This window comes from Jongsikchunia kroppenstedtii DSM 45133 (assembly GCF_000380485.1).
Lineage (GTDB): Bacteria > Actinomycetota > Actinomycetes > Mycobacteriales > Mycobacteriaceae > Jongsikchunia > Jongsikchunia kroppenstedtii.
In genome coordinates this window covers 1-49,702 of the sequence record NZ_AQYG01000032.1, presented here as the reverse complement: position 1 = coordinate 49,702, position 49,702 = coordinate 1, and the positions used below count along the sequence as shown (strand labels likewise).

At 66.4% G+C, this 49,702-nt stretch carries 50 protein-coding genes, 1 tRNA gene and 1 pseudogene; 23 read left to right on the top strand and 29 right to left on the bottom strand.

Annotated elements, in window-relative coordinates; genetic code table 11:
* Window positions 1–295, bottom strand: a 295-nt coding sequence (locus tag G341_RS0102100) for a transposase (protein ID WP_043450305.1), incomplete at its 3' end; no start/stop codon positions are given.
* A gap of 574 nt (window positions 296–869) precedes the next feature.
* Here G341_RS0102100 and G341_RS23705 point away from each other — a divergent pair.
* A complete protein-coding gene (locus G341_RS23705) occupies window positions 870–1,322 on the top strand; it encodes a hypothetical protein (protein WP_155826723.1) in 453 nt (150 codons plus the stop codon).
* A gap of 571 nt (window positions 1,323–1,893) precedes the next feature.
* Window positions 1,894–2,064, top strand: coding sequence for a hypothetical protein (locus G341_RS23700; RefSeq protein WP_155826721.1), 171 nt, complete (start codon window positions 1,894–1,896; stop codon window positions 2,062–2,064).
* Window positions 2,065–2,612: 548 nt separating this feature from the next.
* On the opposite strand, the gene G341_RS0102090 is transcribed toward G341_RS23700, so the two are convergent.
* On the bottom strand, window positions 2,613–3,062 hold the full coding sequence (locus G341_RS0102090; RefSeq protein ID WP_155826719.1) for a hypothetical protein: 450 nt from the start codon (window positions 3,060–3,062) through the stop codon (window positions 2,613–2,615).
* A 291-nt stretch (window positions 3,063–3,353) separates the two neighbouring features.
* Between G341_RS0102090 and G341_RS20730 the strand changes: the two genes are divergently transcribed.
* The 4 genes and pseudogenes from G341_RS20730 to G341_RS23370 all read left to right on the top strand — a co-directional run bounded on the left by G341_RS20730 (window position 3,354) and on the right by G341_RS23370 (window position 4,636).
* Window positions 3,354–3,602: a hypothetical protein gene (locus G341_RS20730; RefSeq protein ID WP_018177447.1), complete on the top strand. Its 249-nt coding sequence runs from the start codon at window positions 3,354–3,356 to the stop codon at window positions 3,600–3,602.
* A 46-nt stretch (window positions 3,603–3,648) separates the two neighbouring features.
* Window positions 3,649–4,155, top strand: coding sequence for a hypothetical protein (locus tag G341_RS0102075; protein WP_245556887.1), 507 nt, complete (start codon window positions 3,649–3,651; stop codon window positions 4,153–4,155).
* 3 nt (window positions 4,156–4,158) lie between these two features.
* A pseudogene (locus G341_RS23695) lies at window positions 4,159–4,275 on the top strand (DUF3263 domain-containing protein); the annotation flags it as partial.
* Between the two features lie 55 nt (window positions 4,276–4,330).
* Window positions 4,331–4,636 (top strand): tyrosine-type recombinase/integrase, encoded by a 306-nt coding sequence (locus tag G341_RS23370; RefSeq protein WP_081622392.1) that lies wholly within the window; start codon window positions 4,331–4,333, stop codon window positions 4,634–4,636.
* A gap of 55 nt (window positions 4,637–4,691) precedes the next feature.
* Here the strand turns inward: G341_RS23370 and G341_RS0102060 are convergent.
* Both G341_RS0102060 and dnaG read right to left on the bottom strand, forming a co-directional pair.
* Window positions 4,692–4,764: transfer RNA gene (locus G341_RS0102060), tRNA-Asn, on the bottom strand.
* A 98-nt stretch (window positions 4,765–4,862) separates the two neighbouring features.
* Complete coding sequence (gene dnaG / locus G341_RS0102055) at window positions 4,863–6,767, bottom strand: DNA primase (protein ID WP_018177443.1); 1,905 nt, start codon at window positions 6,765–6,767, stop codon at window positions 4,863–4,865.
* Window positions 6,768–6,938: 171 nt separating this feature from the next.
* On the opposite strand from dnaG, the gene G341_RS0102050 reads away from it, so the two are divergent.
* Both G341_RS0102050 and G341_RS0102045 read left to right on the top strand, forming a co-directional pair.
* Window positions 6,939–8,672 (top strand): N-acyl-D-amino-acid deacylase family protein, encoded by a 1,734-nt coding sequence (locus G341_RS0102050; protein WP_018177442.1) that lies wholly within the window; start codon window positions 6,939–6,941, stop codon window positions 8,670–8,672.
* A gap of 29 nt (window positions 8,673–8,701) precedes the next feature.
* The gene (locus tag G341_RS0102045; protein WP_018177441.1) at window positions 8,702–9,775 is read left to right on the top strand and encodes a TauD/TfdA family dioxygenase; all 1,074 of its coding nucleotides are present in this window, start codon (window positions 8,702–8,704) and stop codon (window positions 9,773–9,775) included.
* 9 nt (window positions 9,776–9,784) lie between these two features.
* On the opposite strand, the gene G341_RS0102040 is transcribed toward G341_RS0102045, so the two are convergent.
* Window positions 9,785–10,384 carry a TetR/AcrR family transcriptional regulator gene (locus tag G341_RS0102040; protein WP_018177440.1) on the bottom strand — a complete coding sequence of 200 codons (600 nt, stop codon included), beginning with the start codon at window positions 10,382–10,384 and terminating at the stop codon, window positions 9,785–9,787.
* 167 nt (window positions 10,385–10,551) lie between these two features.
* Here G341_RS0102040 and G341_RS20725 point away from each other — a divergent pair, with 167 nt between their 5' ends.
* Complete coding sequence (locus G341_RS20725; RefSeq protein WP_162140695.1) at window positions 10,552–11,343, top strand: IclR family transcriptional regulator; 792 nt, start codon at window positions 10,552–10,554, stop codon at window positions 11,341–11,343.
* 166 nt (window positions 11,344–11,509) lie between these two features.
* Window positions 11,510–12,295, top strand: a complete 786-nt coding sequence (locus G341_RS0102030; RefSeq protein ID WP_018177439.1) for an SDR family NAD(P)-dependent oxidoreductase — start codon at window positions 11,510–11,512, stop codon at window positions 12,293–12,295.
* A 72-nt stretch (window positions 12,296–12,367) separates the two neighbouring features.
* On the opposite strand, the gene G341_RS0102025 is transcribed toward G341_RS0102030, so the two are convergent.
* From G341_RS0102025 to G341_RS0102005, 5 genes are all read right to left on the bottom strand, one after another.
* Window positions 12,368–14,668, bottom strand: a complete 2,301-nt coding sequence (locus tag G341_RS0102025) for an FdhF/YdeP family oxidoreductase (RefSeq protein WP_018177438.1) — start codon at window positions 14,666–14,668, stop codon at window positions 12,368–12,370.
* A gap of 19 nt (window positions 14,669–14,687) precedes the next feature.
* A complete protein-coding gene (gene fdhD, locus G341_RS0102020; RefSeq protein ID WP_018177437.1) occupies window positions 14,688–15,608 on the bottom strand; it encodes a formate dehydrogenase accessory sulfurtransferase FdhD in 921 nt (306 codons plus the stop codon).
* Window positions 15,609–15,707: 99 nt separating this feature from the next.
* Window positions 15,708–16,709 (bottom strand): 4-hydroxy-2-oxovalerate aldolase, encoded by a 1,002-nt coding sequence (dmpG, locus tag G341_RS0102015; RefSeq protein ID WP_018177436.1) that lies wholly within the window; start codon window positions 16,707–16,709, stop codon window positions 15,708–15,710.
* Window positions 16,706–17,686 (bottom strand): acetaldehyde dehydrogenase (acetylating), encoded by a 981-nt coding sequence (locus G341_RS0102010; RefSeq protein ID WP_018177435.1) that lies wholly within the window; start codon window positions 17,684–17,686, stop codon window positions 16,706–16,708. Before G341_RS0102010 ends, dmpG begins: the two co-directional genes overlap by 4 nt.
* On the bottom strand, window positions 17,686–18,498 hold the full coding sequence (locus G341_RS0102005) for a 2-keto-4-pentenoate hydratase (RefSeq protein ID WP_155826717.1): 813 nt from the start codon (window positions 18,496–18,498) through the stop codon (window positions 17,686–17,688). Before G341_RS0102005 ends, G341_RS0102010 begins: the two co-directional genes overlap by 1 nt.
* Before the next feature lie 82 nt (window positions 18,499–18,580).
* Here G341_RS0102005 and G341_RS0102000 point away from each other — a divergent pair, with 82 nt between their 5' ends.
* Window positions 18,581–19,339 carry an IclR family transcriptional regulator gene (locus G341_RS0102000; RefSeq protein WP_018177433.1) on the top strand — a complete coding sequence of 253 codons (759 nt, stop codon included), beginning with the start codon at window positions 18,581–18,583 and terminating at the stop codon, window positions 19,337–19,339.
* A gap of 69 nt (window positions 19,340–19,408) precedes the next feature.
* Here G341_RS0102000 and G341_RS0101995 read toward each other — a convergent pair whose 3' ends face one another.
* From G341_RS0101995 to G341_RS0101975, 5 genes are all read right to left on the bottom strand, one after another.
* The gene (locus G341_RS0101995) at window positions 19,409–20,812 is read right to left on the bottom strand and encodes an acyl-CoA synthetase (RefSeq protein ID WP_018177432.1); all 1,404 of its coding nucleotides are present in this window, start codon (window positions 20,810–20,812) and stop codon (window positions 19,409–19,411) included.
* A 127-nt stretch (window positions 20,813–20,939) separates the two neighbouring features.
* Window positions 20,940–22,214, bottom strand: coding sequence for a deoxyguanosinetriphosphate triphosphohydrolase (locus G341_RS0101990; protein ID WP_018177431.1), 1,275 nt, complete (start codon window positions 22,212–22,214; stop codon window positions 20,940–20,942).
* Entirely contained in the window at window positions 22,207–22,725 is a 519-nt protein-coding gene (locus tag G341_RS0101985) for a cold-shock protein (RefSeq protein ID WP_018177430.1), read from the bottom strand. Before G341_RS0101985 ends, G341_RS0101990 begins: the two co-directional genes overlap by 8 nt.
* 70 nt (window positions 22,726–22,795) lie before the next feature.
* Window positions 22,796–23,203, bottom strand: coding sequence for a Fur family transcriptional regulator (locus tag G341_RS0101980; RefSeq protein ID WP_018177429.1), 408 nt, complete (start codon window positions 23,201–23,203; stop codon window positions 22,796–22,798).
* On the bottom strand, window positions 23,200–23,523 hold the full coding sequence (locus G341_RS0101975) for an ArsR/SmtB family transcription factor (protein WP_018177428.1): 324 nt from the start codon (window positions 23,521–23,523) through the stop codon (window positions 23,200–23,202). The genes G341_RS0101980 and G341_RS0101975 overlap by 4 nt, the downstream gene beginning before the upstream one ends.
* A gap of 113 nt (window positions 23,524–23,636) precedes the next feature.
* Between G341_RS0101975 and G341_RS0101970 the strand changes: the two genes are divergently transcribed.
* The gene (locus tag G341_RS0101970; protein WP_018177427.1) at window positions 23,637–25,031 is read left to right on the top strand and encodes a glycine--tRNA ligase; all 1,395 of its coding nucleotides are present in this window, start codon (window positions 23,637–23,639) and stop codon (window positions 25,029–25,031) included.
* Between the two features lie 7 nt (window positions 25,032–25,038).
* On the top strand, window positions 25,039–25,905 hold the full coding sequence (locus G341_RS0101965; protein WP_018177426.1) for an alpha/beta fold hydrolase: 867 nt from the start codon (window positions 25,039–25,041) through the stop codon (window positions 25,903–25,905).
* On the opposite strand, the gene G341_RS0101960 is transcribed toward G341_RS0101965, so the two are convergent.
* The 4 genes from G341_RS0101960 to G341_RS0101945 form a co-directional block, all read right to left on the bottom strand.
* The gene (locus tag G341_RS0101960) at window positions 25,886–26,299 is read right to left on the bottom strand and encodes a hypothetical protein (RefSeq protein ID WP_018177425.1); all 414 of its coding nucleotides are present in this window, start codon (window positions 26,297–26,299) and stop codon (window positions 25,886–25,888) included. The two genes, G341_RS0101965 and G341_RS0101960, sit on opposite strands and share 20 nt — an antisense overlap.
* On the bottom strand, window positions 26,296–27,093 hold the full coding sequence (locus G341_RS0101955) for an isoprenyl transferase (RefSeq protein ID WP_018177424.1): 798 nt from the start codon (window positions 27,091–27,093) through the stop codon (window positions 26,296–26,298). The genes G341_RS0101960 and G341_RS0101955 overlap by 4 nt, the downstream gene beginning before the upstream one ends.
* Window positions 27,062–27,868, bottom strand: a complete 807-nt coding sequence (gene recO, locus G341_RS0101950; RefSeq protein ID WP_026303140.1) for a DNA repair protein RecO — start codon at window positions 27,866–27,868, stop codon at window positions 27,062–27,064. Before recO ends, G341_RS0101955 begins: the two co-directional genes overlap by 32 nt.
* A gap of 150 nt (window positions 27,869–28,018) precedes the next feature.
* Window positions 28,019–29,440 carry an NCS2 family permease gene (locus tag G341_RS0101945; protein WP_018177422.1) on the bottom strand — a complete coding sequence of 474 codons (1,422 nt, stop codon included), beginning with the start codon at window positions 29,438–29,440 and terminating at the stop codon, window positions 28,019–28,021.
* Window positions 29,441–29,554: 114 nt separating this feature from the next.
* On the opposite strand from G341_RS0101945, the gene G341_RS0101940 reads away from it, so the two are divergent.
* The gene (locus G341_RS0101940) at window positions 29,555–30,961 is read left to right on the top strand and encodes an amidase (protein WP_018177421.1); all 1,407 of its coding nucleotides are present in this window, start codon (window positions 29,555–29,557) and stop codon (window positions 30,959–30,961) included.
* Here the strand turns inward: G341_RS0101940 and G341_RS0101935 are convergent.
* The 9 genes from G341_RS0101935 to hrcA form a co-directional block, all read right to left on the bottom strand.
* A complete protein-coding gene (locus tag G341_RS0101935; protein ID WP_018177420.1) occupies window positions 30,945–32,381 on the bottom strand; it encodes a YhgE/Pip domain-containing protein in 1,437 nt (478 codons plus the stop codon). The genes G341_RS0101940 and G341_RS0101935 overlap by 17 nt on opposite strands.
* Window positions 32,381–33,307 carry a GTPase Era gene (gene era / locus G341_RS0101930; RefSeq protein WP_018177419.1) on the bottom strand — a complete coding sequence of 309 codons (927 nt, stop codon included), beginning with the start codon at window positions 33,305–33,307 and terminating at the stop codon, window positions 32,381–32,383. The genes G341_RS0101935 and era overlap by 1 nt, the downstream gene beginning before the upstream one ends.
* Window positions 33,304–33,666, bottom strand: coding sequence for a cytidine deaminase (locus tag G341_RS0101925; RefSeq protein ID WP_018177418.1), 363 nt, complete (start codon window positions 33,664–33,666; stop codon window positions 33,304–33,306). The genes era and G341_RS0101925 overlap by 4 nt, the downstream gene beginning before the upstream one ends.
* Window positions 33,663–34,970 (bottom strand): hemolysin family protein, encoded by a 1,308-nt coding sequence (locus G341_RS0101920; protein WP_018177417.1) that lies wholly within the window; start codon window positions 34,968–34,970, stop codon window positions 33,663–33,665. Before G341_RS0101920 ends, G341_RS0101925 begins: the two co-directional genes overlap by 4 nt.
* A gap of 13 nt (window positions 34,971–34,983) precedes the next feature.
* A complete protein-coding gene (gene ybeY / locus G341_RS0101915; protein ID WP_018177416.1) occupies window positions 34,984–35,520 on the bottom strand; it encodes an rRNA maturation RNase YbeY in 537 nt (178 codons plus the stop codon).
* Complete coding sequence (locus tag G341_RS0101910) at window positions 35,517–36,551, bottom strand: PhoH family protein (protein WP_155826713.1); 1,035 nt, start codon at window positions 36,549–36,551, stop codon at window positions 35,517–35,519. The genes ybeY and G341_RS0101910 overlap by 4 nt, the downstream gene beginning before the upstream one ends.
* Window positions 36,552–36,556: 5 nt before the next feature.
* Complete coding sequence (locus tag G341_RS0101905) at window positions 36,557–37,318, bottom strand: 16S rRNA (uracil(1498)-N(3))-methyltransferase (RefSeq protein ID WP_018177414.1); 762 nt, start codon at window positions 37,316–37,318, stop codon at window positions 36,557–36,559.
* Window positions 37,319–37,321: 3 nt separating this feature from the next.
* Window positions 37,322–38,467: a molecular chaperone DnaJ gene (gene dnaJ / locus G341_RS0101900; protein ID WP_026303136.1), complete on the bottom strand. Its 1,146-nt coding sequence runs from the start codon at window positions 38,465–38,467 to the stop codon at window positions 37,322–37,324.
* Between the two features lie 79 nt (window positions 38,468–38,546).
* Window positions 38,547–39,578 (bottom strand): heat-inducible transcriptional repressor HrcA, encoded by a 1,032-nt coding sequence (gene hrcA, locus G341_RS0101895; protein ID WP_018177412.1) that lies wholly within the window; start codon window positions 39,576–39,578, stop codon window positions 38,547–38,549.
* A gap of 95 nt (window positions 39,579–39,673) precedes the next feature.
* Between hrcA and G341_RS0101890 the strand changes: the two genes are divergently transcribed.
* Window positions 39,674–40,072: a type II toxin-antitoxin system VapB family antitoxin gene (locus G341_RS0101890; protein ID WP_018177411.1), complete on the top strand. Its 399-nt coding sequence runs from the start codon at window positions 39,674–39,676 to the stop codon at window positions 40,070–40,072.
* Here the strand turns inward: G341_RS0101890 and hemW are convergent.
* Entirely contained in the window at window positions 39,999–41,186 is a 1,188-nt protein-coding gene (hemW, locus tag G341_RS0101885; protein WP_018177410.1) for a radical SAM family heme chaperone HemW, read from the bottom strand. The genes G341_RS0101890 and hemW overlap by 74 nt on opposite strands.
* Before the next feature lie 365 nt (window positions 41,187–41,551).
* Between hemW and G341_RS0101880 the strand changes: the two genes are divergently transcribed.
* The 8 genes from G341_RS0101880 to G341_RS0101845 all read left to right on the top strand — a co-directional run.
* The gene (locus tag G341_RS0101880; RefSeq protein WP_018177409.1) at window positions 41,552–43,255 is read left to right on the top strand and encodes a nitrite/sulfite reductase; all 1,704 of its coding nucleotides are present in this window, start codon (window positions 41,552–41,554) and stop codon (window positions 43,253–43,255) included.
* Between the two features lie 11 nt (window positions 43,256–43,266).
* Window positions 43,267–43,995: a phosphoadenylyl-sulfate reductase gene (locus tag G341_RS0101875; RefSeq protein WP_018177408.1), complete on the top strand. Its 729-nt coding sequence runs from the start codon at window positions 43,267–43,269 to the stop codon at window positions 43,993–43,995.
* The gene (gene cysD, locus G341_RS0101870) at window positions 43,977–44,930 is read left to right on the top strand and encodes a sulfate adenylyltransferase subunit CysD (RefSeq protein ID WP_425402059.1); all 954 of its coding nucleotides are present in this window, start codon (window positions 43,977–43,979) and stop codon (window positions 44,928–44,930) included. Before G341_RS0101875 ends, cysD begins: the two co-directional genes overlap by 19 nt.
* Window positions 44,930–46,261, top strand: coding sequence for a sulfate adenylyltransferase subunit 1 (locus tag G341_RS0101865; RefSeq protein ID WP_018177406.1), 1,332 nt, complete (start codon window positions 44,930–44,932; stop codon window positions 46,259–46,261). The genes cysD and G341_RS0101865 overlap by 1 nt, the downstream gene beginning before the upstream one ends.
* A 25-nt stretch (window positions 46,262–46,286) precedes the next feature.
* Window positions 46,287–47,033, top strand: a complete 747-nt coding sequence (locus G341_RS20720; RefSeq protein ID WP_018177405.1) for a sirohydrochlorin chelatase — start codon at window positions 46,287–46,289, stop codon at window positions 47,031–47,033.
* A 104-nt stretch (window positions 47,034–47,137) separates the two neighbouring features.
* Complete coding sequence (locus G341_RS20715; RefSeq protein WP_051092573.1) at window positions 47,138–48,085, top strand: RNA polymerase sigma-70 factor; 948 nt, start codon at window positions 47,138–47,140, stop codon at window positions 48,083–48,085.
* An 81-nt stretch (window positions 48,086–48,166) separates the two neighbouring features.
* Window positions 48,167–49,372: an NAD(P)/FAD-dependent oxidoreductase gene (locus G341_RS0101850; RefSeq protein ID WP_162140694.1), complete on the top strand. Its 1,206-nt coding sequence runs from the start codon at window positions 48,167–48,169 to the stop codon at window positions 49,370–49,372.
* Window positions 49,373–49,418: 46 nt separating this feature from the next.
* The coding region (locus G341_RS0101845) for a transposase (protein WP_018177401.1) at window positions 49,419–49,702 on the top strand (284 nt) is incomplete at its 3' end.

The following is a 49,702-nucleotide window of genomic DNA, read 5'->3' as shown; positions in this document are numbered from 1 at the left end:
CGAAAAACGCCGAGGCTGTCTTGAGGATCTCATTGGCCCTTCGTAATTCGGCATTCTCCTTACGCAGCGCCTTCAACTCCGACGAGATACTTCCAGCAGCACCGCCGCCGCCGCCAGCCTCGGCCGGCGCATCGGATTCGACCCAATTGCGCAGCGTGGCCGGATTGATGTCGAGGAGCGCACCGACATGCTTGCGTGCGCCGAGTTTCGACTCACCGGTCTCTTTCAGACGATCGTGATACATCCGGACCGCCCGCTCACGGGTCTCCTGATCGAACTTGCGTGGTGCTGCCATGACCGCATTCTCCTGGTGCGTTCACGGTCTCCGCCAGACCCAGGACGGTTCAACAGTGCAGGACTCTACAAATGCGCCAGCGAGGGTGCATGCGCCACCTATGCGGGAGCAGTGTGCGGTGCAGCAGCGCTTGGGGGGCTTTCACTCGGCCCGATAGCTAGCGGTGCAATCGGAATTGGATGCACGGCTTACCTGGGATTTGTCGTCATAGCTGTCGCGGCAAACGGCGCGCCGTGTGAGCCCAGCGGGTACTACACGATCCATACCAAAGTCGCACCGCTGGTTAATGTTCCAGTCGTGTGGGCGAATGCAACATGCCCACCACCGCCACCAAGTAGCCCGCCAACCACAACAGCCACCACCACCACTGACACCCCAACCAACACGCCATTGCCGACAATGACCATGCCTAGTCAGCCTTCGCAAACAGGGGGAACCACCACCGCGCCCATTCCGCTGGGTTACAGCCCCTGCTTTAATCCAGCGGCGGCCACAGTCCCACACTCGCCGTCAGGCGCCGGATGTCCCGCTCAACACGGCACCCAGTTAGCCTAAAGACCAGGGAGGAACACAAATGAAACCGATCTGGTGGAAACAATCGGCGATCACGGTCCTGGTCGTTGCGGTGACACCGCTGACCCTGGCCGGATGCGGCACGTCCGCAAATCACCACACCTCAAGTAGTGCGAAGTCAAGCCCAAGTGTCGCGAGCGACAGCCCCGATGCGCTTATCTACCGCGCTCAACACATGTACCAACTGGTCTATGACCAGGACTACTCGGACGCATACAAAATGTACTCCGCCCGCTGCGCTGCAAAACTATCAGAATCACAATATGTCGCCGAAGCAAAAACAAGCTTCTCCGCAAATCCCTTGGCAGCGCCCAATACACAACACTGGGCCATCGCAGGCGGTGGAACTCACGCACTTGTTATCCGATACCTAACAGTAGAAGGCGGCGAAAACACACAGAAACGGTACTGGACATACGAAGAGGGCGTATGGAAGTACGACCAATGCAACTAAACAGCGGGCGCCAGGGACGATGCCAAACGAAACTGCCGACGAAGAAGTATCTCCCTTATATTCTAATACTCCTCCCTCCGCTTGTAGTTCTGCTAGTAGCCAGATCGACGCACCTTTTTCTGTCTACAAGCCTGGGCTATTATCCGGTCGTCGTTGTCGGAGTGCCACTCGTGCTGTGGATAAAATCCCGAGCTCGCAAAGGCGATAGTCAGGTAGGTGCACAGGACGACGACACCATGTAAAGACACGTTCGCAAACTCGTTATCGGCAAAGTCGCAAAAAATGTTGGCTCAGCCCAAGACCCACGCTGAGCCGCACAAACTGTCGAATGTATTGCCTATGTGGCGGCCATTAGGCGACGCGAAGGGTTTTAGATGACTGAGGAACCGAAGCCTTCTAGGCCCATACGAACATGGTTCAGAAACTACGTAATTGGCCCCGCCGACCCCAAGTACCTCGAACGGCTCAGGAAAAACAAGCTCTGGCGGTTCTTAAACTGGCTAGTGAGCTTCTTTCCCTAAATGACGACCGCGCATCGCCTGACAGCTCTCTATGCGCAGTAAGGAAGCCTGTGGTTGATAACCAATCGTCAGCGCCCCAATACGGCCGCCTCAAGGCCTGGTGGCTCGACAACTTCGTCCTCCGCCCAGAAGCCGAAGACTTCGAACGATCAAAAGACCGCGCGATCTATCGCAATCTCGGCACGGCACTTCGGGTCATTATCACCAGCCTGCCCTTCTGATCTACCCCTAGCCGCAGATTCAAATTCTTGACGGGCTTCGGTCACGTAGCCACCTCATCGACTACGCCCTTGTATGAGAACCTCGTGTCGTTGCCAGCGGATGGGTAAGATTCGGAGTCTTCAAGCCATTCGCTAGCCACTCGTCAAGCTCCCTTTTCAATGCCCAGAACCCGTCCCTCTTAGTCTGGGCGGTCAAGTCGCTGATATTGATTCGCCAGACGGCATCCGGAACCCAGTCAGCTATTTCGTACGCGTTCTGCCCGCAGATGACCGCGGCTGGCCGGACCTCTTTTTGCTGATCGGGGCCAGGAATGCCCTCTGGCCAGCGATTGACGTAGGCGCGCGCCAGCGTGGCAAAGTTCTTTTTCCCTGAGCATTGAACGCTCGGCCAGTCTATTCGCGCGCGATGTGGATACCACGGCCCACACGACCGTCCCGGCCGCGCCGATCGCAGGGATGATGATTTCGCTAAACCAGTCGAAGCAGCTCGGTCCCGCCATGTGTCGGCAGAGTACTTGCCTGAACGGCGCGGGGGGCGCTTCGATTACCTAGGCGATCAGCGACACGACGGCCGCGCGGACCGCCTGCATGTACGTCTGCGTCGACCCGGGCATGTTCTCCACCGCGTACGCGCAGTGACGCGACAGATGGAACGTGTAGGACGGATCGAGATTCGGGTTACCGACCAAGTGCTTCATAATCTGATCGAGTGTCGCCCCGGCGTTCCACCACTGCGCAGGGATTGGCTGATGCAGACCGGTCACCATGTCGGCGATCTGCCGGAATCCGTTGTCCCCCGGGCACGACGCGATCGGATCGTCCGGGATCGCGAACGAATACCACGGCCACGGCCCCGACAGTTGCCGTTGCCCGGCGCAACCCCAACTCGTGTTGGCGACACCGCGGTTGTTCACCTGACCGGCCGCGCGCAGCGGATCGGCGACCTGCACGATGCCCCGACAGTTGTGCGGATTGTCGTGGAACACAAAGTCACCCAACGACATAGCACCCGGACTGTAGGCGACATCGATTCACGGCTCGCCCTCCGCATCTTCGACCGCCAGCGCGGCCCGGCAGATCGCCTCGAACTCGGCGAGGCCGACTGGCTCATCGACACCTTGTTAGTGATCGACGTCGCACCGGTCCCATCGATGATGCTGTTGCGGTTATAGTCCTGGTTGTTCAGGCCCGATCCCTGGATGCGGATGGTTCTCGAGTTCGCCGTCTCGGTGTACGAGCCAGACGTGGCGAAGCAGCCGATGACATAGTCCGCCGCGCCTGCCGTCAGGGTGAACGCGGTTGGGGTATTACGCAGATCGACGATCGCGCATGAACTCGTCAACGACGAACGCCGTGTCTTCCCCATCGATGCTCACCTGCGCGCCCGGGAAGAGACGGCCGTCGAGCAGATCGCCGCACGCCGTCTGATCGCTCTCGAGCAGCTCGCCGAAGCGATGCGCTGGCCCCGGAACGGCGCCGAAGCCACCGATGAGCTTTGGGGTGACGTACCGATGCTGATGGTGTTGATTCAGTTTTGACGGGTGAGGAGAAGCGGTGGCTCAGCGAACAGATCGAGGACACAGCATGCTGAGCGAACAACAACACTCAGGAGCCCACATGGCAGTCCGCCAGCAATCCCTCGCGATGTACATCCGCATTCACCTGGCCGGCGCCAGCGGCGGCATCCGCCTCGCTGAGCTACTCGCCGCCGACCCATGGATGGACGGCGCTCTCGATCACCTTGCCGGCGAACTCGCCGAGGAAGTGGACTTCGCCAAGAAGTGGGCCGCGGCGAACAGCCGAATACCCGAACTCTGGACGGTCCCCCTGTTCGGACTGACGGCCATGACGCGGATCGGTTTGGACACATTGCGACCGCTACGTGGGCCACTGCGCCGCACCATATCCCTCGAGGCAATGCGCTCTCTCGTGCTCGCAAAGAAAGCTATGTGGGAGCTGGGTCTGTCGCTGCACCCGGCCGGCGATCGGCTGCACGATCAGCTCGACATCTACGACCGGCAGGCCCTTCGACAGGCCACAGAACTGCAAGCCCTGCACCAAGCCGCCGCAGTCGAAACATTCGGCGCCTAAGTCATGTTGACCAAGCAGCAGCACGCGACACTCGAGTTCGAGGGCAAGTGGTGGCGATTCGCCGGCAACAAAGAAGCCGCGATCCGCGAACAGTTCGGCCTCTCCCCGACCCGTTACTACTGCCAATTGCTGCAAGGCTGCTGGACGAGCTGAATGCCGCCGGAGAGATCACACGCTGCCTGTCGACGAGAGGGGTGCGCTGTGGCCCTCGCGCACCGGGACGCCGCGCACGACGAACAACGTCGAGCGGCAGTGGCGCCTAGCCCGGGGTGAGGAGTTCGCGTGGGTGACGCCGCACAGCTTCCGCAAGACGGTTAGCACGATCATCAAGGACCACGCGGATTTCGACATCGAGGACGCGGCTGCGCAGCTCGGCCACTCGAGCCCGGCGGTGACGCGGCAGCACTACATCGAGAAGGCGGCGCAGGTGCCGGACGTGCGGGCGGCGCACGAGCAACTGTCTCCCGTTTTCGGTGGGTGAACGCAAAAAAGCGCCTCCCGCGTAATCGCGGGAGGCGCTTTAACTGGTCTTTCTGCTCCCCCAACTGGACTCGAACCAGTAACCGTTCGATTAACAGTCGAATGCTCTGCCAATTGAGCTATGGGGGAATGTCTCGATCCGGGGCGCCTTGCGGCGTCTGGACCGAAGGAGACTTTAGCCTATCGCCCCGCCCAAGCACCAAACGCCGTGCTCAGAGGCCGATCGCTCAACCGGTGCTCGCCTCTCCACCGGGGTCGATCGACTGCTCCAGCAGGCTCCGCCGATACGACTCGAGGGCCACGAGATCGCCGAACACGGCGTTGTAGGCGTCCTGATCCTCCGCCGGCGACATCCGCCGCAGCTTGGACTTGAGATCGGCGATCTGGGCCCCCACCCACACCTCCTGCAGCCGCGCCAGCACGCTGCCGATGTACCGCGGAATCCCGTTCTCCGCCACAGGGATCGGCTCGACCGCAAGCTCAGTCACCAGCGATGCGACGACGAGATCCCGGGCGGCCTTGCCCACCGTGTCCACCCAGTCGGCCCCGTCCATCCCCGATGCCGTGCCGCCGACCTCGGCGATCGCTTCGCGCACCGCCTTGTAGGCCTCGTCGGTGAAGCACTCCGGGGGAAGCGAATCGAAGATCGAGCCGGCGATCCCCGGGAACTGCAGTGCCGATTTGAGCGCCTCGCGCTGCGGCCACAGTTGCGGATCGTTCGGCCTCGGGCGGCCCACTGCGGCCGGACCGTCGGTCTTGCGAGCCGGCGCCGAACGACGCTGCTGCGCAGGCGCTCTGCCGCGCTTCGCCGCCTCTTCGCGCACCCGCGCGATGACCTGCGGCACCTCTTCCCAGCCGACCCAGCCGGCCAGCTGGCGCGCGTACTCGTCCCGCAGCGAGCGATCCTTGATCTGCGCCACCACCGGGACCGTCTGCCGCAGCGCAGCGACCCGCCCCTCGGCGATATCCAGGTCGTGCTCGCCGAGCATGGCCTTGATGGCGAACTCGAACATCGGCACTCGGCGCGCGACCAGATCGCGCACGGCCGCATCGCCCTGACTCTGCCGCAGCTCGCACGGATCCATGCCGTCCGGGGCGACCGCGACGAAGGTCTTACCGGCGATGCTCTGTTCTCCGGCAAAGGCTTTCAGCGCAGCGGCCTTGCCGGCCTCGTCGCCGTCGAAGGTGTAGATCACCTCGCCGCGGAAGTAGCTGTCGTCCATCATCAGCCGCCGGAGCAGCGCCAGGTGATCCTCACCGAATGCGGTACCGCACGACGCGATCGCGGTGGTGACACCGGCCAGATGCATCGCCATCACGTCCGTGTAGCCCTCGACGATCACCGCCTGATGGCCCCTGGCGATGTTCTTCTTCGCATGATCGAGGCCGAACAGCACCTGAGACTTCTTGTACAACATGGTCTCTGGCGTATTCATGTACTTGCCCATGTTGTCGTCGTCGAACAACTTGCGGGCACCGAAGCCGATCACCTCGCCACCGAGGCTCTTGATCGGCCACAGCAGCCGACGGTGGAACCGGTCGATCGGCCCCTTCTTGCCCATCTTCGACAGACCTGCCGCCTCGAGCTCCTTGAAGTCGAAACCCTGTGCCAGCAGCGCCTTGGTCATGGTGTCCCAGCCGGCCGGCGCATAGCCGCAGCCGAACTGGGTCGCGGCGGCCTCGTCGAAGTCGCGCTCCTTGAGATACTCGCGCGCCTTCTGCGCATCCGGCGAATTCAGCTGGGCCGCATAGAATTTCTGTGCGGCGGCGTTGGCCGCCACTAGGCGCGCGCGGGTGCCGCGATCGCGCTGGACCGCCGTCCCGCCGCCCTCGTAGTTGATCTGGTAGCCGACCTTGTCGGCCAGCTGCTCGACCGCTTCGACGAAACTGACGTGCTCGACCTTCTGCAGGAAGGTGAAGACGTCACCGCCCTCGCCACAGCCGAAGCAGTGGAAGTGCCCGTGGTTCGGGCGCACATGGAACGACGGCGACTTCTCGTCGTGGAACGGACACAGGCCCTTCATCGAATCAGCGCCGGCGCGTTTGAGAGCGACGTACTCCCCCACCACGTCCTCGATGCGCGCGCGATCACGGATCGCACTGATGTCGCGATCGGGGATACGGCCTGGCACGTACCCCAGTCTAGTGGCCCGCCGAATACGGCAAGCGGCAGCAACGATCTCTCGCGCGACTCGTGCGGCCTCCCGGTTTTCGGGAGCCGTTCTACTGCGTGGGACAGCGGCGAGACCACGCACACGTCCCGACTTAGCGTCGATATGCAGTGACGACGGCGAAAGGCGCTCATGACCGACTTCGATCTAGTCATCCGCGGCGGGATGGTCATCGACGGCTCCGGCGGCGAGCCGCGGCAGGCCGATGTCGCGGTGCGCGACGGCGTTATCGCGGCGGTCGGCGACGTGCCGACCGCCGGCCGCGAGGAAATCGATGCCCACGGCCAGCTGGTCACCCCCGGTTTCGTCGACGTGCACACCCATTACGACGGCCAGGCCACGTGGGAGAACCGCCTGGTTCCGTCGACCAACCACGGGGTCACGACCGTCGTCATGGGCAACTGCGGCGTGGGCTTCGCGCCCTGCAAGCCCGAGCATCGCGACCTGCTGATCAAGCTCATGGAGGGCGTCGAGGATATCCCCAACGTCGTCCTCAGCGAGGGCGTCGACTGGCGGTGGACGACCTACCCCGAATACCTCGACTACCTGAGCGGACGCGAGTTCGACGCCGATCTATGCAGCTATGTCCCGCATGCCGCGCTACGCACCTTCGTCATGGGCGAGCGGGCCTTCAACCGCGAGGAGGCCACCCCGGAGGAGATCGCGCAGATGGCGGCGGTGCTGGAAGAGGCGATCGACGCCGGAGCGTTCGGTTTCGGCACGTCGCAGACGATGTTCCACCGATCGAGCGACGGCCAGCTCACCCCGACGCTGGCGGCCACCGAGGAGGAGTACGCCGGGCTGGCGGGCGCGCTCGGGCGAGCCGGATCCGGCGTCCTGCAGTTCGTCATCGAATACAACGACGACTGGGAACAGGTCCTCGACATGGCGCTGCGCCAGGCCACGGCGGCCGGCCGACCGTTCAGCATGTCGTTGGTACAGAGTCACGGCAAGCCGCAGCTGTGGCGCACGATCCTCGACAAGGTCGATGATGCGAATGCCTCCGGCACGGCCGCGACGATGCAGGTGCTGCCGCGCCCGCTGGGCGTCCTGCTCGGGCTGCAGCTGACCCTGCATCCCTTCTATTCGACCCCCACCTATCTGGCGATGGCCGACCGATCCCTGGCGGAGCGCGTCGATGAGCTACACAAGCCGGAGGTCAAGGAACGCATCCTCGCCGAGGCCAACGACCCGAACCCGACCATCGCGATCGGCATGCGGGTGCGCGACTTCGACCAGCTCTACGAGATGGGTGACGACTTCGACTACGAGCCGGCCGCCAGCGACTCGATCCGCGCGCAAGCCGAACGCCTGGGCGTGTCACCGGAGAGCCTCGCCTACGACAAGCTGCTCGAACGCGACGGCCGCAACGTCCTCTATCTCGCGTTCTCCAACTACGCCGACCATTCCCTGGAACCGTCGCGCGAAATGCTGCTCAGCGACCACACCGTGCCCGGGCTCGGTGATGGCGGCGCGCATCTCGGCGTGATCTGCGACGGCAGCATCTACACACACATGCTCACCCACTGGGGTCGTGACCGGACGCAGGGCGAGCGCCTCCCGCTGCCCTATCTGATTCACGTCATGACCCGGCGCTGCGCGCAGATGATGGGACTGCACGACCGAGGTCTGGTTGCGCCCGGATACCGCGCCGACCTCAATGTGATCGATCTGGACCATCTCGATCTGGGTCTGCCGCGCGTCGTTCGCGATCTGCCCGCCGGCGGCCGGCGCCTGATGCAGGACGCACGCGGCTACACCGCGACCATCGTCGCCGGCATCGTCGTCAGCCGCAGCGGCGCACATACCGGCGCCCTTCCCGGACGTCTCGTCCGCGGGCCGCAATCCGAGCCCATCACAGCCTGAACCCCGCACACCCGAACCCGGAGCCGCGAATGACCCACGCTCACACCACACTCACCCCGGTCGGCGGCCGCACCGCCTGGCTGGGCAGCACCTTCGACTACCGCGAAGACGGCCTGTGGCAGCTGTCTGCCGACGAGCTCACCGAGATCGACGCCGCGCTGAGCACGCTCAAGAGCCACGGTGATCTAGATCTGACGGAGATCACCCCGGATACCTTTCCGCTCCACACCGTCGGCGAATTCCTGGCGCGGCTTCGCGACGAGCTGTGGTCGGGCCGCGGGTTCGTGTTGATCCGCGGGCTGTCCAGGGATGCCTACGACGACGATCTGGCCCGCATCTATTGCGGCCTCGGCGCGCATCTCGGCGTGATCATCCCGCAGTCCGGCAACGGCGAGATCCTCGGTCATGTGATGAACGTGTCGGACCTCGTGGACGAGCTCGTGCGCGGCTACCGATCGGCCCAATCGATGAATATGCACAGTGACGGCCACGATGTGGTGTCACTGCTGTGCCTGCGGGAGGCCAAGTCGGGCGGGGCGAGCCGGATCGCCAGCGCCGCGGCGGTACATGATCGCATGGTCGAGACGAATCCCGAACTGGCACAGGTGCTCTACGACGGCATGCCCATAATGCGCAGCCAACATGATGCCGAGCGCGGCGACGGCAAGATCGTCACATCCGGCAACGTGGCCCTCTTCGCCAAGCCCGACGGCGTCTTCGCCTCGTGCGTCCACGTCGCCCAAACGCGTGACGCGGCTCGGGCCGGATACTTCCAGATCACGCCGCAGCAGGAAGCGGCGCTGGATCTGTTCTGTGAGATCTCGGCATCGCCGGAGTTCTATCTGGACATGAACATCGCCGCGGGCGATATCCAGTTCCTCAACAACCGGCTGATCGTCCATGGCCGCACGCCTTATGAAGACCACCCCGAGATCGACCGCCGCCGTCATCTGCTGCGGCTGTGGGTGAATATCCCGTCGTGGCCGCGGCGGCCGGTGAACCAGCAGGACATCTACTCGATGGAGGATCTGCCGCATTGGGCGATCCACCGCACGCCGTTCATGGAGCTGCCGACGCGCTACCTCGCCGACATCATCCACTGACGCGGCGACTCAGTCGGTGACGGCCGCCTCGATACGCTCCGTAAACACCTGCCGCACATAGTCATACACGCGCCGATCCAGCTCGTCCTGCGACAGGTCGGTCAGCCCGGCGAGCATCCGCAGATACGGCCCGAACAGTCCCCAGCCCATGCTGATCCCGGTGATCACGGCGGCCTGGATTCGCGGGTCGGGCAACACGGGCGCGGACGGCACCAACTCGGATTCGAGTCGACGGGTCAGCGCCTGCAGCGCTGGTGTGTCGTCCTCCAGCTCGGCGGGGTTCCGCCCCTCCAGAATCAGATGCGCAAGCATTCGAACGTAGGTGTCCGACTTCGGCCGCAGCAGCAGACCGATCGCGTCTTCGAGCCGGTCAGCGTCGGAGAATGCGTCCGCCCACCCCGCCGATGACCGCGTGAAGACCAGGCGCAGAAGCGCTTCCTTGGAGCCCACGTACTGGTGAATCAGGCCGTAGTTCACGCCGGCTTCCCGCGCGACCTCACGTAACGACACCCGCGCCGGGCCGCGCTCGGCGAACAGCGCGCGCGCCGCGGTGACGATGCTGTCCGTGTCGCGCTGCCGCGCGCTCTGATCGATCTTGCCTTCGGCCACTTCCGCTCACCTTCTCGTCTCGACCCCTACCCCTACTCGCCGGTTACATCACAATCGGTTGACCAGTTCATAGGGCCGGGTTAACGTAACCGCCATCACGCTACTAGCCAAGTGGCTAGTAGTCGAGACAGAAAGCGGTGACGATGTCCGGAAGCATCCTCGAGCGTGTGTCGGTTGTTCTTGAAGTCATCCGAGCAGCCGGGCGTCCGCTGACGCTGTCCGATGTCACCCGCCGGACCGAGCTCCCCCGGTCGACCGTTCACCGGATCCTCGAACAGCTCGCCCGGATGGGGTGGCTGACTCGTCACGGCGGCCACTACGCCCTCGGCTCGTCGCTCTTCGAACTCGGTATGGGCGCCGCCCAGAGCGACAAGCTGATGACGTCCGCCTGGCCGATCCTCCAGGAGCTCTACAGAGACACCGGCCATGCCGCATTTCTCGGCGTCCTCCGCGACGACGAGGTCGTGATCCTGCAACAGGCGGGTGGACGCCGCGCCGCCACGTTGCCGTTCCGCGTCGGCAGCCGGATCAACGCCAACCGCGCCAGCATGGGCAAGGTGCTGCTCAGCACGGCGCCCGCGCAGCCCCGGCCGGACGCCGGACCCGCGAGCGCCAGGTTCCGCGAAGAGCTGGCCCGGGCACAGGAAACCGGCGTCGCATACAGCCGCGATGAACTGGTTCCCGGCCTGAGCTGCATCGGCGCACCGATCCGTGCATATGGTCGCCCGACCGGCGCGGCGGTCTCGATCTGCGGCCCGACCGCCCAGGTGCAGCACCGTTCGCTGACCAGCGCGGTGCAGGCCGCGGCGGCGGCCGTGGGCCGCGCCATCGAAGCACCCGGCTGCACCAAGAGCCTCGATCGCGCACCGCTGGTGGCGATCGACCATTGGGCGGCCCCGCGAGGGCCGCGGTCGGTATGCCGGTCGCGCGCCCAGCACGCAGCGCCCGCGCTCGCCTAGCGAGCGGCGCGAGTGCCATCGGGGCATGCCGTCCCTGAAATAAGTGGCTCGGCAGGTGGAACATCGCGGTACCGAGCACCCCGCCGATGCCGCATATTGGATGAGAATGGCCAGCGTTGTCCCGTGGCATCGCGCGCCCCACTCTGAGCCCGAAAGGTCCACCATCATGAACCGCTACGACAACCGCCGCGCCCTCGTCACCGGTGGCGGATCCGGCATCGGGCAGGCGACGGTCCTGCGCATGCTCGCCGAAGGCGGTCGGGTCGTCGCCGCCGACGTCAGCGAGTCCGGACTCGCCGACACCGTGACCAAGGCCGGGGACGCGGCCGACCGCCTGCATACGGTCGTCGTGAACATCGCCGACGAGGCCTCCGCGAAGGCCGGCGTCGCCGACGCCGTCGAGTGGTTGGGCGGTCTCGACGCGCTGGTCAACGCCGCGGGCATCCTGCGGTCGTCGCATACCGAGCAGACGACCGTCGAAGAGTTCGAACAGGTCATCCGGATCAACCTGGTCGGCACGTTCCTGGTCATCAGGGAATCCATCCCGGCGCTGCTCGAGGGCAACGGTGCGGCGGTGGTGAACTTCAGCTCCACCTCGGCGATGTTCGCGCACCCCTACATGGCGGCCTACGCGGCGAGCAAGGGCGGTGTGCAGTCGATGACCCATGCGCTCGCGGCCGAATACGCCACGCGCGGCATCCGTTTCACCGCGGTGCAGCCGGGCTCCATTTCCTCGGGCATGACGGACGGGTCCGGCCAGAGCCAGCAGAGCCACGGCCCCGGTCTGCCCGAGGACGCCGACATGCGTCTGTTCATGAAGCTGACGCCAGCTCTGGGGCAGGGCTTCGCCGGGCCGGAGACCGTGGCATCGGTGGTCGCGATGCTGGCCAGCGACGACGGCAAGTTCATCACCGGCACCGAGGTCCGTGTCGACGGTGGCACTCACTTCTAGAGCCGCAACGGATTTCACCGCACGCGGGATCACGGCCTCGGCCGTGGTCCCGCTGTTGCCTATGCGTCGCGGTCAGTCGCCGCTTCGACTGATGCGCACCAGCACGTTCTTCATCAGCGGCTGATCGCTCTGCGTGCTGTAGTCGGCGATCCCGATCAGCGCGTTCATCTCGGGCATGTATCCCGCTGCGCTGCCCTTCGGAAGCGCATGCCGCACAGCCCGATACCGACGCACCCGGCGGATCGATCCGTCGCGCGAGGTGGATTCGATGTCGACGAAGTCGCCTTCGGACACACCACGCGACGCCATGTCAGCCTCGTTCATGAACACCAGCTCCCGCAGATTCTTGATGCCGCGGTATCGGTCGTCGGCCGAATATACGGTGGTGTTCCACTGGTCATGCGATCGCATCGTCTGCAGGACCAGCGTGTCCGATTGCGCCGGAATGACATTCGGCAGGGCAGCCAGCGAGAACTCGGCGCGGCCGGTCGGGGTCAGGAAGACCCGTTCACGCGCCGGTTGCGGGATCCGGAATCCGCCGGGCCTCTTGATGAGTTCGTTGAAGTCATCGAATCCGGGCAGCACCCGCGACATCGAGTCCCGGATGCGGTCGTAGTCCTCGACGTACCACTGCCATGGGGTCGAGCTGTTGGGTAGTGTCGCCGTCGCGATGCCGGCGATGATCGCCGGCTCCGACTTGAGATCCGCGGAGGCGGGTCGCCGCTTGCCGAACGAGATGTGCACCATGCTCATCGCGTCTTCCACGGTGACGCCCTGCTTCCCCGCCGCCTGCTGATCCTTCTCGGTACGGCCCAGGCACGGCAGGATCAACGCCTTGCGGCCATGCGTCAGATGGCTCCGGTTGAGCTTGGTGCTGACCTGAACCGTCAACTCGCACTGGGCCAGACCAAGCGCGGTGTACTTGGTGTCCGGCGCGGCCAGCACGAAATTGCCGCCCATGCCGACGAACACCTTCACGGTGCCCGCATGCATCGCCTTGATCGTCTTCACCGTGTCGAGGCCGTGATGCCGCGGCGAGGTGATGCCGTATTCGTCATCGAGAGCCTGCAGGAATGTCTCCTTCGGGCGATGGTCGATGCCGCACGTCCGGTTGCCCTGCACGTTGCTGTGGCCGCGCACGGGCGACGGACCCGCACCCGGTCGGCCGATATTGCCACGCAGCAGAAGGAGATTCGTGATCTCGCGCGCCGTGTCGACCCCGTGCTCGTGCTGTGTGACGCCGAGGCACCACGCGATGATGGTGCGGTCGGCCTGGAGATAGATGTCCGCGGCGGCACGGATGTCCAGCTCACTCAAGCCGGACTGCTGGGCCAGTTCGGTCCAGCTGGTCGCCATCACGAGATCGCGACACTCCGCGAACCATGCGGTGTGGTCGGCCAGGAAGTCATGGGCGAGAACCGCCGGATCACGTTCCGCCGCTTCGAGTACCGCCTTGGCCATACCGCGCATGAGTGCCAGATCGCCGCCCGGGCGCACCTGCAGGTTCAGCTCGCTGGTCGCGGTGCTGTGGAAGCGGGCCATGTCGCCGATCTCGTGCGGGACAATGGTTTTGGTGCCGGCCACTTCCAGCATCGGGTTGATGTGCACGACCTTGGCGCCGCGCCGGGTCGCGTCGGCGAGCGCCGTGAGCATCCGCGGCGCGTTGGAGGCGGCGTTCACGCCGAGGACGAACAGCGCGTCGGCCTGCTCCCAATCGTCGAGGTCGGCAGTGCCTTTGCCGGAACCGATCGAGGCGGTCAATGCCCGACCCGAGGCCTCATGACACATATTCGAGCAGTCGGGCAGGTTGTTCGTGCCGAACTCTCGGGCAAGAAGCTGGTACAGGAACGTCGCCTCATTGCTCAGGCGGCCGGAAGTGTAGAACGCCGCCTCATCGGGACTGTGCAGCGCCCGCAACTCCGCGCCGACCATCCCGAACGCGGCGTCCCAGCTGATCGGCACGTAGTGATCGGTCGCGGGGTCGTAGGCCATCGGCTCGGTGAGACGGCCCTGGTTCTCCAGGTCAAAGTCGGTCCAGCCGGCCAGCTCGGTCACCGAATGCGTGGCGAAGAACTCCCGCATCACCCGCTTCGGCGTCATCTCCCAGGTGACGTGCTTGACCCCGTTCTCGCAGAAGTCGAGTGTCAGCTTGGTGTCGTCCGGCCACGCGCAGCCCGGGCAGTCGAAGCCGTCCGGGTGATTCATCACGAACATCGACCGCGTCCCGCGGCCCAGCTCGCGCTGCTTCGCCAGCACCTTGCCGACCGACAGCGCGGCGCCCCACCCCGCCGCCGGATGCTGGTACTCGCCGCGACTCGACCAGTCAGCGTCGGTGCGCGGGCCGTACCCGCCCTGCCTAGGGACATCCGGCATCAGGCCGGGCGCCTCGGAGTCAGAATGATCCGGCTCTGATGTCGCGTGCTGCGGCTTCATCGGTGGCCTCCTTGATCGCCGGCGGATGGGGCTGGGTGTTGATCGGATCGGTACGAACGCGGTCGGGCCGGGCGTAGATATTCATCGAATCGCCGCGCAGGAACCCGATCAGCGTCAGGCCGGCATCGGCGGCCAGTTCGACGGCCAGCGACGACGGCGCCGACACGGCGGCCAGCATCGGTATCCCGGCCATCACCGCCTTCTGCACCAATTCGAAGCTCGCCCGGCCGGATACCTGCAATACGGTGCCGCGCAGGGGAAGTCGATCATTGAGCAGCGCCCATCCGACGACCTTGTCGACGGCGTTGTGCCGGCCGACGTCCTCGCGCACGACGATCAGCTCGCCCGATTCCAGATCCACGAGTCCGGCCGCGTGCAGTCCGCCGGTCTTGTCGAATACCGTCTGCGCGGCGCGCAGCCTGCCCGGGAACGACACGACATCGGCCGCGGTGACGGCGCTCGGATCACCGGCGACGTCGTACCGGGACACCGTCGTGACGGCTTCGATGCTGGCCTTGCCGCAGAGACCGCACGAGCTGGTCGTATAGAAGTTGCGGGCGGCCTCCGGCGTCGGCAACACCGCACCGGGGCCGAGCCGAATATCGAGGACGTTGTACTCGTTCGGCGCGTTGCCTCTGCCCGGTCCGCCGCAGTGGATCGCGGACTCGAACTGCTCGCGATCGCCGATGATTCCCTCGGAGATAAGGAATCCCGCGGCCAATTCGACGTCATGACCGGGCGTACGCATGGTGACGGCCAACGGCGTGCCCGCCACCCGGATCTCCAGCGGTTCTTCGACCGCGAGGACGTCGATTCGGGTGCGCGATTCCTGGCCGACGGTGACCTTGGTGAGCGACCGCCGCGCTGTGATCCGGCCCACTACGGGGACGTTACACCCGCTGCGATCGGCGCGGGTGGCGCGGCCGATCGGCCAGGCAGCCCGCGCCCGCCTAACAGGCCGACACGGGCTGCCACGGCGTCACTTCGCCAGCGTGAGCGCGATGTCGACGATCATGTCCTCCTGGCCGCCGACGAGCCGCCGCTGGCCGCATTCTTCGAGGATGTCGCGCACGTCGACGCCGTAGCGCGCCGACGCGGTCTCCGCGTGCCGCAGGAACGACGAGTACACACCCGCATAGCCCAGGGTGAGCGTCTCCCGGTCGACCCGCACCGGCCGATCCTGCAGCGGCCGCACCAGGTCATCGGCCGCGTCCTCGAGCGCGCCGAGATCGCAGCGATGCTCGAAGCCGGACAGATTCGCGACCGCGATGAACGCTTCGAGCGGGCAATTGCCGGCGCCGGCACCATGTCCGGCGAGAGATGCATCGACACGGTAGACACCGTTCTCCACCGCGACAACCGAATTGGCGACCGACAACGACAGGTTCTCGTGCGCGTGGATACCGATCTCGGTGGCCGGATCGAGCACATCACGGTAGGCGCGCACTCGATCGCGGACGTCGTTCATCGTCAGCCGACCACCGGAGTCGGTGACGTAGACGCATTGTGCGCCATACGATTCCATCAGCTTCGCCTGCCGGGCCAGCTCCTCGGGCGACGCCATATGCGAGAGCATCAGGAAGCCCGACACGTCCATGCCGAGGTCCCGCGCGGCCGCGATGTGCTGCGCGGAGATGTCGGCCTCGGTGCAATGGGTGGCGACCCGCACCGACCGCACACCCAGATCGTAGGCGTGCTTGAGTTCGTGGATGGTGCCCACACCCGGCAACAGCAGCGTTGTCAACCGGGCGTTTTCGAGGACGTCGGCGGCCGCCTCGATCCATTCCCAGTCGGTGTTCGAGCCCGGACCATAGTTGACCGACCCGCCGGCCAGGCCGTCGCCATGCGCGACCTCGATGGCATCGACACCGGCGGCATCGAGCGCGCGGACGATCTGTTGCAGATCGCCGATCGACATCTGATGACGCACGGCATGCATGCCGTCACGCAGCGTCACGTCCTGCACGAAAATCGCGGTCATGCGGTCACCTCGGTCTCGATGGCGTTGGTACGGGCGGCAATCCGCTCGGCGACCTGTAGGCCGGCCGAGGTCATGATGTCCAGGTTGCCGGCGTAGGCAGGCAGATAGTGCGCGGCGCCCTCGACCTCCAGGAACACCGACACCTGATGCGTCGGCGGCGCGGCATCGGCGGACAGCAGGGTCTTGACGGGCCGCTCGGCCGGCAGCTCAGTGATCTGCACTTCCTGCACAAGGCGGTAGCCCGGCACATACTTCGCCACGTCGGCGACCATGTCCCGCACGCTCTGCCGGATCTGCTCGTGCACCTCGGGATCCCCGGACGCGATCAGCGCGAAGACCGTGTCGCGCATCATCAGCGGCGGTTCGGCCGGATTGAGAATGATGATGGCCTTGCCGCCCTTGGCACCACCGACCGCCGAGATCGCGGCCGACGTGGTCTCGGTGAACTCGTCGATGTTGGCGCGCGTACCCGGTCCGGCCGACTTCGACGCGATCGAGGCGACGATCTCGGCATACTCGACCGGCACGACCCGCGAGACCGCCGCAACGATCGGAATCGTCGCCTGGCCACCGCAGGTCACCATGTTGACGTTCGGCGCATCGAGATGGTCGTCAAGGTTCACGGCCGGCACCACGTACGGGCCGATGGCCGCCGGGGTGAGGTCGATGAGGCGCTTGCCCAACGGCTGCAGCAGCGCCGCGTTGTGTTCGTGCGCCTTCGCCGAGGTCGCATCGAAGACGAACTCGATCTCGTCGAAGCCCGGCAGCGCCATCAGCCCCTCGACACCCTCATGCGTCGTCGGCACACCCAGCCGCGCCGCGCGGGCCAGCCCGTCTGACTCCGGGTCGATGCCGACCATCGCACCCATCTCCAGGTACTCGGCATTCCGGATCACCTTGAACATCAGGTCGGTCCCGATGTTGCCGGAGCCGATGATCGCAACCTTCGACTTCCCTGTTTTCGTCTCTCGGGTCATTACTTTCCTTCCCCACTGCTGAAGCTTGCCGAGACCTCACCGAGCCCCGAAATCCGCACTGTCACTTCGTCACCCGCGCCGACCGGTCGCATCGGCCCCATCGCTCCCGACAGGATCACCTGACCGGCGCGCAGCGGCTCGCCGTATTCACGGGCCGCCTGCGCCAGCCAGGCGACCGCTGCGAGCGGATCGCCGAGGCAGTCCGCGCCGGTTCCGGTAGACACCTCAGCGCCATTGATCGCCATGGACATCGCAGCCGCCACGGTGTCGAAGCCGTCGAGCCGAACCCGCTGATCACCGAGCACGTACAGCCCGGACGAGGCATTGTCTGCGACCGTATCGGCGAACTTGATGTCCCAGTTGCCGATTCGGCTGTCGCAAATCTCGATCGCGGCCACCGCATAGTCGATCGCGCCGCGAATCTGCACCGGATCCAAATCGCCGTCGGCGAGATCGGCCGACAGGACGAACGCGATCTCGGCCTCGGCACGTGGCTGCAGCAACCGGTCCATCGGCACCACATCCCCGCTGGCATAGACCATGTCGTCGAATAGCACCCCGAAGTCGGGCTGGTCGACGCCGAGCTGCTGCTGCACAGCAACCGACGTCAGACCGATCTTGCGGCCCACCACGCGGGCACCCGCCGTCAGCCGTGACTCGTTGAAACCCTGCTGCACTCGGTACGCCGCGGACAGGTCGGTGACTGCGATGAGATCGCGGATCGGCGCACACGTGCAACCGGTATCGCGCGCGACTCGAAGGCGCTCGGCGGCCTTCGTGATCGCCGCATCGGGTGAAGCTGTCATCGTCATGCGTTCCAGCATCCGCGGTCACCCCGCGCCGTATCCAGAGATTCGTATCGCTGAGCGATACGGCCGGATCTAGGCTGGGAACATGCCCCCGGACACCCCCGACACCGTCATCGGGAAGGTCGCCGTGCTGCTCCGCGCGTTCGAAGCCGACGATCATGTGCTGTCACTCGCAGAGCTGGTGCGGCGCACCGGATTGCACAAGGCCACGGTGTATCGACTCGCGAACGAGCTCGTGACGGTCTCTCTGCTCGACCGAGCCGGCGGCGGGTACCGGCTCTCCGGTGGCCTCTTCGAGCTCGGTATGCGGGCCTCGGTCGAACGCAGCCTGCTCGAGCTGGCCATGCCCTTCCTGCAGGATCTATACGAGCGAACACACGAAACGGTGCACCTCGGCGTGCTCGACGGACACGAAGTGGTCTACGTCGCGAAGATTGGCGGTCATCGCCAGGCGCGCGCCCCGTCCCGCGCCGGCGGACGGCTCCCGTTGCACTGCACGGGAATCGGCAAGGCGCTGCTCGCCCATGGCGGACCGGAACTGCGGCGCGCCGTGCTCGACCAACCGCTCCCGCGACGTACCCCCAAGACGATCACTCAGCCGGGCGCACTCGCGCGACAGCTGGACGCGATCGTCGAATCGGGGGTCGCATTCGAGTACGAGGAGTCGGCGATCGGCATCGCCTGCGTCGCCGCCCCGGTGCTGGACACCGCGTCCAACGAACTATTGGCCGCGATCAGCGTGACGGGGCCGACCACGCGTTTCCGCCCGGACGCGCATGTCACCGCGGTACGAGCGGCGGCGGCCGGAATCGCGGCCACCCTGGTCCGCCGTCGCGCGCTGTGACATCGACAGCCGCCATCGTCGACAACGAGATGGCTTGCGGAATCACCGATCTCAGCATCAGGTGACGGATCAACCCTCGCTGAGCAGCAGCTTCTTCTGCACCTTGCCCATAGCGTTGCGGGGCAGTTCGGCGACCACCCGGACCTCGCGGGGCCGCTTGTGGGCCGACAATGACTCGGCGACCGACTGCACGAGCAGGTCGGGGTCGGGCACATCGCCCACGACGTACGCGACGATCCGCTGACCGAGATCGTCGTCGGGCACCCCGACGACCGCCGCCTCCAGCACCCCCGTCTGCGACAGCAATGCGTGCTCGATCTCGCCGGCCCCGATGCGATAGCCACCGGACTTGATCATGTCCACCGATTCGCGTCCCACGATGCGATGGAACCCACCCGCGTCGATCGCCGCGATGTCACCGGTCCGGAACCAGCCGTCGCCGGTGGTCACCTTGGCAGTCGCCGCCGGGTTACCGAGGTACTCGTCGAACAACGTCGGGCCGGACAGCTCCAACTCGCCGAGCGACTCGCCGTCATGCGCGGCCAAGCCGCCGTCGCTCGCCCGGATCCGGGTCTGCACTTCGCGGATCGGCAGGCCGACCCAGCCGGGCCGCCGCTCGCCGTCGAACCGCGTCGACAGGGTGATGACGGTTTCGGTCATCCCGTATCGCTCCACCGGGGCTTTGCCGGTCAGGTCGGCGAGCTGCCCGAAGACCGGAACCGGCAGCGGCGCGCTGCCGGACACCAGCAGACGGGCCGACGAAAGCGCCTGGGCCGCATTGCGATCACCGCAGACCCGACTCCACACCGTAGGCACCCCGAAATACAGCGACCCGGCCGCGGCGGCATACGCCTGCGGCGTGGGGCGGACTGTGTGCACCAACGGGGACCCCACCCGCAGGGCGCCGATCACGCCGAGGACCAACCCGTGCACGTGAAAGAGCGGAAGGCCGTGCACCAGCTTGTCGTCGGAGGACCACTGCCACGCATCGACGAGTCCGTCGATGGACGCCGCGATCGCGGCCCGGGACAGGCGCACACCCTTCGGCGCACCGGTCGTGCCGGATGTGTAGACGATGAGCGCGGTCGCGGACATCGGCGGCTCGGCCGCAGCGAAGTCGCCGCGTGTCGCGAGGTCCACCTCGTAGCGCTCCAGGTCCGGATCGAGATCGCTGCCGGGCGCGCACAGCCACATGTCGGCCCCGCTGTTGCCGAGAATGTGCGCGAGTTCGGCGTCGCCGACATCCTGGGGCACCGGGACGACGGGCGTTCCGGCCAACAGCGCCCCGGTGACGGCGACGATGGTCTCGATGGTCGCCGAGCCGTGCACCGCCACCGCGCCTCGACCGGCCACTCGCTCGGCCACGACCGCCGCAGCCGACACCAGCTCCTCGCGTCGCAGCACATGGTCGCCGACGCGCACCGCCTCACGACCCGGGTCGTGGCTCAGTGACGACAGCAATGACTCCGACACGTCAGCTCCTCGAACGGTCCACCGCGTAGGCCAGCGGTCTGCATGGAGACCCGAACAATACGGTCGTCAGTCTCCGACGGTCAATACATGCGGCGATGCAAGCGAATCGCCGCACCCGGGCTGAGACTCAGCCCAGGTGCGCCTGTTCGCCGAGGGTGCTCTTGTCGAGACGCTCCAGCCGGCTCTCGGTCATCGACGCGATCTGGTCGACGATGATCCGCATCAGCGCGCCCTCGTCGGCGCCATCGCGCTGAGCGTCGGCCCACAGCGCCGCATAGATCGGATCGAGGCCCGCGGGCGCGGCGCGGACGAACCATTCGGCAACCCGATGAATTCGATCGCGCTGTCGCGCCTGCACCGCCATGTGTTTGGCGTCGGACATGATGAACATCAAGGCCGCCGTCTTCAGCAACGCGACCTCGGCCGCCGCAACCGGCGGCGGCGCGAACTCGCCCGCCTCCAGGGTGCCGGCGATCGCCGCGGACGCGAACCGACCGACCAGCTCGCTGGTCATTCGCTTGAGCGCCACCGAGTTTCGCAACGAACCGTCATACGATCCGACGTCGGTGACGACATCCATCGACGACAGCCGCTGCGCCGCGGCGATCAATTCCTCTTCGGCGATCCCGGTGAAGTTGGCCGCGCCCATGGCCGCCAGCGCCCGCTGATCGGCCGGGTCGGCGAGGCTGCGCAGGTCGAGCCGACCGCCGATCACCCCGTCCTCGACGTCGTGGACCGAATAGGCCACGTCGTCGGCCCAATCCATCACCTGCGACTCCAGCACCTGCTCCGTGCCGTTGGACCCGCGCCGGATCCATTCCAGGGTCGGCAGATCGTCGTCGTAGGCACCGAACTTGGCCCCCGGCCGCGGCCGGGTCCACGGATACTTGATCGTCGCATCGAGCGCCGCCCGCGTCAGGTTGAGTCCGACGCTACAGCCCTGCCCGTCAAGGATTTTCGGCTCCAGACGGGTCAGGATCCGCAGGTTCTGCGCGTTTCCCTCGAAGCCGCCGTGGTCGGTGATGAACTCGTCGAGCGCCCGCTCGCCGTTGTGTCCGTACGGCGGGTGCCCGATGTCGTGCGCGAGCCCGGCCAGTTCGACCAGATCCGGATCGCAGCCGATGCCGGTCGCGATCCCCCGGCCGATCTGCCCGACCTCCAACGAGTGGGTCAGCCGGGTGCGCGGCGTATCGCCCTCGCGCGGGCCGACGACCTGGGTCTTATCGGCGAGCCGACGCAGCGCGGCCGAATGCAGCACGCGGGCGCGATCCCGAGCGAAGGCGCTCCGGTAGTCACCGACGGTGCCCGGCAGGGCCGCGCTCTTCGCGGGCTCCGGGACCAGCCGCTGCAGGTCGTCGGGCCCGTAGTGCTTCCCCGTCAACCCGTAGGACTTCTCAGTCAACCCAGCCCTGTTGGACGGCGAAATCGGTGATCTTGCGCCGCAGGCTGACGATCTGCGCGGCGGTCAGCGATCCCGAGGTATTCAGGAGGATTTCGGTCAGCTCTTCGGTGAAGGCGCCCATGTCCAACTGGCCGCCGCGCGCCGACCGGCCGCGACGGTCGCCGCGGTCCTGATGCCGATCGCCGCGGTCGCGGTCACCGCGATCGAACCGGTCACCACGGTCATTGCCGCGGTCGCGACGGTCGCCGCCACGGTCGCGGCCGAATCCTCCGGCCCCGGCCGGTGCTTCGGAGAGCACCCGAAGGTTCGTCGCCTTGGAGCCGCGATCGGTCTCCTCGACCGAGAACTCGACCTGCGCACCGGGTTTCAGCAGTTCTTCGTCGATATTGACATCGTTCACATGCAGGAAAACATCAGATCCGCCGTCGTCCGGCGCCAGGAATCCGAACCCCCGATTGGTATCGAAATGGACGACTTTCCCCGTCACGCCACCCTGCTCCACGTCACTCACCACACACACACTCCCACTCCTCGCGTGCCGTCGACCCCATGCCGGCGAACTCCGCTCACTGTCAACTATCTCACGCCGCCCGGCATGCGCGGCACCGTCCGAATACCTCGACGGTGTGGCTGACCTGGTCAAAACCATTGGCTTGGGCGACCTCGGCGGCCCAGGTCTCGACCGTGTCCGCCTGCACCTCGACGGTCGTACCGCAGTCGCGGCACACCAGATGGTGGTGATGCCCCGACGAGCACCGCCGGTATCGCGACTCGCCGGAGTCGGTCACCAGCACGTCGACCTGGTCGGCATCGGCCAACGCCTGCAGATTGCGGTAGACGGTGGTCAGCCCGATCGACTGGCCATCGGCCTTGAGCCGGTCGTGCAGTTCCTGCGCCGATTGGAACTCGTCGCTGGCGGCGAGCATCTCGGCGATCGCGGTGCGCTGTTTGGTGGTCCGGGGCGCGCCGGTCTTCTCGGTCGCCGTCATGAGTGCCCCTCGGTTGCGTGAACGACGGCGTCGGTGACGATGTGCGCGAGATGGTCGTCGACCAGGCTGTACATCACCTCGCGGCCCGACCGGGTGCCGGTGACGACGCCCGCGGACTTGAGTACCCGCAGATGCTGGCTGATGAGCGGTTGCGCGACCTCGAGCTTGCCGACCAGCTCATGCACGCATTGCGGCCCTTCGCGCAGCTGCAGCACGATCGCGATGCGCACGGGCGCCGCGAGCGCGCGCAGCAGATCGCCTGCCGATTCCAAAGTCGCCCGATCCGGCAGTGTCCGGTCGGCGGTTGCCTCCACGTTCATGGAAACGATTTTCATATGCATTCATTGCTATGTCAAGTTCTTGCGCAGAGCCCACGAGATGGACGGGTTCGCCCGGTCCAGGAGCACGCGGCGCGCCCGATAGGCTGTCCGACGTGGCAGGCAAATCCAATCGTGTCGAGACCGTGGCCAACCTCTGTAAGCGTCGCGGCCTGGTGTTCCAGTCCGGCGAGATCTACGGCGGCACCCGGTCGGCGTGGGACTACGGACCGCTGGGTGTCGAGCTCAAGGACAACATCAAGAAGCAGTGGTGGCGCACGGTCGTCACCTCGCGCGACGATGTCGTCGGACTCGACTCGGCGGTGATCCTGCCGCGCCAGGTGTGGGTCGCCTCCGGCCATGTCGGCGTCTTCAACGACCCGCTGGTCGAATGCCTCAACTGCCACAAGCGGCACCGGCAGGACCACCTGCAGGAGGCGTACGCGGAGAAGAAGAAGCTCGACGATCCCGACGCCGTCCCGATGTCGGAGATCGTCTGCCCGGACTGCGGCACCAAGGGCCAGTGGACCGAGCCCCGCGACTTCAACATGATGCTCAAGACCTACCTCGGTCCGGTGGAATCCGAAGAGGGACTGCACTATCTGCGCCCGGAGACCGCGCAGGGCATCTTCGTGAACTTCAAGAACGTGATGACCACGGCGCGCAAGAAGCCGCCGTTCGGTATCGGCCAGATCGGCAAGAGCTTCCGCAACGAGATCACGCCCGGCAACTTCATCTTCCGGACCCGCGAGTTCGAGCAGATGGAGATGGAGTTCTTCGTCAAGCCGGGCGAGGACGAAGAGTGGCACCAGTACTGGATCGATGAGCGGCTGCGCTGGTACACCGACCTCGGCATCGACCCCGACAACCTGCGGCTGTTCGAGCACCCGCAGGACAAGCTCTCGCACTACTCCAAGCGCACCGTCGACATCGAGTACCGCTTCGGATTCACCGGCGGCGAGTGGGGCGAGCTCGAGGGCGTCGCCAACCGCACCGACTTCGACCTGTCGACGCATATCGAGCATTCCGGCGAGGACCTGCAGTTCTTCGAGCAGGCCACCGGCGAGCGCTACACGCCGTACGTCATCGAGCCGGCGGCCGGCCTGACCCGATCCCTGATGGCCTTCCTGGTCGACGCGTACACCGAGGAGGAGGTGCCGAACGCCAAGGGCGGCACCGACACTCGCACGGTTCTGCGGCTCGACCGACGCCTCGCCCCGGTGAAGGTCGCGGTCCTGCCCCTGTCGCGCAACGAGCAGCTGTCGCCCAAGGCCCGCGATCTGGCCGCCGAACTCCGGCAGCACTGGAATGTCGAGTTCGACGACGCGCAGGGCATCGGCAAGCGGTACCGCCGCCAGGACGAGATCGGCACGCCGTTCTGCGTCACCGTCGACTTCGACACCCTGGACGACCAGGCCGTCACCATCCGCGAACGCGACGCGATGACCCAGGAACGAGTCGCGCTGGACAAGGTCACCGAATACCTCGGTGGCAAGCTGATCGGCTGCTGAGCGCACGATGACCACGCCAGCCGACGCCGAGCTTCTGGAACTGCAGCTGCCCGGCGTCCGGCTGCAGGCCCTCGCCTGGGGCGCTCCGGACGCGCCGCTTGCGGTGTGCCTGCACGGTTTTCCGGATACGCCGTATACCTGGCGGCACCTGGGACCGCGGCTCGCGGCGGACGGGTGGCGCGTCGTCGCTCCGTTCACCCGCGGCTACTACCCCAGTGAGATTCCGGACGACCGGCGTTACGACGTCCGGGCGCTGATGCAGGACGCGATCGACATCCACACGGTGCTCGGCGGTGACGATCGGGCAGTGCTGATCGGCCACGACTGGGGTGCCGTTACGTCGAACACGTTGGCGCGCACCGATAAATCCCCATACTCGAAGATCGTCTCGATCGCCGTGCCGCCGCTGGAGGTGTTCGACGCCCGGCGCTCGCCGGTGCAGACCGCCGGCCTGGTCGGCAAGCAGCTGACGCTGAGCTGGTACATGCTGTTCCATCAGCTACCCAGGCTGCCGGAGCGGCTCCTCCCCCAACTGGTCGAGTTATACTGGCGCCGTTGGTCTCCCGGGTTCGATGCCACCGAGGATCTGCAGCATGTCGCCGACGCGATGTTCCGTCCTGAGAACCGGCGGGCGGCGATCGGCTACTACCGTGCACTGGCGCGGACCGGGCCGGCCATGCGGGCACGCAGTACCGCCGAGACCGAGATCCTCTACATCCACGGCCGCGACGACGGCTGCATGACGGCCGGCTGGATCGATCCGACGCAGGAGATTCCGCATCGGCAGATCGAAGTCGTGGACGGCGGCGGGCATTTCGTCCAGCTGGAGCAGCCGGACGAGGTCTACCGGCTGATCAGAGATTTCCTACGCTGAGCGCGTCTCCGGCGTCAGCACCGGCCGACAGCACCAGTTCAACGAGGGTCAGCAGCGCCGCATCCTTCAGGCCGCTTGCCGGGAAGGTGTAGTGCAGCAACACATCCGATAGTCCGTCGTGCTGCGCCCGCTTGAGGGTACCGAAGCTCAGGTCGAGCCCGAGCCGTTCGACTTCGTCGCGCAGCTCCGGCGTCGACGGCCGATCCCAGGCGGTCACCAGGGTCAACGCGATCACGTCAAGGCCCGTGGCCAGCGGTAGCACCTGAATCGTGCCTGGCCGCTCGCGATAGGTGAAGGTGATCGCCTGGTTGTCGGCGAGTTCGGCCGTGCCGATCATCCGCAGCAGCGCGACCAACCGTTTGGCGAGGCGTTCGGCGGCCTCCGGATCACTCACTTGACACCTCCGAAACGACGGTCACGTTTGGCGTATTCGAGACAGGCGTCCCAGAGATCACGCCGATCAAAGTCGGGAAAGAGCTTGTGCTGGTACACCATTTCGGCATACGCAGATTGCCAGATGAGGAAGTTCGAGGTCCGCTGCTCCCCAGACGGCCGGAGGAACAGGTCGACGTCGGGCATGTCCGGCTCGTCCAGATACTTGGCGAACGACGCCTCCGTGATCCGCTCGGGGTCGATCTCGCCCGCCGCCGCGCGCCGGGCGATCTCCCGTGCGGCATCGGCGATCTCGGCTCGACCGCCGTAGTTGACGCACATCGTCAACGTCATCACATCGTTGTTCTTGGTCAGCTCCTCGGCCACCTCGAGCTCACGAATGACGCTGCGCCACAAGCGTGGTCGTCGTCCGGCCCACCGGACCCGCACGCCCATCTCGTTCATCTCGTCGCGGCGGCGACGGATCACGTCGCGATTGAAGCCCATCAGGAACTTCACCTCGTCGGGCGAGCGGCTCCAGTTCTCGGTCGAAAAGGCATAGGCCGACAGCCATTTCACGCCCATCTCGATGCAGCCGCACACCGAGTCCATCAGGACCGCCTCGCCGCGTTTGTGACCCTCCGTGCGCGGCAGCCCGCGATCGGTGGCCCAGCGCCCGTTGCCGTCCATCACCAGGGCGATGTGGTTCGGCACGAACTGCGAATCGATCGCCGGCGGCTTGGCCCCCGATGGGTGCGGATCCGGCGGCCGAACCGTTACCGGTTCAGCCGGCTTCTGCCGCTTGCCTATCGCCACCCGTGTCACTCCCTTCGATACCGGCTGTCAGCTGCCGGTGCGGTGCCTCGCGTTCAATCAACGGCAGCGTGCGCAGCTGCCGTTCTAGATGCCACTGCAGATGCGCCGCGATCAGTCCGCTGGCCTGTCGTCGCAACGAATCGGATGCGTCGACGGTGTGCTCCCACTGCCCACGATAGAGCGCGTCCATCAGATCCAGCACGCCCGGAGACGGAACCGCCGATCCCGCCGGACGGCAATGCACGCAGACCGCACCGCCGATCGCGACATGAAATGCGCGGTGCGGCCCCGCGTTTCCGCAACGGGCACACTCATCCAGTGCTGGCATCCAGCCGGCGAAATCCATGGCGCGCAACAGAAATGCGTCCAGCACCAGCTGCCGGGATCGGGCGCCTTCGGCGACCGCGCGCAGCGCGCCGCCGGTCAGCCGATACAGCCGATCGGCCGGCGCGCGTTCTTCACCGGCCAGCCGTTCGGCGGTCTCGAGGATCGCGCAGGCGGTGGTGTACTTGCCGTAGTCGGCGACGATCGGTGCCGCGTAGGTATCGATGCTGTGCACCTGGGTGACGATGTCGAGATTGCGGCCGGGATGCAGCAGCACGTCGACATGGGCGAACGGCTCGAGCCGGGCACCGAATTTGGACCGGGTGCGTCGCACCCCCTTGGCGACGGCGCGCACCAGGCCGTGGTCGCGGGTCAGGAGCGTGACGATGCGGTCGGCTTCCCCCAGCTTGTGCTGACGGACTACCACCGCCTCATCCCGATACAGCCTCATCGACACGACTCCATTCGGAACATTCTTCCACCGGCCGCCGACGAGGCCGGTAGCCACGCCCACCGCCGGCGCTGCTCAAACCGTGGGCATAGCGGGGTGCGATGGACATATCGTCAACGGGCCTCCCGTATACCCACGGTTTGAGCAGAACTAGTTGAAGAGGTTCTCGATCGGCTGCTTGGCGAAGTACAGCACGAACACCAGCGCCACCACGTAGAGCAGCGGCGACACCGTTCGCCACTTGCCCTTCGCCACCATCAGCACCACGTAGGTGATGAAGCCGATCCCGATGCCGTTGGCGATCGAATAGGTGAACGGCATCGCGATGATCGTCAGGAAGGCCGGCAGTGCGATCTCGAACTTCGACCAGTCGATGTCGCGGACCTGGCCGATCATCATCGCGCCCACCACGACCAGCGCCGGTGCCGCCGCCTCGGACGGGACCACCTGGTAGAGCGGCGTGAAGAACATCGCGACCAGGAACAGCACGCCGGTGACGATGTTCGCCAGACCGGTGCGCGCGCCTTCGGCGATACCCGACGCCGACTCCACGAACACGGTGATCGACGACGCCGATGCGGCACCGCCGACCACGGCGCCGGTTCCTTCGACAGTCAGCGCCTTACCGATGCCCGGAAGGTTGCCGTCCTTGTCGGCCAGCCCGGCCTCGCGGCCGAGTCCGGTCATGGTGCCCATTGCATCGAAGAAGTTCGACAGCAGCAGGGCGAACACGACCACCGTCGCGGTCAGCACGCCGACCCGGCTGAACGCGCCGAAGATATCGACGTCGCCGACCAGCGACAGATTCGGCAGGCCGCCGACCGACTTGGGCATGTCCGGAACGTTCAGGCTCCACCCGCGGGCGTCCTTCGCCGACGATCCGAAGTCGCCGATCGCCTGAACGATCATCGACAGCGCCGTCGTGATGATGATGCCGATCAGCAGCCCGCCGCGCACCTGCCGCGCAACCAGCACGCCCATCAGCAGGACGCCGACCGCGAAGATCAGCACCGGCCAGGTGGTGATGGAGTTGTTGACGCCGAACCCGACCGGCACCGTGGTCTTCGCCGCGTCCGGGACCCGCTTGACCAGGCCCGCGTCGACCATGCCGATGAACGCGATGAAACAGCCGATGCCCGCGGCGATCGCCGACTTCAGTTCGGTCGGGATGGCGTTGAAGATCGCGGTGCGCAGCCCGCTGGCGGCGAGGACCACCATGATGACGCCCTCGATGACCACCAGACCCATCGCCTCGCGCCAGGTGATGCCCTGCTGCGCGACCGTCACCGCCAGCAGGCTATTGATGCCCAGCCCGGCGGCGAACGCGAACGGGTACTTGGCGATCACACCGAAAACGATGCACATGATGCCGGCGGCCAGGGCGGTCACCGCTGCCACCTGATTGGGCGGTAGGAAGTGGTGCGTGGTGTCGTAGTTCCGGTCGGCCGAACCGCCGATGATGATCGGGTTCAAGACCACGATGTAGGCCATGGTGAAGAAGGTGACGACGCCGCCGCGCACTTCTCGCGCGATCGTCGATCCGCGCTCGCTGATCTTGAAGAATCGATCCACCGCGCAAGCGTATTACCTGCGGCGCACTCCCTCACCCGGAGCCGCGCCTGGTCCAGCCTCACTCTATACTGCACACAAGTTCAGTAGTTCCCATCTCGTTTCTAAGGAGTCCCGTTGAGTCTGGGCCCACTGCATGACCAGGTCGCCGACCTCGCCGCCGGCCGCACCACCTCTGTCGCCCTCACCGATGCCGCACTCGACGCGATCAAGCGCACCCAGCCGACGCTGAACTGCTTCCGGCATGTCCGCGCGGAGGCCGCCCGGGCCGAGGCCGAGGCCGCCGATACCGAGCGCGCCGCGGATCCGGACGCGGCCCGGCGCAAGCCGCTGCTCGGTGTCCCGATCGCGATCAAAGACGACACCGACATCATCGGCCTGCCAACGCATTTCGGTTGCGGCGGCGACATCGCACCGGCCACGGCGGACTCCGAGTCGGTGCGCCGACTCAAGGAGGCCGGCGCGGTCATCGTCGGCAAGACCAATACGCCCGAACTCGGCCAGTGGCCGTTCACCGACGGTCCCGCCTTCGGCCATACCCGCAATCCGTGGAACCGAGAGCTGACTCCGGGCGGGTCGTCCGGCGGCAGCGCCGCGGCGGTCGCGGCCGGAATCGTCGCGGCCGCAGTCGGTTCCGACGGCGCCGGCTCGGTGCGCATTCCGGCCTCGTGGACCAATCTGGTCGGCATCAAGCCGCAGCGCGGTCGCATCTCGACCGCGCCGTGGCCGGAGCTGTTCAACGGCATCACCGTGATCGGTCCGCTCGCCAAGACCGTCGCCGACGCCGCCCTGCTGCTGTCGGTGCTGTCCGGCAGCACCGACGTCGACCTGCACAAGCCCGCCCCCATCGATGCCGTTGCGGCAGCGGGGCGGACGCCCGGCAAGCTCCGGATCGGCGTGGCGATGAACATGCCGTTCAGCGGATTCCCGCACAAGCTCGACCCCGCCGTCGTCGCGGCCACCGAGCAGATGGTGCAGACGCTGCGCGACCTCGGACACGAGGTCACGCCGGTCACGATCCCCTACCGCTTCTACATCGGCCTGCAGTTCCTCCCGCGCTCGCTCGCCGGACTGGGCGAGTGGCCCGACAAGCGACCGTCCATCGAGCCGCAGGACGACCGCACCAAGGGCAACATCGCGACCGGCCGCAAGCTGCACAAGCTGCTGGGCCGCGCCCGCCGCACCGAGCAGAGCACCGCGGCCCGAATCGGCAAGCTATACAACGATTTCGACGTTCTACTCTCTCCGACCACCGCGACCCCCGCGGCGTCGGTGCATGGCATCGACACCGCCGGCGGCGTGGCCACCGACCAGATCATCACCAAGCATTGCCCGATGTGCTGGCCGTGGAATGTGCTCGGGTGGCCGTCAGTGAACATCCCTGCCGGTTTCGGCGACGGTCAGGCTCCGATGGGCGTGCAGCTGATGGGCAACGAGGGATCCGAGGAGGTGCTGATCTCACTTGCCGCACAGGTGGAATCGGTGAAGAAGTGGCAGGAGCAGACCGCTACACCGTGGTGGTGACCTCGGCCGGCGCCTTCGGATTGGCGCGCGACCAGCCCTTCCAGTCGTAGTACTTGGTGGCCAGCAGACCCAGCGCAATACCGATGAGCAGTCCGACCACCGTCATGATCAGCGAGATATCCAGCCCCGCACCGAAATCGGCGCCGAAGTAAATGATCGACCGCACGCCGAGATAGAGCTGATGCATCGGCTCGAACCAGGACAGCCAGGTGAACAGCCGCGGGCTGGCCTCCAGCGGGATGGTCGCGCCGGACGACGGCACGCCGAGCACCACGAACACGATCAGGTTGATGATCATGCCGACACCGCCGAATGCCGCCATCACTGAGGTCGACGTCACGCCCACCGCGGTGATCGCGAGCACGCTGAACATCCAGAGCGTGAACATGTTCGGCATATCCATCCCCACCAGATGACACGCCAATATGTACAGCGACGACATCATCATGGCGACGACGAACATGAAGAACCACTTGATCACCAGCGTGCCCCAGCGGGAGATGCCGAGCGAGGTGCGCTGTAGATAGAACGGTCCGATCTCGCTGGGCACCACCCCGAGCGAGCCGTCCACCAGGGTCTGCACGATCATCGCGCCGGTGAATCCGGCCAGCACCAGCAGCAGCGTGAAGTAGAAAGCGGTCAGGCCGCTGCCGTTGCCATCGGTGGAGATCGTCTGCTTGGTTTGCACATCGATCGGGTTCGCGAGCCCCATCGACTGCAGCGACGTCAGCGGCGGCTTGCCCATCTGCTGCAGCTGCTGGTTGATCGCGGCGGTGAACTGCTTCCCGAATTCCGGCCCGGCGATCCCGAGAGCCGTCGACGCGTACTGCCCGACGATCGAACCGCCCGTCGGTCCGGCCCGCGGGTTGGTGATGACGGTGATGGTCGGACGCGGTGGGATCGTCTTGGTATCGAGGACGATCGCCCGCGCGATCGACAGCGCGCGGTCGGTGAAGTCGTTGCTGATGATGATGGCGCCGTACACCTTTCCGGTGTCCAGCTGGTCATAGGCCGCCGCGCTGCTGATCCGCTTCAGCTTGAACTGATCCGGGTTGGTGCCCTTGACCAGCCCGTCGGCGAGCTGCTGCCCCAGATTCTGCTGTGGCTCGCCCGGCGCGGCGATGCCCCCGGCGTCGTCATTGACGAGGGCGATCGGGAAGTTGTGGAGGTTGGCGGTCGGCTTGGTCACCGCGCCCACATACATGAAGGCGAGCACCGTCATCACCACCGCGACGACGACCAGCGGCAGCGCCCAGAACCGCGGCGAGCGCAACAGCTTCAAGAGCGCCGGGTTGACGAGATCGGAGCGGGTCTGATCATTTGGCGGCGGCTGCTGGCCAGTCTGAGTCGGCGCAGGCTCGGGCAGCGCAGGATCGTGCGCGGCGGGCTCGTTCGGTTCACGCTTGCTGTGGCTTCCCATCAGAAGCCAAGTCTGCCCAACTGTTTAGGATCTCGCTGCCAATCTTTGGCAACTTTCACGTGCAGATCGAGATATACCTTCGTGCCGAGCAGCCGCTCGATCTGCGCGCGCGCCGCCGTGCCGACCTCCTTGAGCCGGGCACCGCGCTTGCCGATGATGATGCCCTTCTGGCTGTCGCGCTCGACATAGAGGATGGCGTGCACGTCAATATGCTTGTCCTGCTCGATCACTTCTTCGATGGTGACCGCGAGCGAATGCGGCAATTCGTCGCGCACGCCCTCGAGCGCGGCCTCCCGGATGAACTCGGCCATCAGGGTCTCTTCGGGTTCGTCGGTGATCTCGCCGTCCGGGTAGAACGCCGGACCCGGCTCGCACAGCCCGGCCAGCACGTCCACCAGGACGTCGATCTGCTTGTTCTTCGTCGACGACACCGGGACGATCTCGTGGTCGGCGCCGATCAGCTCGGACAACGCCATGAGCTGCGCGGCAACCTGATCCGGTCCCACCTTGTCCGTCTTGGTCACCACACCCATCAACGTCGACCGCGGCGCGAGCTGCTTCACCTGGTCCACGATCCAGCGATCGCCCGGGCCGATCTTCTCGTCGGCCGGGATGCACAGGCCGATGACGTCGACGTCGGCCAGCGTGTCCTTCACCAGCTCGTTGAGGCGCTTGCCGAGCAGCGTGCGCGGCCGGTGCAGTCCGGGGGTGTCGACCAGGATCAACTGGACGTGATCGCGATTGACGATGCCGCGGATCGTGTGCCTGGTGGTCTGCGGGCGCGAGGAGGTGATGGCGACCTTCTCGCCGACCAGCGCGTTGGTCAGCGTCGACTTACCGGTGTTCGGCCGCCCCACGAAACAGATAAAGCCCGAACGAAATTCGGGCTCGTCGTCACTCTCGGTGATATCGACGCCGTCGCTCATGGGGCTCCTTCGATCGGGGTGAGAATCTCGCTACCGGGTTGCGCGGCATAGGCCGGGGCCGACGGGGTCAGTTCGTGCAGCAGCGCGAGACCGGGGTCGGCCGCCGGGTCGTCGCGGCCGATCAACACCGCGGCTTCGAATCCCGGTGCGCCGCTGGATAACGCCGTCGCCAGGGCGACCTGCAGGGCCGAGAGCCGCAGCGCTGCACGATCGATCGCCGCACCCGCGTAGGTTCGGCCATCGATGTCGCGCACCGCGGCACCGGTCGCCGACTCCGCGCGAGCCATCGCTCCGCGCGCCAGCACCAGCAGCTTCCGGTCCTCGTCGGAGGGGACACTCGCCCGGTCGCCGTCGGTCATGACGCTTCCTCCCTCTTGGCCGGTTCCGCCTGTGTCGAATCGTTGCCGCGATGCACCACCACGGAGGTGATACGGAGCCGCCCTTGCCGATTCGGTCCGCCCTCGGCGAGGAGTTCCAATCCGTGAGTGCGCACCCGGGCGCCGGGCAGCGGCACCCGGCCGAGCGCCAGGCCCACCAGTCCGCCGACGGTTTCGACCTCGTCGTCATCGATCTCGATATCGAAGAGTTCCCCGAGATCCTCGACCGGCAGCCGCGACGACACTCGATATCCGCCGTCGTCGAGCGCCTCGACCGGGTCGATCTCGTCGGTGTCGTACTCGTCGTTGATTTCGCCGACGATTTCTTCGAGCACGTCCTCGATGGTGACCAGGCCGGCGATGCCGCCGTACTCGTCCACCAGCAGAGCCATGTGGTTGTGGGTGCGTTGCATGTCGTCGAGCACCGCGTCGAGTGGTTTGGAGTCGGGCATGAACTCGGCCGGACGCATGAGATCGCGGACGCGCGTGTCGGCCGACTCGCCCGGCGGAAGCGACTGCTGAACAATGTCTTTCAGGTAGACGACGCCGAGGATGTCGTCCGGATTCTCGCCGATCACCGGGATCCTCGAATGTCCCGACCGCACCGCCAACGAGGCGGCCTGCAACGCCGATTTGTCGGCCTCGATCCAGATCATCTCCGGCCGCGGGACCATCACCTCGCGCGCACTGGTGTTACCGAGATCGAAGACGGACTGGATCATTCGGCGCTCATCGGAATCGACGACGCCGCGCGCCTCGGCCAGGTCGACCACCTCGCGGAGCTCGACCTCCGTGGCGAACGGCCCGTTGCGGAATCCCCTACCGGGCGTGATCGCGTTACCGAGCACGATCAGTAGCCGGGTGACCGGCGTCAGCAGGATTCCCAGCGCCGGCAGGATCGCGGCGGCGACCAGCGCGATCGAATACGCGTGCTGGCGCCCGAGCGTGCGCGGGCCGACCCCGATCACCACGTAGGAGACGACCGCCATCACCACGATGGCGACCAGGATCCCCCACCCGCGACCGATGGACTGCACCGCCACCGCGGTCGCGAGGACCGTCGCCGCCACCTCGCAGACAACGCGCAGAAATGTCGCGAGCGCAACGTATTTCGCGCGCGCATCGATCACGCGGCGCAGTCGGGCAGCACCGGGCCGGGAATCCTTGATCAGGTCGTCGATCCGGGCGGCCGACGCCGCGGCGATCGCGGTCTCGAACGCCGCGAACACACCGCTGATCGGAATCAGTGCGATCGCCGCGATCAGCAGCGCCACATCGGTATTCACGGGCGACCGGTACTCACTCGCCGCCGTCGAAGCCGGTCTTGCGCAGCAGCTGCGCATCCCGATCGGCGAGATGTTTGGACCGGGCGGCACGTCGACGTTCGTCGTACCAGTCCTCGATGATCTGGCCCTGCAACGCGAACATCTGGCGCTCCTCCTCGGGCTCCGCGTGGTCGTAGCCGAGCAGATGCAGCACGCCGTGGACCGTCAGCACGGCCAGCTCATGATCGACCGAATGCCGCGCGGCGGCGGCCTGCGTCGCCGCGAACTCCGGGCACAGGACGATGTCGCCGAGCATCGACGGACCCGGCGCCGCTGTATCGGGGCGCATCCCGGGACTCAGCTCGTCCATGGGGAAGCTCATCACGTCGGTGGGGCCGGGCAGATCCATCCACTGCACATGCAGCTGCGCCATGGTCTCGGTGTCCACCAGCACCATCGACAGCTCGGCGCCGGGGTGCACATCCATCCGCGCCAACGCGAACTGCGCCACCTCGACGAGCATCGCCTCGGGCACCTCGATCCCCGACTCGTTGGCCAGCTCGATGCTCATCGACGTCCTCCCTGGGCGCGGCGCTGCGATCGGTTGGGTCCCGACTCCTCGGCCTTGCCGTAGGCGTCGACGATGTCGGCGACCAGGCGGTGCCGCACCACGTCGGCGCTCGTCAGGTTCGCGAAGTAGATGTCGTCGATCCCGTCCAGGATCCGCGCGGCCTCACGCAGCCCGGATTCGTTGGCGCCCGGCAGATCGATCTGCGTGATGTCGCCAGTCACGACGATCTTCGCCCCAAAACCCAAGCGGGTCAGGAACATCTTCATCTGCTCGGGCGTGGTGTTCTGCGCCTCGTCGAGGATGATAAACGCGTCGTTCAAAGTCCGCCCACGCATGTATGCCAACGGCGCGACCTCGATGGTCCCGGCCTCCATCAGCTTCGGGATGGCCTCCGGATCGAGCATGTCGTGCAAAGCGTCATACAGCGGTCGCAGGTACGGATCGATCTTGTCGTTCAGCGTGCCCGGCAGAAAGCCAAGGCGCTCACCGGCTTCCACGGCCGGTCGGGTGAGGATGATCCGATTGACAGCCTTGGCCTGCAGCGCCGCAACGGCTTTCGCCATCGCGAGGTAGGTTTTTCCGGTGCCGGCCGGACCCATACCGAAGACGATCGTGTGTCGATCGATGGCGTCGACATAGCGCTTCTGATTGACGGTCTTGGGGCGAATCGTCTTGCCGCGCCGGGAGATGATGTCCAGGCTCAGCACCTCGGCGGGCGATCCTGACCCGTCGTTGAGCATGGCGACGCTGCGGCGGACCTCGGCCGGGGTAATGGGCGTGCCGCCCTGGACCAGGCCGATCAGTTCGCTGAGGGCCCGTTCGGCCGCGGCGACCTCGGCGGGCTCGCCCCGGAGGGTGACCCGGTTGCCGCGCACGTGGATGTCCGCGGCCAGAGCTTTCTCCAACGCGCGCAGGTTCACATCTCCCGTGCCCAGCAGCCCGACGATGACGTCAGGCGACACTTCAATATGGGAAATAGCGGGGTCATCTGGCACGAAGGGTGGCGCTCCTCTTCTTTCTCTGTCAACTATTAGCGTCAGTTTACTGCCGACTGCCAGCGATTTGTCAGCACGCCAAGGGCACCGAGCGCAACGGCCGCCGCGGTCGATGTCCGCAGCACGTGCGGGCCGAGCACGATCGCCCGGCCGCCGGCCGCGGTCAGATAGTCCAGTTCCGCATCATCCAGCCCACCTTCGGGCCCAACCACCAGCATCACCTCGGCCGCCTGATCAACCGGAAGTTCGGCCAGGCCGACGGTCGCGGACTCGTGCAACAACGCCACCACGCCGCCGGTGGCGGTCACCTCGGCCACCCGCTCGGCCAGCGCCTTCCCGACCACGAGGTCGTCGACCTCGGGAATGCGGCTGCGCCGGCTCTGCTTGGCGGCGGTGGCGGCGGCGCCGCGCCATTTGGCGACGCCCTTGGCGGCCTTGCCGCCGTCCCAGCGCGCGACACAGCGCTGCGACTGCCAGGGGACGATCCGGTCGACGCCGGCCTCGGTGGCCAGCTCGATCGCCAACTCGCTGCGCTCGCCCTTCGGCAGCGCCTGCACCAGCGTCACGATCGGGGCGGCCGGCGGCGTATCGGTGCGCTCGCGCACCAGCGCGGTGAGCCGGTCCTTGCCGTCCACCGATTCGACCGCGCACAGCGCTGCGACTCCGGCGCCGTCGGACACGGTGATCTCCTGTCCGGCAACGATTCTGGTCACGGTGACCGCATGCCGCCCCTCGGCCCCGGAGAGTTCGACGACGGCGCCCACTGCCGGGACCACGTCGACCCAGAACAGCGGCGGACTCATGACCTAGCGGCCCGTGAAGATATTGCGCACCCGCGACCGGCCACGGCCGGACGAACTGTCTACGAGCTCGACGTGATCTTTCTGCAGCGCCCGAAACGCCTTCAGCTTCTCGGTCTGCTGCTTGTCGAGCTTCGTCGGTACCGAGATCTCCAGGTGCGCATGCAGGTTGCCGCGCACGCCGGTGTGCAGATGCGGCATGCCCTGGCCCCGGATCTTGGTGACCGACCCGGGCTGGGTGCCCGCGTCGATCTTCACGGTGGCCTCGCCACCGAGGATCGTCGGCACGGTCAGTTCGGTGCCCAGCGCCGCGTCGACCATCGGCACCCGGATGGTGCAGTGCAGGTCGTCGCCGTCGCGGATGAACCGCTCATGCGGCTGCTCGGAGATCTCGACGTAGAGGTCGCCGGCGGGACCGCCGCCCGGGCCCACCTCGCCCTGCCCCTGCAGGCGCACGCGCATTCCGTCGCCGACTCCGGCCGGGATCTTGACGGTCATGGTGCGCCGCGACCGCACGCGGCCGTCGCCACCGCACTTGCGGCAGGGGTCGGGGATGGTCTCGCCGGTTCCGGCGCAGGTGGGACACGGCCGGGTGGTCATCACCTGGCCGAGGAACGACCGCTGCACCGACTGCACCTCACCGGCGCCGTGACAGGTGTCGCAGGTGACGGGCTTGGAATCGCCGTTGGTGCCCGCACCCGAGCACACGTCGCAGAGGATCGCGGTGTCGACGGTGACCTCTTTGCTCACGCCGGCCGCGCATTCGTCCAGATCGAGCCGCATCCGTAGCAGCGCATCGGCGCCCGGCTGCACGCGACCGCGCGGACCCCGCGAGCCGCCAGCCGCGCCAGCGCCGAAGAACGCCTCGAAGACGTCATTGATGCCGCCCGAGAACCCGGCGCCGCCGAATCCGCCGAAGCCACCGGCCCCCGCCGATGCCATCGGATCACCGCCTGCATCCACGATCCGCCGCTTCTCCGGATCGCTCAGCACCTCGTACGCGGTCGTCACCTCACGGAACCGCTCCTGGGCGGCCTCGTCCGGGTTGATGTCGGGATGCAGCTCCCGCGCCAGTTTGCGATAGGCGCGCTTGAGTTCATTGTCCGACGCTCCCCGACTCACTCCCAGAGTTGCGTAGTAATCACGTGCCACGGCTGACCTTCAACCCCAATTTCTTCTCAAAACTCATCTGTCCGGCGGTGCAGGACCTGCGAGGTCGACGCCGCAGGCGTCAACGCTCGGCGAGGACCTCGCCGACATATCTGGCAACGGCCGCGACCGACGCGATTGTTCCGGGATAGTCCATCCGTGTGGGGCCCAGCACACCGAGCCCGCCCAGCACCGTGCCGGAGGCACCGTACCCCGTGGACACCACCGAGGCTCCACGCAGGTTCTCGGTGCGGGTCTCCTCCCCGATCTGCACCGTTACCGCGTTGGACTGGGTCGCGGCCAGCAGCTTGAGCACCACGACCTGCTCTTCCAGCGCTTCGAGCACCGATCGCATCGATCCGGAGTCCAGCGCGAAGTCGGCCGCGGCGTTGGTCAGGTTGGACGTGCCGCCCAGGATCAGTCGATCATCGGTGCGCTCGACCAGCGTTTCGACCAGCACGGTCGCCACCCGGATGATCGTCTGTCGCAGGTCGCCGGGCGCGTGATTGGCCAGCTCGGCCACGGCATGGCTGGCCGCCTCCAGCCGCTGACCGTCCAGCGCCGCGGAGAACATGTCTCGGATGCGAGCGATGTCGTTGTCGCTGAGGTCCTGCCCCAGCTCGGCGATCCGCTGCTCGACGCGGCCGGTGTCGGTGATGACGACCAGCAGCAGCCGCGACGGCGCCAGCGCCACCACTTCCAGATGGCGCACCCGCGACGTCGACAGCACCGGGTACTGGATCACGGCAACCTGCTGGGTCAGCTGGGCCAGCAGCCGCACCGACCGGCGCAGCACGTCATCCAGGTCGACCCCGGAATCGAGGAAGTTCAGAATCGCCCGACGCTCGACCGACGACAGCGGCTTGACCTCGCTGATGCGGTCCACGAACAGCCGATAGCCCTTGTCGGTCGGCACGCGGCCGGAACTGGTGTGCGGCTGGGTGATGTAGCCCTCGGCCTCCAGCACGGCCATATCGTTGCGCACGGTGGCGCTCGAGACGCCCAGCTTGTGCCGCTCAACGAGGGCCTTCGACGCGATCGGTTCGTGCGTCGCGACGTAGTCGGTCACGATGGCGCGCAAGACCTCGAATCGACGTTCGTCGGTAGTGGACACCGTTACCTCCCGCTCTTCGAGACGACTTGCCGCTGCGGCCCAGGGCTGTCCAACAGTCGCTTTTCATCGCTGCCCATCCAGTTTAGGGTGCAGCTGTGATCTTCAAGGGTGTGCGCGACGGACGTCCGTACCCCGATCACGGATTTTCCGGGCGCGACTGGGCGAAGATCCCTCCCCGCCAGATGCGCCTCGATCAGCTGGTGACCGTGACCACCGTGCTGGCGCTCGACAAGCTCCTGTCCGAGGATTCGACCTTCTACGGCGACCTCTTCGCCCATGCCGTGCAGTGGGAGGGCGAGATCTATCTCGAGGACGGCCTGCATCGCGCGGTGCGGTCGGCCTTGCGGGGCCGGCATGTGATCCATGCCCGCCTGCTCGAACTCGATCAGCTGACGTCCGGCTCCGGCACCGACGACGAGGTCACGACTGCGGAGCTCGAGCTACCAGGAGATCTCGGACGACACCGTCGGCGAGCAGGCGACCCCGGTCCGTAAGCACCAGTCGATCCGCTTCGCGCACAAGCAATCCCGCGTCGACGATCTGATCGATCCGACTCGACTCATCAGCATCCAGCTCGGCCGCCGGCAGCCCTTCGCGGCGACGGATCGCCAGCATCACCCGCTCGGTGTGCATTTCCGTCTCGGTCAGTTCCTCCGACCCGTCAACCGGCAGTTCACCGGCGGCCAGCATCTCGGCGTAGCGCGCCGGATGCTTGCGATTCCACCAGCGCGTGCCGCCGACATGCGAGTGCGCTCCCGGCCCGATCCCCCACCAGTCGGCGCTGTCCCAGTAGCCGAGATTGTGGGCGCACCGCGCGGCATCGTCCGACGCCCAGTTCGACACCTCGTACCACCGCAGCCCGGCCCCCTGCAGCCGCCGGTCGATCAGCTCGTAGCGTGCGGCGAGCACGTCGTCATCCGGCGCCGGCAATTCGCCACGACGGACCTTGCGCGCCAACGCCGTTCCGTCCTCGACGATCAGCGCATAGGCCGACACATGGTCGACCCCGGCAGCCAGCACCGCGTCGAGCGAACGGCCCAGGTCGGCGTCGGCCTCCCCCGGTGTGCCGTAGATCAGGTCGAGATTCACGTGCTCGATCCCCGCGGCCCGCGCCTCGCGCGCGGCGGCGACCGGGCGTCCCGGGGTGTGCGTGCGGTCGAGGGTGGCGAGGACATGCGGCGCGGCCGACTGCATCCCAAGCGACACCCGCGTGTAGCCGGCATCGGCGATCGCGGCGAAGAACTCGGGCGAGGTCGACTCCGGGTTCGACTCGGTGGTGATCTCGGCATCCGGCGCGAGCGTGAAGTGGTCGCGGACCAGGTTCAGCAGCCGGGCCAGACCCGCGCCGCCGAGCAGGGATGGCGTCCCGCCGCCGACGAAGATCGTCGAGACCGGCCGCGCCCCGCCGAGGGTCGCGGCAGCCAGTCGGAGCTCCGTCTTTACCGCGGTAAACCACTGCTGCTGCGGACCCGATTCGCCGTCGGCGCCCAGCTCACCGGCGGTATAGGTGTTGAAGTCGCAGTACCCGCAGCGGGTCGCGCAGAACGGGACATGCAGGTACAGCCCCAGCGGCACGGCTGTGTTACTCGTCACGTTCAGCGTATTCATCGGGATCCATTATCCGCATCGGGAATCCCGACCGGATGGGCGGCGTTGCAGGTCAATGCAGGGCGATGGCCGCCGGGAAACCCTTCCGAGACGACTTTTGCTCACGCTGAATGAAAATAATCGCAAGTAGACGCGGTAAGGGCGGATCTGGCACCATGATTGGCGTGAATCCGGGAGTGTGGCTCGCCGAACGGCGGCATATCGACCTCAAGCGCGTGAACAGCGCTTGCTGTCTGCGCTGACGCGCGGACACCGGATCTTCTACATTTCGCCCCGCGCACGACTCAGCCCGACCGACCTCTGTTCGGATGGCGCGTGCATGAGCGTCGTCGTTCGGACGAATCCAGCCCAGGAGCATTACGCCCATGACGTCGACGAACGACGCCACTCCGGCACCCCCCACCCGCCGCGCACGACCGAAGAAGCGTCGCGCCGAGGGACAGTGGAAGCTCGGTTATCGCGAGCCGCTGAACCCCAATGAGCAGGTCAAGAAGGACGACCATCCACTCAACGTGCGTGGCCGCGTCGAAGACATTTACGCCAACCAGGGCTTCGAAGCCATCGACAAGCAGGACCTGCGCGGACGTCTGCGCTGGTGGGGTCTCTACACCCAGCGCGCCGAAGGTTACGACGGCACCTGGACCGGCGACGACCACGTCGACCTCCTCGAGGCCGACAAGTTCATGATGCGGGTGCGCTGCGACGCCGGCGCGCTGAACGTCGCGCAGTTGCGCACCATCGGGCAGATCTCCACCGAATTCGCCCGGGACACCGCGGACCTGTCGGATCGCGAAAACGTGCAGTACCACTGGATCGAGATCGAGAACGTTCCGGAGATCTGGAGCCGACTCGAGAGCGTCGGACTGAAGACCACCCAGGCCTGCGGCGATTGCCCGCGTGTCGTGCTGGGTTCGCCGCTGGCTGGCGATGCGGTCGACGAGGTGTTGGACCCCACCCCGGCGATCGACGAGATCGTTGCGCGCTACATCGGCGATCCGAATCTGTCGAACCTTCCGCGCAAGTTCAAGACCGCGATCTCGGGCCTCCAGGATGTAGCGCACGAGATCAACGACATCGCGTTCATCGGCGTCGTGCACCCCGAACACGGTCCCGGCCTTGACCTCTGGGTCGGCGGCGGTCTGTCGACCAATCCGATGCTGGCGCAGCGCGTCGGCGCCTGGGTGCCGCTGGACGAGGTCGCCGACGTCTGGGAGGCCGTCGTCTCACTCTTCCGCGACTACGGTTATCGCAGGCTGCGCAGCAAGGCCCGGCTGAAGTACTTGCTCAAGGACTGGGGCATGGAGAAGTTTCGCCAGGTCCTCGAGGACGAGTACCTGGGGCGCAAGCTGATTGACGGCCCGGCGCCGCAGCCGCTGACCGCACCACGCGACCACGTCGGCGTGCAGAAGCTCAAGAACGGCTCCAACGCAGTCGGTTTCGCGGCGATCGCGGGTCGCGTGTCCGGCACCATCCTGTCGGCCGTGGCCGATGCGGCCGAAAAAGTCGGATCCGACCGCATCCACTTCACTCCGTATCAGAAGATCGTGGTGCTCGACGTCGCGGACGACAAGGTCGAAGAGCTGATCGATGCGATTGCACCGCTTGGCCTTTCGGCGCGACCGTCGCCGTGGCGCCGCAACCTGATGGCCTGCTCGGGCATCGAGTTCTGCAAGCTGTCATTCACCGAGACCCGCAAGCGCAGTCAGGCGCTGGTGCCGGAGCTGGAGCAGCGGCTCGCCGACATCAATGCGCAGTTGGACGTGCCGATCACGGTGAACATCAACGGTTGCCCGAACTCGTGCGCGCGGTCGCAGATTGCCGATATCGGTTTCAAGGGCCAGCTGATCGAGCTCGACAACGGCGAACACGCCGAAGGCTTTCAGGTCCATTTGGGCGGCAGCCTCGGCCTCGACTCCGGCTTCGGCCGCAAGCTGCGCCAGCACAAGGTGCTGACCGAAGACCTGGGCGACTACATCGATCGAGTGGTCCGCAATTTCGTCAAGAACCGCCACGAGGGCGAACGGTTTGCACAGTGGGCCGTCCGCGCCGACGAAGAAGATCTGCGATAGGAGCCGATGACATGAGTACCGCTACTCGAATCGAAGCCGACTTGCGCGAGATCGCCGAGGCCGGCGCCGCCGAACTCGGCCCGAATGCCACCGCCGACGAGCTGTTGCAGTGGACCGCACGGACTTTCGGCAATGACTTCATCGTCGCGTCCAACATGCAGGACGCCGTGCTGATCGATGTCGCCAAGAAGGCGATCGATCCGGAGCTGCTGGACGACGAGAAGCTCAAGGTGCTGTTCCTGGACACCGGCTACCACTTCGCCGAGACCATCGGCACCCGGGACGCCGTGGAGCAGGTCTACGACGTCGAGATGGTCAACGTGACCCCCGAGCACACCGTGGCGCAACAGGATCAGCTGTTGGGCCGCAACCTGTTCGCGCGCGACGCCGCCGAATGCTGCCGCCTGCGCAAGGTCGTCCCGCTGCAGAATTCGCTGTCGGGCTACCGGGCATGGGTCACCGGCATCCGCCGCGTCGAGGCCCCGACCCGCGCCAACGCGCCGCTGATCTCGTTCGACGAGGGCTTCGGACTGGTGAAGATCAATCCGATCGCCGCGTGGAGCGACGAGCAGATGCAGGACTACATCGACGCCAACGGCGTCCTGGTCAATCCCCTTGTGGACGAAGGCTATCCGTCCATCGGCTGCGCGCCCTGCACGCAGAAGCCGGCAGAGGGAGCCGATCCGCGCAGCGGCCGTTGGGCCGGTAGCGCCAAGACAGAATGCGGGTTGCACGCATGACCATCACATCCGATTCCCCGGCGCCGATCGTCGACGAGAACGACTCGTTCACCACGCTGGACGCTCTCGAGTCCGAGGCCATCCACATCTTCCGCGAGGTGGCCGGCGAGTTCGAGCGGCCGGTGATCCTGTTCTCCGGCGGCAAGGACTCCACCGTGCTGCTGCACTTGGCGCTCAAGGCGTTCTGGCCGGCGCCGCTGCCGTTCTCGCTGCTGCATGTCGACACCGGGCACAACCTGCCCGAGGTGCTGGCTTTCCGCGACGACGTCGTCGAGCGGCACGGCTTGCGGCTGCATGTCGCGAGCGTCGAGGAGTACCTGGCCGACGGTCGGCTTCAGGAGCGCCCGGACGGCATCCGCAACCCGCTGCAGACCGTACCGCTGCTGGATGCGATCTCGAGCAATCGCTTCGACGCGGTGTTCGGCGGCGGCCGCCGCGACGAGGAGCGCTCGCGCGCCAAGGAGCGGATCTTCTCGCTCCGGGATGCCTTCGGGCAGTGGGATCCCAAGCGACAGCGCCCGGAGCTGTGGAACCTGTACAACGGCAAGCACCTGCCCGGTGAGCACGTGCGTGTCTTCCCGCTGAGCAACTGGACCGAGCTGGACGTGTGGCGGTACATCGCCCGCGAGCAGGTGCTGCTGCCGTCGATCTATTACGCCCACGAGCGCGATGTCTACCAGCGCGACGGCATGTGGATGACCCCCGGCGCCTGGGGCGGACCCGCCGAAGGCGAAGAGCTGCAGCGGCTTTCGGTGCGCTACCGCACCGTCGGCGACGGCTCGACCACCGGCGCGGTGCTGTCCGATGCCGCCGACAACGATGCCGTTCTGGCCGAGGTCGCCGCATCGCGGCTGACCGAGCGCGGCGCGACCCGCGGCGACGACCGCGTGTCCGAGGCCGCGATGGAAGACCGCAAACGACAGGGATACTTCTGATGACAGCCTCAACCGCAGCCTCGGCCGGCGGCACCGTCGCACCGCACGAGGTCGATTTGCTGCGCCTGGCCACGGCCGGCAGCGTCGACGACGGCAAGTCGACCCTGGTGGGTCGCCTGCTGTACGACACGAAATCCGTTCTGGCCGACCAGATCGACGCGGTCACCCGCGCCTCGGTCGACAAGGGACTGGACACTCCCGACCTGTCACTGCTGGTCGACGGCCTGCGCGCCGAGCGCGAGCAGGGCATCACCATCGACGTGGCGTACCGCTACTTCGCCACGCCCGCAAGGTCTTTCGTGCTCGCCGATACACCGGGCCATGTGCAGTACACCCGTAACACCGTCTCGGGCGCGTCCACCGCGCAGCTGGTCATCCTGTTGGTCGACGCCCGTAACGGCGTCGTCGAGCAGACCCGCCGCCACGCCGCCGTGATGTCGCTGCTCGGCGTGCCGCAGCTGGTGCTGGCGGTCAACAAGATCGATCTGGTCGACGACGCCGCCGAGCGTTTCGCCACGATTCGCGACGATTTCAGCGAACTCACCACCTCGCTGGGCTGGGCCCCGGACCGGGTCGTCTCGATCCCGGTGTCGGCGCTGCACGGCGACAACATCGCCAGCCGCTCCGAGAACACGCCGTACTATGACGGCCCGTCGCTCATCGAGCACCTGGAAACCGTCGACAACACGCATGATTTGCGGCCGATCGGCCTGCGGTTCCCGGTGCAATATGTGATCCGCCCGCGCACCGCCGAGCATCCCGACTACCGCGGCTATGCGGGCCAGATCGCGGCCGGCGAGGTCTCGGTCGGCGACGAGGTCGTCGTGCTGCCCTCGGGCGTCAAGACCACGATCGCCCGCATCGACACCGCCGACGGCGAACGCGCGCATGCGCATACCGGCCGCAGCGTGACGCTGGTCCTGGCCGACGACATCGATGCCTCCCGCGGCGATCTGATCGCCGCGGTCCCCGACGCGCCGGAACCGATCAACCAGTTCAGCGCCACGGTCTGCTGGCTGGGCGACAACCCGCTGCGCCCCGGCGCGCGGCTGCTGCTCAAGCACGGCACCCGCACCACGCAGGCGATCATCGGGACGCTCGACGCGCTGTTCGACGAGCAGACGCTCACCGTGCATGCCGGACCGGAGGCGGTCGAGCTGAACCAGATCGGCCGGATCAGCGTGCGCACCGCGGAAGCCATTGCCGCCGATGACTATTCGGTCAACCGCGACACCGGCAGCTTCCTGCTGATCGATCCGCAGAGCGGCAACACGCTCGGCGCCGGCCTGGTCGGCGACGCGCTGGAGCATCTGCACCTGCCCCAGTCCTGACATCACCCCTGAGTCGAGTCTGACGATGACCCTGCTGTTGGCGGCGCATGGCAGCCGCGATCCCCGATTCGCCCACACCGCTGGGCGCATCGCCGATCGCGTTGCCGACCGACTGCCCGATGCCGACGTGCGGCTGGCGTACCTGGATCTCAATACGCCGACCGTCGCGGACGCGTTGGGGACGCTGACCGGCGCCGTGACCGTGGTGCCGCTGCTGCTGTCGGACGCGTTCCACGCGCGCGTCGATCTGCCGGGGATCATCTCGGCTGCGCGGCAACGGAATCCGGGCCTCGATGTCACGCAGACCGCGCCGCTGGGTGCCGATCCGCGGCTGGCGTTCGCCGCGGCCGACCGGCTGCGTCAGGCCGAGCTGCGACCGGGCGACGGAATCCTCTGTGCGGCTGTCGGTTCGACCGACCTTGCCACCAATGCGGTCGCCTACCAGCATGCGCGGCAGCTCGGTGGCCTGCTCGACGGCCACCACGTGCGCACCGTGTTCTGCACCGATGTCGGCCGTCGCGACGAGCAACTGCAGGCGGCTGTCGACGAGCTCCGCGATGCCGGGGCCCGCCGATTCATCGCCAGCCCGTTCATGATCGCCAGCGGGCTCCTCAGCGATCGGCTGGAACGCTATCTGGATGTCCACACCCCGGACTATGCGGTCGCGGGGCCGCTCGGCGCGCACGCCCGGCTGACCGAGGTGATCGCGGATCGCTACCGGCAGGGAACCATCGCAAGCCCCCATCGCGCGGTCTCCGAATCCGCCGGCTGACGACACGCCTCGCGCCGCGGCCGTGACCACCGCTTTTGCGCTGCGTTGTCACAATCGCTCGCGCCGTGTCGTCTGACTGGTACGGCGGACGAACGGAGGCGACCATGCCGACACCCGAGCGCGACGACAGCCACGATGACGACGCAGATTTCCAACGACTGCGGCCACTGCTGTTCTCGATCGCCTACCGGATGACCGGCAGCGTTGCCGACGCCGAAGACATCGTGTCCGAGGCGTTCCTGCGGGTACAGACGTCCGTCGACACCGCGGCCGTCGAGTCGATGAAGGCCTACCTCTCGACGATGGTCACCCGGCTCAGCATCGACCATCTGCGCTCGGCACGCGTGCGACGCGAGCAGTATGTCGGCTTCTGGCTCCCCGAGCCGATCCCCGGCGACGCGGCGCCGCCCGATGCCGCCGCGCATGCCGAGTTGTCCGAAAGCCTCTCGGTGGCGTTCCTGGTGGTGCTGGAAAGCCTCTCGCCGGTCGAACGCGCGGTGTTCCTGCTCCACGACGTCTTCGACTTCTCCTACCGAGAGGTCTCGCGGGTCGTCGACAAGACCGAGGACAACTCGCGGCAGATCGCCACCCGCGCACGCAAGGCGGTCAGTGCACGACGGCCACGCTTCGAGCCCTCCGAAGAGGAACGGAATCGGTTGGCCGACAGCTTTTTTCGAGCCATCGAGCTCGGCGACGTCGAGTCGCTGGTGGACTTGCTGGCCGACGACGTCATCGCGTACGGCGATGGCGGCGACCGCGGTCCGTCGTTCCGGCGGCCGTTCGTCGGCATCGTCGCGGTCCGCCGCATGCTGTCCGCGGTCTCGACCGTGCTGACCCGGTTCGACCTGCGGATCGAACCCACCCTGATCAATCGGCAGCCCGGCGCGCTCGTCCGCGACACCGAGGGCAAGCTGCTGAACGTGCTGACGGTCGACATCGTCGACGGTCGGATCGCCACTGTCTATTCGATTCTCAATCCCGACAAGCTCCGGCATCTGGCTCCGCTGATACCCGAAACGCATCCGCTGCGCGGTGGGCGCCGCCCGCGCTGAGGGGTGTCACAGACCCCGATGCTGCGTCGTCTTATGGGTGAGACCGAAAGCGGTACACAACACGCAGAGGGAGCGAGTGAGATGCATGAAGTAGTCGTCGTCGGCGCCGGCTATGCGGGCCTTCCGGCCGCGAAACGCCTTGCCCGACAAGTCCGTAAGGATGAGGTACGCGTCACCTTGGTGACCGCGTTCCCCGATTTCGTCGAACGCCCGCGGCTGCACCAGATGGCCACCGGGCAGGAGATCGTGCGGGTGCCACTCACCCGCTTCCTCCGCGGGAGCGCGATCGACGTGGTCATCGGATCGGTAACCGGTATCGATCTCGATCGGCGCGAGCTCACCATCGTCGCCGAAGACGGCGTCACAAGCCGACGCTACGACACACTCGTCTACGCGCTGGGCAGCAACATCGACACGACCACCGTCCCCGGGATCGGCGAACACGCCCGCAACCTGACCGGCTTCGCCGCGGCCGAGACCGCCGTCACCGACCTGGCGGCGCTGCAGGAGTCCGGTGGGCGGGTCGTCGTCTGCGGCGGCGGTCTCACCGGCATCGAGATCGCCAGCGAGATCGCCGAGCACTACAGCAATATCGAGACGCTGCTGGTCAGTCATTCGCAGCCGGGTCACTGGCTGTCCCCGAAGGCCCGCAACTACCTCGACCGGACACTGAGTCGGCTCGAGGTCGACGTGATCGCCGGCGTCCGAATTCGCGAGATCACCGCGAATCAACTGGTCTTGGCCAACGACGCGGCTATCGACTTCGACATGTGCTTCTGGGCCGGCGGGTTCCGGGTGCCGACGCTGGCCCGCGAGGCGGGCCTGGCGGTCAATTCGCACGACCGGGCGCTGGTCGACACCACCCTGCGGTCGATATCTCATCCCGACGTCTACGTCATCGGCGATGCCGCGGCGGCCGCCGGCAGCTGGGGTGACGAGCTCGCAATGGGTTGCCGCAGTGGCGGATTCACCGGCCCCCAGGTCGCCGATATCATCGCCGCACGGTTGACCGGACGCGACCCGAACCCGTTCCGTTTCCGGTACTTCCACGAGTGCATCAGCCTGGGTCGCAAGCACGGCCTGGTGCAGTTCCTCAATGCCGACGAGTCGCCGAAGAATCGAATCCTGACCGGGCACAAGGCCATCACCTACAAGAACGCCACCCTGAACGGCGCGAAGACGTTGTTCAAACATCCCGGCCCGATGTTTTCTCGACGCCGCCACCTGTCCGAGAGGACAATCGCCGATACCGGGCAGCGGCAGAACGCTCCGGCCCGCCGCAGCTAGGGCGTGTCTCCTAATGATTGGGTGATCGGTCGCTGATGATCGGTGGATGAGTTCTAGGTGTGAGTCGCTCAGTGATGCGCAGTGGGAGCGGATCGAGCCGTTGTTGCCGTCAAACGTTGGGCGGCAAGGGCGTCCGTTCTGCAACAACCGGCAGGTTGTCGAAGCGATCATCTATCGATACCGGACCGGGATTCCGTGGCGTGACCTGCCGTCGGAGGTGTTCGGGCCATGGCAGACGGTGTGGAAACGGCACCGCCGTTACGCCGAGGACGGCACCTGGGACATCGTTCTTGCCGAGGTACTGGCCGATGCTGACGCGGCCGGGAAGAT

Coding starts and splice junctions, on each gene's coding strand:
- G341_RS23705 (WP_155826723.1), top strand. CDS start 870: ATGAAACCGATCTGGTGGAAACAATCGGCGATCACGGTCCTGGTCGTT.
- G341_RS0102075 (WP_245556887.1), top strand. CDS start 3,649: ATGCTGAGCGAACAACAACACTCAGGAGCCCACATGGCAGTCCGCCAG.
- G341_RS0102050 (WP_018177442.1), top strand. CDS start 6,939: ATGACCGACTTCGATCTAGTCATCCGCGGCGGGATGGTCATCGACGGC.
- G341_RS0102045 (WP_018177441.1), top strand. CDS start 8,702: ATGACCCACGCTCACACCACACTCACCCCGGTCGGCGGCCGCACCGCC.
- G341_RS0102030 (WP_018177439.1), top strand. CDS start 11,510: ATGAACCGCTACGACAACCGCCGCGCCCTCGTCACCGGTGGCGGATCC.
- G341_RS0102025 (WP_018177438.1), bottom strand. CDS start 14,668: ATGCCGGATGTCCCTAGGCAGGGCGGGTACGGCCCGCGCACCGACGCT.
- dmpG (WP_018177436.1), bottom strand. CDS start 16,709: ATGACCGCGATTTTCGTGCAGGACGTGACGCTGCGTGACGGCATGCAT.
- G341_RS0102010 (WP_018177435.1), bottom strand. CDS start 17,686: ATGACCCGAGAGACGAAAACAGGGAAGTCGAAGGTTGCGATCATCGGC.
- G341_RS0102005 (WP_155826717.1), bottom strand. CDS start 18,498: ATGACGATGACAGCTTCACCCGATGCGGCGATCACGAAGGCCGCCGAG.
- G341_RS0102000 (WP_018177433.1), top strand. CDS start 18,581: ATGCCCCCGGACACCCCCGACACCGTCATCGGGAAGGTCGCCGTGCTG.
- G341_RS0101980 (WP_018177429.1), bottom strand. CDS start 23,203: ATGACGGCGACCGAGAAGACCGGCGCGCCCCGGACCACCAAACAGCGC.
- G341_RS0101975 (WP_018177428.1), bottom strand. CDS start 23,523: ATGAACGTGGAGGCAACCGCCGACCGGACACTGCCGGATCGGGCGACT.
- G341_RS0101965 (WP_018177426.1), top strand. CDS start 25,039: ATGACCACGCCAGCCGACGCCGAGCTTCTGGAACTGCAGCTGCCCGGC.
- recO (WP_026303140.1), bottom strand. CDS start 27,868: ATGAGGCTGTATCGGGATGAGGCGGTGGTAGTCCGTCAGCACAAGCTG.
- G341_RS0101935 (WP_018177420.1), bottom strand. CDS start 32,381: ATGGGAAGCCACAGCAAGCGTGAACCGAACGAGCCCGCCGCGCACGAT.
- era (WP_018177419.1), bottom strand. CDS start 33,307: ATGAGCGACGGCGTCGATATCACCGAGAGTGACGACGAGCCCGAATTT.
- G341_RS0101925 (WP_018177418.1), bottom strand. CDS start 33,666: ATGACCGACGGCGACCGGGCGAGTGTCCCCTCCGACGAGGACCGGAAG.
- ybeY (WP_018177416.1), bottom strand. CDS start 35,520: ATGAGCATCGAGCTGGCCAACGAGTCGGGGATCGAGGTGCCCGAGGCG.
- G341_RS0101905 (WP_018177414.1), bottom strand. CDS start 37,318: ATGAGTCCGCCGCTGTTCTGGGTCGACGTGGTCCCGGCAGTGGGCGCC.
- hemW (WP_018177410.1), bottom strand. CDS start 41,186: ATGAATACGCTGAACGTGACGAGTAACACAGCCGTGCCGCTGGGGCTG.
- G341_RS0101880 (WP_018177409.1), top strand. CDS start 41,552: ATGACGTCGACGAACGACGCCACTCCGGCACCCCCCACCCGCCGCGCA.
- G341_RS0101875 (WP_018177408.1), top strand. CDS start 43,267: ATGAGTACCGCTACTCGAATCGAAGCCGACTTGCGCGAGATCGCCGAG.
- cysD (WP_425402059.1), top strand. CDS start 43,977: ATGCGGGTTGCACGCATGACCATCACATCCGATTCCCCGGCGCCGATC.
- G341_RS0101865 (WP_018177406.1), top strand. CDS start 44,930: ATGACAGCCTCAACCGCAGCCTCGGCCGGCGGCACCGTCGCACCGCAC.
- G341_RS20720 (WP_018177405.1), top strand. CDS start 46,287: ATGACCCTGCTGTTGGCGGCGCATGGCAGCCGCGATCCCCGATTCGCC.
- G341_RS20715 (WP_051092573.1), top strand. CDS start 47,138: ATGCCGACACCCGAGCGCGACGACAGCCACGATGACGACGCAGATTTC.
- G341_RS0101850 (WP_162140694.1), top strand. CDS start 48,167: ATGCATGAAGTAGTCGTCGTCGGCGCCGGCTATGCGGGCCTTCCGGCC.